This is a genomic window from Stenotrophomonas nematodicola, assembly GCF_009467805.1.
GTDB lineage: Bacteria > Pseudomonadota > Gammaproteobacteria > Xanthomonadales > Xanthomonadaceae > Stenotrophomonas > Stenotrophomonas nematodicola.
In genome coordinates this window covers 1-54637 of sequence record NZ_WIAY01000011.1, presented here as the reverse complement: position 1 = coordinate 54637, position 54637 = coordinate 1, and the positions used below count along the sequence as shown (strand labels likewise).

53 protein-coding genes (1 of these 53 cut by a window edge) are annotated in these 54637 nt (G+C 68.4%); 21 read left to right on the top strand and 32 right to left on the bottom strand.

Annotated features, from left to right (window positions below; all coding sequences use genetic code 11):
* Positions 1–1457: the 5' portion of a malate synthase A gene (gene aceB / locus GDJ08_RS19755; protein WP_017357431.1), read on the bottom strand. It extends 175 nt beyond the left edge of the window; the window shows 1457 of its 1632 coding nt (coding positions 1–1457); the start codon lies at positions 1455–1457; the stop codon falls past the left edge of the window.
* A gap of 108 nt (positions 1458–1565) precedes the next feature.
* On the opposite strand from aceB, the gene GDJ08_RS19750 reads away from it, so the two are divergent.
* Together GDJ08_RS19750 and GDJ08_RS19745 are read left to right on the top strand one after the other, a co-directional pair.
* Positions 1566–2534 (top strand): LysR family transcriptional regulator, encoded by a 969-nt coding sequence (locus GDJ08_RS19750; protein WP_153165556.1) that lies wholly within the window; start codon positions 1566–1568, stop codon positions 2532–2534.
* A gap of 10 nt (positions 2535–2544) precedes the next feature.
* Positions 2545–3447: a LysR substrate-binding domain-containing protein gene (locus GDJ08_RS19745; RefSeq protein WP_017357433.1), complete on the top strand. Its 903-nt coding sequence runs from the start codon at positions 2545–2547 to the stop codon at positions 3445–3447.
* On the opposite strand, the gene GDJ08_RS19740 is transcribed toward GDJ08_RS19745, so the two are convergent.
* Both GDJ08_RS19740 and lepB read right to left on the bottom strand, forming a co-directional pair.
* A complete protein-coding gene (locus GDJ08_RS19740; RefSeq protein WP_153165555.1) occupies positions 3437–4678 on the bottom strand; it encodes an MFS transporter in 1242 nt (413 codons plus the stop codon). The two genes, GDJ08_RS19745 and GDJ08_RS19740, sit on opposite strands and share 11 nt — an antisense overlap.
* Before the next feature lie 174 nt (positions 4679–4852).
* Positions 4853–5485, bottom strand: a complete 633-nt coding sequence (gene lepB / locus GDJ08_RS19735) for a signal peptidase I (protein WP_153165554.1) — start codon at positions 5483–5485, stop codon at positions 4853–4855.
* A gap of 177 nt (positions 5486–5662) precedes the next feature.
* On the opposite strand from lepB, the gene GDJ08_RS19730 reads away from it, so the two are divergent.
* Positions 5663–6079, top strand: a complete 417-nt coding sequence (locus tag GDJ08_RS19730) for a hypothetical protein (protein ID WP_153165553.1) — start codon at positions 5663–5665, stop codon at positions 6077–6079.
* 3 nt (positions 6080–6082) lie between these two features.
* Positions 6083–6532 (top strand): 3-dehydroquinate dehydratase, encoded by a 450-nt coding sequence (locus GDJ08_RS19725; protein ID WP_136006697.1) that lies wholly within the window; start codon positions 6083–6085, stop codon positions 6530–6532.
* Between the two features lie 72 nt (positions 6533–6604).
* Here GDJ08_RS19725 and dcp read toward each other — a convergent pair whose 3' ends face one another.
* From dcp to arfB, 3 genes are all read right to left on the bottom strand, one after another.
* On the bottom strand, positions 6605–8761 hold the full coding sequence (gene dcp / locus GDJ08_RS19720) for a peptidyl-dipeptidase Dcp (protein WP_136006699.1): 2157 nt from the start codon (positions 8759–8761) through the stop codon (positions 6605–6607).
* A gap of 142 nt (positions 8762–8903) precedes the next feature.
* Positions 8904–9464, bottom strand: coding sequence for a lysophospholipid acyltransferase family protein (locus GDJ08_RS19715; RefSeq protein ID WP_229296590.1), 561 nt, complete (start codon positions 9462–9464; stop codon positions 8904–8906).
* Positions 9465–9510: 46 nt separating this feature from the next.
* On the bottom strand, positions 9511–9942 hold the full coding sequence (gene arfB, locus GDJ08_RS19710; RefSeq protein ID WP_026070967.1) for an alternative ribosome rescue aminoacyl-tRNA hydrolase ArfB: 432 nt from the start codon (positions 9940–9942) through the stop codon (positions 9511–9513).
* A 138-nt stretch (positions 9943–10080) separates the two neighbouring features.
* Here arfB and GDJ08_RS19705 point away from each other — a divergent pair, with 138 nt between their 5' ends.
* Positions 10081–10623, top strand: coding sequence for a DUF2059 domain-containing protein (locus GDJ08_RS19705; RefSeq protein WP_026070966.1), 543 nt, complete (start codon positions 10081–10083; stop codon positions 10621–10623).
* A gap of 67 nt (positions 10624–10690) precedes the next feature.
* Here the strand turns inward: GDJ08_RS19705 and GDJ08_RS19700 are convergent, their stop codons facing one another.
* Genes GDJ08_RS19700 through GDJ08_RS19690 form a run of 3 tightly spaced genes read right to left on the bottom strand, consistent with a single transcriptional unit; the run spans position 10691 to position 13788 of the window.
* On the bottom strand, positions 10691–11452 hold the full coding sequence (locus GDJ08_RS19700; protein WP_051008654.1) for a pseudouridine synthase: 762 nt from the start codon (positions 11450–11452) through the stop codon (positions 10691–10693).
* A gap of 33 nt (positions 11453–11485) precedes the next feature.
* The gene (gene ubiB / locus GDJ08_RS19695) at positions 11486–13144 is read right to left on the bottom strand and encodes a ubiquinone biosynthesis regulatory protein kinase UbiB (protein WP_136006701.1); all 1659 of its coding nucleotides are present in this window, start codon (positions 13142–13144) and stop codon (positions 11486–11488) included.
* Positions 13141–13788, bottom strand: a complete 648-nt coding sequence (locus tag GDJ08_RS19690) for a ubiquinone biosynthesis accessory factor UbiJ (RefSeq protein WP_153165552.1) — start codon at positions 13786–13788, stop codon at positions 13141–13143. The genes ubiB and GDJ08_RS19690 overlap by 4 nt, the downstream gene beginning before the upstream one ends.
* A gap of 124 nt (positions 13789–13912) precedes the next feature.
* Here GDJ08_RS19690 and ddlA point away from each other — a divergent pair, with 124 nt between their 5' ends.
* Entirely contained in the window at positions 13913–15019 is a 1107-nt protein-coding gene (gene ddlA / locus GDJ08_RS19685; protein WP_153165551.1) for a D-alanine--D-alanine ligase, read from the top strand.
* A gap of 93 nt (positions 15020–15112) precedes the next feature.
* Here ddlA and GDJ08_RS19680 read toward each other — a convergent pair whose 3' ends face one another.
* From GDJ08_RS19680 to oleC, 3 genes are all read right to left on the bottom strand, one after another.
* On the bottom strand, positions 15113–15268 hold the full coding sequence (locus tag GDJ08_RS19680; protein WP_136006707.1) for a DUF1328 domain-containing protein: 156 nt from the start codon (positions 15266–15268) through the stop codon (positions 15113–15115).
* 61 nt (positions 15269–15329) lie between these two features.
* Positions 15330–16340: a 2-alkyl-3-oxoalkanoate reductase gene (oleD, locus tag GDJ08_RS19675; RefSeq protein ID WP_136006709.1), complete on the bottom strand. Its 1011-nt coding sequence runs from the start codon at positions 16338–16340 to the stop codon at positions 15330–15332.
* Positions 16337–17992, bottom strand: a complete 1656-nt coding sequence (gene oleC / locus GDJ08_RS19670; protein WP_153165550.1) for an olefin beta-lactone synthetase — start codon at positions 17990–17992, stop codon at positions 16337–16339. The genes oleD and oleC overlap by 4 nt, the downstream gene beginning before the upstream one ends.
* A gap of 102 nt (positions 17993–18094) precedes the next feature.
* On the opposite strand from oleC, the gene GDJ08_RS19665 reads away from it, so the two are divergent.
* Positions 18095–18520 (top strand): YkgJ family cysteine cluster protein, encoded by a 426-nt coding sequence (locus GDJ08_RS19665; protein WP_017355517.1) that lies wholly within the window; start codon positions 18095–18097, stop codon positions 18518–18520.
* Between the two features lie 49 nt (positions 18521–18569).
* Here the strand turns inward: GDJ08_RS19665 and GDJ08_RS19660 are convergent, their stop codons facing one another.
* From GDJ08_RS19660 to GDJ08_RS19645, 4 genes are all read right to left on the bottom strand, one after another.
* A complete protein-coding gene (locus GDJ08_RS19660) occupies positions 18570–19460 on the bottom strand; it encodes an alpha/beta fold hydrolase (RefSeq protein ID WP_153165549.1) in 891 nt (296 codons plus the stop codon).
* A 61-nt stretch (positions 19461–19521) separates the two neighbouring features.
* Positions 19522–20538, bottom strand: a complete 1017-nt coding sequence (locus GDJ08_RS19655; RefSeq protein WP_017355519.1) for a 3-oxoacyl-ACP synthase III — start codon at positions 20536–20538, stop codon at positions 19522–19524.
* Positions 20539–20650: 112 nt separating this feature from the next.
* Complete coding sequence (locus tag GDJ08_RS19650) at positions 20651–20968, bottom strand: DUF4156 domain-containing protein (RefSeq protein ID WP_136006713.1); 318 nt, start codon at positions 20966–20968, stop codon at positions 20651–20653.
* Positions 20969–21068: 100 nt separating this feature from the next.
* A complete protein-coding gene (locus GDJ08_RS19645; RefSeq protein ID WP_017355521.1) occupies positions 21069–23954 on the bottom strand; it encodes a M16 family metallopeptidase in 2886 nt (961 codons plus the stop codon).
* Positions 23955–24326: 372 nt separating this feature from the next.
* Here GDJ08_RS19645 and GDJ08_RS19640 point away from each other — a divergent pair, with 372 nt between their 5' ends.
* Together GDJ08_RS19640 and trmL are read left to right on the top strand one after the other, a co-directional pair.
* Positions 24327–24794 (top strand): XAC0231 family protein, encoded by a 468-nt coding sequence (locus GDJ08_RS19640; protein WP_153165548.1) that lies wholly within the window; start codon positions 24327–24329, stop codon positions 24792–24794.
* 43 nt (positions 24795–24837) lie between these two features.
* Positions 24838–25317, top strand: coding sequence for a tRNA (uridine(34)/cytosine(34)/5-carboxymethylaminomethyluridine(34)-2'-O)-methyltransferase TrmL (gene trmL, locus GDJ08_RS19635; RefSeq protein ID WP_017355523.1), 480 nt, complete (start codon positions 24838–24840; stop codon positions 25315–25317).
* A gap of 33 nt (positions 25318–25350) precedes the next feature.
* Here the strand turns inward: trmL and GDJ08_RS19630 are convergent, their stop codons facing one another.
* On the bottom strand, positions 25351–26514 hold the full coding sequence (locus GDJ08_RS19630) for an acyl-CoA dehydrogenase family protein (RefSeq protein WP_136006718.1): 1164 nt from the start codon (positions 26512–26514) through the stop codon (positions 25351–25353).
* 119 nt (positions 26515–26633) lie between these two features.
* On the opposite strand from GDJ08_RS19630, the gene GDJ08_RS19625 reads away from it, so the two are divergent.
* From GDJ08_RS19625 to GDJ08_RS19615, 3 genes are all read left to right on the top strand, one after another.
* Positions 26634–27134 carry a GNAT family N-acetyltransferase gene (locus GDJ08_RS19625; protein ID WP_017355525.1) on the top strand — a complete coding sequence of 167 codons (501 nt, stop codon included), beginning with the start codon at positions 26634–26636 and terminating at the stop codon, positions 27132–27134.
* A 229-nt stretch (positions 27135–27363) separates the two neighbouring features.
* On the top strand, positions 27364–29040 hold the full coding sequence (locus GDJ08_RS19620) for an electron transfer flavoprotein-ubiquinone oxidoreductase (protein ID WP_153165547.1): 1677 nt from the start codon (positions 27364–27366) through the stop codon (positions 29038–29040).
* Positions 29041–29047: 7 nt separating this feature from the next.
* On the top strand, positions 29048–29434 hold the full coding sequence (locus tag GDJ08_RS19615; RefSeq protein ID WP_051008582.1) for a c-type cytochrome: 387 nt from the start codon (positions 29048–29050) through the stop codon (positions 29432–29434).
* A 10-nt stretch (positions 29435–29444) separates the two neighbouring features.
* Here the strand turns inward: GDJ08_RS19615 and GDJ08_RS19610 are convergent, their stop codons facing one another.
* Entirely contained in the window at positions 29445–33044 is a 3600-nt protein-coding gene (locus GDJ08_RS19610; RefSeq protein ID WP_153165546.1) for an ATP-binding protein, read from the bottom strand.
* Between the two features lie 78 nt (positions 33045–33122).
* Here GDJ08_RS19610 and GDJ08_RS19605 point away from each other — a divergent pair, with 78 nt between their 5' ends.
* From GDJ08_RS19605 to GDJ08_RS19595, 3 genes are all read left to right on the top strand, one after another.
* Entirely contained in the window at positions 33123–33761 is a 639-nt protein-coding gene (locus tag GDJ08_RS19605) for a response regulator (protein WP_017355529.1), read from the top strand.
* Positions 33762–33912: 151 nt separating this feature from the next.
* Positions 33913–34581 carry a hypothetical protein gene (locus tag GDJ08_RS19600; RefSeq protein ID WP_153165545.1) on the top strand — a complete coding sequence of 223 codons (669 nt, stop codon included), beginning with the start codon at positions 33913–33915 and terminating at the stop codon, positions 34579–34581.
* A 249-nt stretch (positions 34582–34830) separates the two neighbouring features.
* A complete protein-coding gene (locus GDJ08_RS19595; RefSeq protein ID WP_026070692.1) occupies positions 34831–35403 on the top strand; it encodes an OmpO family porin in 573 nt (190 codons plus the stop codon).
* Positions 35404–35631: 228 nt separating this feature from the next.
* Here the strand turns inward: GDJ08_RS19595 and GDJ08_RS19590 are convergent, their stop codons facing one another.
* From GDJ08_RS19590 to GDJ08_RS19570, 5 genes are all read right to left on the bottom strand, one after another.
* Positions 35632–36657: an NAD(P)H-dependent glycerol-3-phosphate dehydrogenase gene (locus tag GDJ08_RS19590; protein ID WP_017355554.1), complete on the bottom strand. Its 1026-nt coding sequence runs from the start codon at positions 36655–36657 to the stop codon at positions 35632–35634.
* A gap of 20 nt (positions 36658–36677) precedes the next feature.
* On the bottom strand, positions 36678–37193 hold the full coding sequence (gene secB / locus GDJ08_RS19585) for a protein-export chaperone SecB (RefSeq protein WP_017355555.1): 516 nt from the start codon (positions 37191–37193) through the stop codon (positions 36678–36680).
* 104 nt (positions 37194–37297) lie between these two features.
* Positions 37298–37735, bottom strand: a complete 438-nt coding sequence (locus GDJ08_RS19580; RefSeq protein WP_017355556.1) for a rhodanese-like domain-containing protein — start codon at positions 37733–37735, stop codon at positions 37298–37300.
* A gap of 79 nt (positions 37736–37814) precedes the next feature.
* A complete protein-coding gene (locus tag GDJ08_RS19575) occupies positions 37815–38246 on the bottom strand; it encodes a hypothetical protein (protein WP_136006726.1) in 432 nt (143 codons plus the stop codon).
* A gap of 30 nt (positions 38247–38276) precedes the next feature.
* Positions 38277–38747: a YiiD C-terminal domain-containing protein gene (locus GDJ08_RS19570; RefSeq protein WP_017355558.1), complete on the bottom strand. Its 471-nt coding sequence runs from the start codon at positions 38745–38747 to the stop codon at positions 38277–38279.
* Between the two features lie 40 nt (positions 38748–38787).
* Between GDJ08_RS19570 and GDJ08_RS19565 the strand changes: the two genes are divergently transcribed.
* The 3 genes from GDJ08_RS19565 to GDJ08_RS19555 all read left to right on the top strand — a co-directional run bounded on the left by GDJ08_RS19565 (position 38788) and on the right by GDJ08_RS19555 (position 41979).
* Positions 38788–39564 carry a uroporphyrinogen-III synthase gene (locus GDJ08_RS19565; RefSeq protein ID WP_153165544.1) on the top strand — a complete coding sequence of 259 codons (777 nt, stop codon included), beginning with the start codon at positions 38788–38790 and terminating at the stop codon, positions 39562–39564.
* 108 nt (positions 39565–39672) lie between these two features.
* Entirely contained in the window at positions 39673–40647 is a 975-nt protein-coding gene (locus tag GDJ08_RS19560; RefSeq protein ID WP_136006730.1) for a uroporphyrinogen-III C-methyltransferase, read from the top strand.
* Between the two features lie 3 nt (positions 40648–40650).
* Positions 40651–41979, top strand: coding sequence for a heme biosynthesis protein HemY (locus GDJ08_RS19555; RefSeq protein WP_153165543.1), 1329 nt, complete (start codon positions 40651–40653; stop codon positions 41977–41979).
* Positions 41980–42076: 97 nt separating this feature from the next.
* Here the strand turns inward: GDJ08_RS19555 and GDJ08_RS19550 are convergent, their stop codons facing one another.
* Positions 42077–43372 carry an acetyl-CoA C-acetyltransferase gene (locus GDJ08_RS19550; protein ID WP_026070665.1) on the bottom strand — a complete coding sequence of 432 codons (1296 nt, stop codon included), beginning with the start codon at positions 43370–43372 and terminating at the stop codon, positions 42077–42079.
* Between the two features lie 92 nt (positions 43373–43464).
* Here GDJ08_RS19550 and GDJ08_RS19545 point away from each other — a divergent pair, with 92 nt between their 5' ends.
* A complete protein-coding gene (locus tag GDJ08_RS19545) occupies positions 43465–44352 on the top strand; it encodes a hypothetical protein (RefSeq protein ID WP_153165542.1) in 888 nt (295 codons plus the stop codon).
* Positions 44353–44428: 76 nt separating this feature from the next.
* Here the strand turns inward: GDJ08_RS19545 and GDJ08_RS19540 are convergent, their stop codons facing one another.
* The 4 genes from GDJ08_RS19540 to GDJ08_RS19525 form a co-directional block, all read right to left on the bottom strand.
* Positions 44429–45067, bottom strand: a complete 639-nt coding sequence (locus tag GDJ08_RS19540; RefSeq protein ID WP_153165541.1) for a superoxide dismutase family protein — start codon at positions 45065–45067, stop codon at positions 44429–44431.
* A gap of 53 nt (positions 45068–45120) precedes the next feature.
* Positions 45121–45687 carry a superoxide dismutase family protein gene (locus tag GDJ08_RS19535; protein WP_153165540.1) on the bottom strand — a complete coding sequence of 189 codons (567 nt, stop codon included), beginning with the start codon at positions 45685–45687 and terminating at the stop codon, positions 45121–45123.
* A 92-nt stretch (positions 45688–45779) separates the two neighbouring features.
* The gene (gene ntrC, locus GDJ08_RS19530; protein WP_136006736.1) at positions 45780–47228 is read right to left on the bottom strand and encodes a nitrogen regulation protein NR(I); all 1449 of its coding nucleotides are present in this window, start codon (positions 47226–47228) and stop codon (positions 45780–45782) included.
* The gene (locus GDJ08_RS19525; RefSeq protein ID WP_017356770.1) at positions 47221–48279 is read right to left on the bottom strand and encodes a two-component system sensor histidine kinase NtrB; all 1059 of its coding nucleotides are present in this window, start codon (positions 48277–48279) and stop codon (positions 47221–47223) included. The genes ntrC and GDJ08_RS19525 overlap by 8 nt, the downstream gene beginning before the upstream one ends.
* 558 nt (positions 48280–48837) lie before the next feature.
* Between GDJ08_RS19525 and GDJ08_RS19520 the strand changes: the two genes are divergently transcribed.
* A complete protein-coding gene (locus GDJ08_RS19520; RefSeq protein ID WP_017356769.1) occupies positions 48838–50949 on the top strand; it encodes a DUF4357 domain-containing protein in 2112 nt (703 codons plus the stop codon).
* A 391-nt stretch (positions 50950–51340) separates the two neighbouring features.
* Positions 51341–51481 (top strand): hypothetical protein, encoded by a 141-nt coding sequence (locus GDJ08_RS19515; RefSeq protein WP_153165539.1) that lies wholly within the window; start codon positions 51341–51343, stop codon positions 51479–51481.
* 7 nt (positions 51482–51488) lie between these two features.
* Here GDJ08_RS19515 and GDJ08_RS19510 read toward each other — a convergent pair whose 3' ends face one another.
* The 4 genes from GDJ08_RS19510 to GDJ08_RS19495 form a co-directional block, all read right to left on the bottom strand.
* On the bottom strand, positions 51489–51839 hold the full coding sequence (locus GDJ08_RS19510; RefSeq protein ID WP_153165538.1) for a VOC family protein: 351 nt from the start codon (positions 51837–51839) through the stop codon (positions 51489–51491).
* Positions 51836–52384, bottom strand: coding sequence for a hypothetical protein (locus GDJ08_RS19505; protein WP_153165537.1), 549 nt, complete (start codon positions 52382–52384; stop codon positions 51836–51838). Before GDJ08_RS19505 ends, GDJ08_RS19510 begins: the two co-directional genes overlap by 4 nt.
* A 65-nt stretch (positions 52385–52449) precedes the next feature.
* Complete coding sequence (mltA, locus tag GDJ08_RS19500; protein WP_153165536.1) at positions 52450–53610, bottom strand: murein transglycosylase A; 1161 nt, start codon at positions 53608–53610, stop codon at positions 52450–52452.
* A 59-nt stretch (positions 53611–53669) separates the two neighbouring features.
* Positions 53670–54416 carry an N-acetylmuramoyl-L-alanine amidase gene (locus GDJ08_RS19495; protein WP_153165535.1) on the bottom strand — a complete coding sequence of 249 codons (747 nt, stop codon included), beginning with the start codon at positions 54414–54416 and terminating at the stop codon, positions 53670–53672.
* Positions 54417–54637 lie beyond the last annotated feature (221 nt).

Below are 54637 nucleotides of genomic sequence, written 5' to 3'. Positions count from 1 at the left end.
ATGGCGGTACCGTCGTCCAGGTGCTGTCCGCCGGTATGCAGCCACTGCCACAACTGGCTGCGGCTGATCTCGGCAGTGGCCGCGTCCTCCATAAGGTGGTGGATCGGCACGCAGCCGTTGCCATCCAGCCAGGCCGCCAGGTAGCGCACACACACGTCCACGTTGCCCTCGAAGCCGGCGCGGGTGATGGTGCCGGTCGGTGTGGCGATCAAAGCGTCGCGATCCACCTGCACATCGCGGCGCAGCACCTGGTGCTGGTTTGGCCCGGGCATGTGCGCATCGAAGATCGCCTGGGCCACCGGAATCAGCGCCGGATGCGCGACCCAGGTGCCGTCGTGGCCAGCGCTCACTTCGCGCAGCTTGTCCGCGCGCACCCTTGCCATCGCCTGCTCGTTGGCGGCCGGATCGTGATTGATCGGAATCTGCGCGGCCATGCCGCCCATCGCGTGTGCGCCACGGCGATGGCAGGTCTGGATCAGCAGTTCCGAGTACGCCTTCAGGAACGGCTGGGTCATGGTCACCTGGCCGCGCTCGGGCAGCACCTTGTCGCGATGGCGGCGGAAGGTCTTGATGTAGGAAAAGATGTAGTCCCAACGCCCGCAGTTCAGGCCGACGATGCGGTCGCGCAGCGCATGCAGGATCTCGTCCATCTCGAACACTGCCGGCAGCGTCTCAATCAGCACGGTCACCTTGATCTGGCCGTGCGGCAGGCCGAGCATGCCCTCAATGTGCGACAGCGCGGTTTCCCAAAGCGCGGCCTCTTCCATGCTCTGCAGCTTGGGCAGGTAGAAGTACGGGCCGCGCTGGCGGCACATCAGGGTGCGGGCGTTGTGGTACGCGAACACGGCCGCATCGAACAGGCCACCGGCCAGCGGCTGGCCGTCGATGCGCACGTGCTTTTCGTCCAGGTGCCAGCCGCGCGGGCGCACGATCAGCACGGCCTGCTCGTTCAACGGGCGCAGCGCGTACTGCTTGCCGTTGGGCGCGGTATGGGTGAGGTCGCCCCGCACGGCGCCGATCAGCGCCTGCTGGCCCGCCAGCAGGTTGCGCCAGGCCGGGGCGGTGGAATCCTCGAAGTCGGCCATGAACACCTTGGCGCCGGAGTTCAGCGCGTTGATGACCATCTTCGGGTCGGTCGGGCCGGTGATCTCGACGCGACGGTCCTGCAGGGCATCCGGAATGGGCGCCACGGTCCAGTCGTCGGCGCGGATGGCGGCGGTATCCGTCCGGAAGTCGGGCAACCCACCGCCGTCGAAGAAGGCCTGGCGCGCCTGGCGTGCCTGCAGCCTGCGCTGGCGCTCGGGCTCGACCGCACGGTGCAGCGACACCAGCAGCGCCAGTACCCCCGCCGGCAGCAGCGCGGACTGGCCGGCGAGCTGGGTGGTGAGGGCGATGCCCGGCGTGGCCGGGGCGTCGGCAGGGGTGGGCTGGGCGGTGGCGTAAGCGACGGCGGACATGGACGACTCCTGCGGTGCGGTAGGGCTACACCGTGCGCCGACGTATCGATATTTGACAAAGCAGTTATTGCAATGCTTTACATAAGTTGTGCTTATACTCGTTACGCCATGCCCACACCGCGCCCCCCAAGTCCCCGGTTTTCCTACAAATCCGACCGGCTGAAACCGCTTCGGGCGTTCTGTCAGACGGTCCGTCTCGGCTCGGTCTCACGGGCAGCCGAGGCGCTGTTTGTGAGCCAGCCGGCCATCAGCCAGCAGTTGCAGGCGCTGGAACGGGAACTGGGGGTGGGTCTGTTCGAGCGCAGCGGGCGCCGGCTGGTGCCCAGCCGTGAAGGCCAGCTGCTGTATGAAATGGCCCAGCCGCTGGTGGAGAACCTGGATGGGCTGGAGGCCAGCTTCCGCGACAAGGTGAAGGGGCTGGACGCCGGCGAGCTCAACATCGCCGCCAACAGTTCGACCATCCTGTACCTGCTGCCGCGCATCGTGGAGCGCTTCCGCCAGCGCCATCCGGATGTGCGGCTGACCCTGCACAACGCGATCAGCGCCGACGGCACCGACCTGCTGCGTAGCGATGCGGCCGACCTGGCGGTGGGCTCGATGACCGACGTGCCGGCCGACCTGAGCTACGCCCCGGCCTACCGCTTCGAGCAGGTGCTGATCACCCCACCCGCGCATCCGCTGGCCACCCTGCCCGAGCTGACCCTGGCCGCGATCTCGGCCTACCCGCTGGTGCTGCCGCCGAAGCGCCAGATCACCTACCGCCTGGTGGACCAGGTGTTCCAGCGGCAGCGCGTTCCCTATACGGTGGCGCTGGAAGTGGGCGGCTGGGAGGTGATCAAGCAGTACGTGGCGATGGGCATGGGCATCTCGATCGTACCGGCGCTGTGCCTCAACGATGCCGACCGCGACCGCCTGGCCACTCGCTCAATGAGCGCCTGGTTCCCCGAGCGCAGCTACGGGGTGATCGTGCGCCGCGGGCGGTTCCTGTCGTCGCAGGCGCGCGCCTTCATCGAGCTGATCCAGCCGGACCTGTTCAGTCCGCGCAGCTATGATGAAAGCGGTCACTCCGAACGCTGACGCGCCTGCCATGTCGATCGAACTGCGCCACCTGCGCTATTTTCTGGCGGTGGCCGATACCCTTCACTTCGGCCGCGCCGCCGAGCGGCTGGGGATGTCGCAACCACCGCTCAGCCAGCAGATCCGTCAGTTGGAAACGCTGCTGGGCGCGCGCCTGTTCCTGCGCACCAACCGCCGCGTGGAACTCACCGATGCCGGGCGCGTGCTGCAGGAGCAGGCCGGCGCGGTGCTGGCGCGGATGGACAAGGCAGTCGACCTCACCCAGCGCGCGCAGCGCGGCGAAACCGGCGAACTGCGCATCGGGCTGACCCGCGCCACGCCGCTGTCCACGCAGATTCCACGGGCGATCTTCGCTTACCGCCAGCAGTTTCCGCAGGTGCAGTTGAAGCTGCGCGAGATGAATACCCTCCAGCAGATCGATGCGCTGATGGCCGGCGAGCTGGATGTCGGGCTGATCCGCAAACGTGCGCTGCCGGCACCGTTGATGTCGCGCCGGTTGTTCAGCGATCCACTGGCGCTGGTGGTGCACGACCAGCACCCGCTGGTGCGCGGTCTGCCCGCCGATGCGGCAGTGGCGTTGCGGCTGTTCGCGCATGAGCCGTTCGTGGGCTTCCTGCGCGAGGTCGGTGCCGGCATCCATGATCATGTCATCGCGCTGTGCCGCAGCGCAGGGTTCACGCCGCGCATCGTGCAGGAGGCCGGCGAGGCCTCGACGCTGATCAGCCTGGCAGCGTCGGGACTGGGCGTTACGGTGTTGCCGGCCTCGTGCAGCCACATTCAGGTGGACGGTGCGCGCTTCGTCGCGCTCAGCGATCGCGCGGCGAGTTCGGAAGTCCACGTGGCCTGCCGGCGCGGTACGGCATCACCGTTGATCGCGCACTTCACCCGGCTGCTGCAGGACGTCAGCGGCTGAGCGCGAGCACGCCGGTGGCCGGTTGCGTACGGCGTCCCAGGCGCCAGGCGACGGCAGCGCCGGCCACGGTCAGCACGCCGACGAAGCCGCACACGCCGAGCCAGTCCCAGTGCGTGTAGAACACCCCGCCGAGTACGCCGGCCACGCTGGAGCCGAGGTAGTAGGCGAACAGGTACAGCGCCGATGCGTCGGCGCGCATCGCACCGGCGCGGCTGCCGACCCAGCTGCTGGCCACCGAGTGCCCGCCGAAGAAGCCGAAGGTCACCATCGCGATGCCGGCGGCCATGCAGCCCAGCCACGACAGCGCCAGCAGCGCGATGCCCAGCGCGATCAGGCCATAGCAGATGCCCAGGACGCGGCTGCGCCCGTAGCGGTTGGCCTGCTGCCCCATCCATGCCGAGCTGAAGGTGCCCACCAGGTAGACGCTGAAGATCAGGCCGACCACGGTCTGGCTGAGGCCATACGGGGGCGCCATCAGGTGGTAGCCGAGGTAGTTGTAGAGGGTGACGAACACCCCCATCAGCACGAAGGCGGTGGCGAACAGCAACGGCAGGCCGGGGTCGGCAAACAGGCTGCGCCAGCGCGCCGGCAGTTCACGCAGGCCGCTGCGGCGGCTCTGGAAATGGCGCGACGGCGGCAGTTGGACCCACAGCAGCAGCGTGCTCGCCACCGCGATCAACGAGACCACGCCGATGCCCCAGCGCCAGCCCCAGTGGTCGGCGACGATGCCGGCGATGAGGCGCCCGCTCATGCCGCCGATGGCGTTGCCGCCGATGTACAGGCCCATCGCCAGGCCGAGCGCGCGGCTGTCCATTTCTTCGGCGAGGTAGGTCATGCCCACCGCCGGTACGCCGCTCAGCGCGATGCCGAGCAGCGTGCGCAGCACCAGGAGGGTGGACCAGTCGTCCACCATCGCGGTGGCCAGGGAGAGCACGCTGGACGCCAGCAGCGCGGCAACCATCACACTGCGCCGGCCGATGCGGTCGGAGATCAACCCGGCAATCAGCATCGACACCGCCAGCAGGCCGGTGCTGAGCGACAGCGCCAGCGCGCTGCTGGCCGCCGACACGCCGAAGTGGCGGCTGAACTCGGGCAGCAGCGGCTGCACGGTGTAGAGCAGACCGAAGGTGGAGAAGCCCGCCAGGAACAGGGCGGCAGCCGTGCGCCGGAACGCCGGCGTGCCCTGCACGATGTGGGAGGTGGGCGTCAGGGCTGCGGTGTCGCCGTTCATTGCGTCAGGGCCCAGGGGGCGGGCCGGTGCGTAAGAGTCAGCGGTCAGGATAGGCAGCCGTTACAGGACGATCCATAACCTGGAATGTCTGGATTGAGACGTTTCGGATATCAATACAGATACTGGTCGAGTCACCACCGGCGAGGGGTGACCCGCGCCGGTGCAATGCGCCGCTTACAGCGCCTGCCAGGTGAACCCGTCGCCGCGCCGCCAGTACACGTGCGAGGCCTTGCCGTACAGCGCCGAGGCCTCGACCAGGCCGAAGAAGCGGCCATCCAGGCTGTTGCCGCGGTGGTCACCCAGCATCAGCACCTTGCCGGCCGGCACGGTCAGGCCGGCGATGTCGGGGCCGCCGCCCTGGCCGAGATCGAGCTGGGCCAGGTGGGTCCCGAAGTCTTCGATCTCGCCCTGGCTGGCGTCGGCCAACGGGCGGTCGTTGATGCTCAGGTGGCCATCGCGCAGTTCGACCCGGTCGCCACCGACGGCGGCGATGCGTTTGATCAGGCGGACACCGTCACGCGGCGAATCGAACACGGCCACATCGCCGCGCTGCGGCGTACCGGTGGCCATCAGCTGCACGTCGGTGAACGGCAGGCGCAGGCCATAGGCGCGCATGTCCACCACCACGCGATCGCCGGGCATCAGCGTGTGCTGCATCGAACCGCTGGGCACCTGATAGTGGTTGGCCAGGGTGTCGCGCGCAGCGGCGAGCAGGCCCAGCATCACCAGCAGCGGCAGCGCTTCCTTCTTCAGCCAATGCAGTACGCGGTTGTGTCCTGCGGCGGGGCGGGCAGCGTGGGTATCCATGTCAGCGCTCGGTGAGGGGTGGCGGTGTGACCGTGGTGGCGGCCGGCAAGTTCCCGGGCGCCCGACGGAAAGCTACGCGGTATTTACGCCGCCGCTGCGGCCGTGGCATGGCGGTTTTACGGCCTGCGGCCGCATCGTGACCCCACCGCGCCGCAGGGCGCTCCAACGAGGTGTTCCATGACCATCCTGCTGATCCGGCACACGCCGCCGAGCGCGGCGCCGGATGCCGCGCCGCTGCCTGCCCGGGTCGCCGGGCACCGCCTGGCCTGCCATGACTGCGACTCGCTGCCGGCGCTGGTGCGCTGCCTGCATGCCGCACGACGCAGCCGCCCGGCCTGGGTGCTGATCGCAACCACCGCCGTGGCGGCTCCGCAGTGGGCCCGGTACGGCGCAGCGGTGCGCGCGGCGCTGGACGCGCTGCCGGCGCCGTACATCGAGATGGCCAGCAACGACGATGACGCGCTTGATGACCGCCTGCATCCGCAGCATGCGCCGGCTGCACGGGTGGTGTGTGGCCGCAGCCGCGAGGAAGCCTGCCGGCTGTCACTGGCGATCGCCGCACGACGCCTGCAGCCCGCCGTGGGGAGTGCCTGAGCCATGTCGATTTTCATCATCCGTGGCCCGGAAGCCAGTGGCGCGCTGATCCGCACGGCGGTGCCGCTGCCGGCGCCGGTGCTCAAATCGCTGGTGCACCGCGCGATCGACGCCGGTACCACCGTGGCGATCCGCGCCTGCGGGTCGGAACAGGAACTGCTGGACGCCCTGCGCGTGGCCGACCACAGCCGGGGCGAGGTCACACTGCTCGACCCGGGTGCGTGCGTGGGCAGCGTGCGCCTGCAGCGGCTGCTGCCGCACCTGCGCAACCCGTACGTGGAAGTCCATGACGATGACGCCCGCACGCCGGAAGCCTGCCTGCCGGCCGATGCCGGCCAGCGTATCGGCGTGGCGCACGGCTACTGCGCGCAGAGCTACGTGCACGCACTGGAGATCGCGCTGGATCACCTGGGCTGCAGCGAGCTGCGCGAAGGCGTGCACGTGGGAACGTGATTGCGCGATGGTGATGCCGGATGTACGAACGGCAGGGTTTCCCCTGCCGTTCGACGTGCGCTGCCTACCGGATCACTTCAGGCCGCGGTTGACCAGCAGCGGTTCGACCGACGGGTCCTTGCCGCGGAATTCGCGGTAGAGGTCGGCCAGTTCGACGCTGTTGCCGCGCGAGAGGATCTTGTCGCGGAACACCTGGCCGTTTTCCGGGGTCAGGCCGCCATGTTCCTTGAACCACTCGAAGGTGTCATGGTCGAGCACTTCGGCCCAGAAGTAGGCGTAGTAGCCGGCCGAATAGCCGCCGCCCCAGATGTGGTCGAAGTAGGTGGTGCGGTAGCGCGGCGGCACCTGCGCCAGGTCGACCTTGTACTTCTTCAGCGCGGCCGCTTCAAACGGCGCCACGTCCTGCAGCGGCGCGTCGGCCGGCTGGGTGTGCCAGGCCAGGTCGAGCAGCGCGGCCGAGAGGTACTCGGTGGTCGCGTAGCCCTGGTTGAAGGTGCGTGCCTTGAGGATCTTGTCGACCAGGGCCTGCGGCATCGGTTCGCCGGTCTTGTAGTTCTTGGCGTAGTTGGCGAACACCTTGGGGTCCAGCGCCCAGTGCTCGTTGAACTGCGAGGGGAACTCGACGAAGTCGCGCGAGGTGCTGGTGCCGGCAATGGACGGGTACTTCACCTTCGAGAACATGCCGTGCAGCGCATGGCCGAACTCGTGGAACATCGTGGTCACGTCATCGAAGCTGAGCAGCGCGGGCTGGCCGGCGGCGGGCTTGGTGAAGTTGCACACGTTGTAGACCACCGGCTTGGCGCCGGTCAGACCGTCCTGCTCGACGAACACGTCCATCCAGGCGCCACCGGACTTGCTGTCGCGCTTGAAGTAATCGGTGTAGAACAGCGCCAGCGAGGTGCCGTCCTTGTCGAACACCTCATAGACCTTCATGTCCGGGTGGTAGGTCGGGATGTCGGTGCGCGGCTTAAAGGTGATGCCGTAGAGCTGGGTGGCGGCGTAGAAGACGCCGTTCTGCAGCACGTTGTCCATTTCGAAGTACGGCTTGATCTGCGACTCGTCCAGATCGTACTGGGCCTTGCGTACCTGTTCGGCGTAGAAGTCCCAGTCCGAGGCGGCGAGTTTGAACCCGCCCTTCTGCGCGTCGATGACCTTCTGCATTTCGGCGATTTCGCCGCGTGCCTTGGCGGTGGCGGCCGGCACGGTGTCAGTCAGCAGCTTGAGCGCGGCGGCCGGGGTCTTGGCCATCTGGTCGGCCAGGCTGTAGGCGGCGTAGTTGTCAAAGCCAAGCAGCTTGGCCTTCTGCGCACGCAGCTGGGCCAGGCGCTGGACGGTCTGCCGGGTGTCGTTGGCATCGCCCTTCTCGGCGCGGGTTTCCGACGCCTTGAGCACGGCGGCGCGCTGGTCGCGGTCGCTCAGCGAGGCCAGCACCGGCTGCTGGGTGGTGTTCTGCAGCGGCAGCACGTACTTGCCGTCCAGCTTGCGGTCCTTGGCGTCGGCGGCGGCGGTGTTGATCGCATCCTCGTCCAGGCCGGCCAGCTTGGCCTTGTCATCGACGACCACGGCACCGGCGGCGGTCGCGGCGACCAGTCGGGTGTGGAACTGCGTGGCCAGCGTGGTTTCTTCCACGTTGAGCTTGCGCAGGGAGGCCTTGTCGGCATCGTTGAGCTGCGCGCCGGCGCGGACGAATTCCTGGTAATCACGCTCGACCAGGCGCTTCTGCACCGGGTCCAGGCCAAGGGCGTCGCGCTGGTCGTACACAGTCTTGATGCGGGCAAACAGCTTCGGGTCGAGGTTGATCTCGTCCTGGTGCTCGGCCAGCCTGGGCGCCACTTCTTCCTGGATCTTCTGGCGCGCGTCGTTGGTATCGGCCTGGACCAGGCCGAAGAAGATGCGCGACACGCGGTTCAGGGTTTCGCCGCTGCGCTCCAGCGCTTCGATGGTGTTGTCGAAGGTGGCCGGCTCGGGGTTGTCGGCGATCCTGCGGACCTCGGCCAGGTGCTGCTTCATGCCTTCATTGAAGGCCGGCAGGTAGTCGCTGTCCTTGATCCTGTCGAATGGCGGCGCCTGGAACGGCAGCGTGCTGGCGCTCAACAGGGGATTGGTGGAGGCCTCGGCCGGCGGCTGCGCGGCGGGGCTCTGGGTATCGGTCACGGGGGTGGACTCCTTGCCGGAACAAGCCGCCAGCGCCAGGCTGATGGCAGCGGCCAAAACTACGGTACGCGACATGAAACGGGCTCCTTGGAAGGGGGTGCGGCGGCGGACAACCACAGCCGATCACCCTACTCCGATTGCCCGTGGGCAGCATGTGCCGGACGTGGCGTCTGGCTGTGCACGCCCCGGCACCCGCGCGGGCGGGGCCGGGCGGCGCTCAGACGGTGCCGCGGTTCTTGCCCTGCCAGGGGCGGTAGTACTCACGGATGGCCGCCATGTCGGCGGCATCGTCGCCGCTGGAGTAGAACAGCGGGCCGATCCCGATGGTCTTCTCGGGGTAGTGGAAGTACGCGGCCAGCACCGGCACGTCGGCCATCCGCGCGATCTTCAGGAAGCCGGCCTTCCAGTGGGTCACCGCCTTGCGGGTGCCTTCGGGGGTGATGGCGTACCACATGCGCTCGGAGCCCTTGATCAGGCTGACGGCCTGCTCGACAGTACCCTGCGGCGAACTGCGGTCCAGCGGAATCACGCCAAGGGCACGCAGCAGCGGTGACAGCGGCCACCAGAACAGCGAGGCCTTGCCGAGCACTTTGACCTGCATGCCCAGCGCGATCTTGGCGGCCATGCCCCAGAACCCGTCCCAGTTGGAGGAATGCGGGGCCACGATGAAGACCAGCTTGGGCAGGTCCGGGAAGGTGCCGACCACTTTCCAGCCGCCCAGGCGCAGCGTGCAGCGGGCCAGCCAGCGCAGGAAGCGGTTGGGTTTGACCTGCGGCATGTTGGGCGGAACGGCCGGCAACAGCGGACTTCGGTTGTTCAAGCGATCACTCCCAATTGCGTGTGGTGCGCCCGCGCTTGATCTGCGCGCGGCCCTTTTTTTCATCCAGGCGACGCAGCTTCGCGCCATACGAGGGCTTGGTGGCCACCCGTGGCTTGGGCACGCTGAGGCTGGCCTGGATGAAGGCGGCCAGGCGCTCGCGCGCGTCCTCGCGGTTGCGGTCCTGGGTGCGGAAACGCTGGGCGTCGATGACCAGCACGCCCTCGCCGGTCATGCGCCGGTCACGCCGGGCCAGCAGGCGCGTGCGCAGCGGTTCGGGCAGGGACGGCGAGTTGGCCACGTCGAAGCGCAGTTCCACCGCGGTGGAGACCTTGTTGACGTTCTGCCCACCGGCCCCGCTGGCGCGCACGAAACGCTCGACGATCTCCGTATCCGGAATCGACAAGTGCGCGCTGACGGTGATCGGCCCGGTTCCCATGCGCCGCATTGTAAGGGGGGCACCGCCTGCGGGGCGACTGCAACATCTCCGATGAGGCCGATAACGTCCTCAAACTACCGCCTGATGACGGCCTGGGAGGTATGCTCCGGGTTCCATGCACTGCAGGATGCCCCGCACATGCTTTCGATCCATCCGCCGGCCCGTCGTGGCCTGACCCGTTTCGCCCTGGCCGTGGTGCTGGGGCTGGCTGCGATTGGCCCGGCCATCGCCGCGCCCCCGTCGGACGCCGACATCAACCGCCTGCTGGCCGCCTCGCGCGCGCAGAGCATGCTCGACACCATGTTGCCGCAGATCGAGGCGATGCAGCGCCAGCAGTTCGTCCAGGTGGCCTCGCAGCGCCAGCTCGACGAAGCGCAGCAGGCGCAGCTGCGGCGGATCGAACAGCGCACCAACCAGACCATCCGCCAGGCGCTGTCGTGGCAGCAGCTGCGGCCGATGTACGTGGACCTGTACAAGAAGACCTTCAGCAAGGAAGACGTGCTGGCGATGGCCGAGTTCTACGAGAGCTCGGCCGGGCAGAGCCTGCTCGACAAGACGCCGGCGCTGATGCAGAACGTGATGGTCGCCGTCCAGGACAAGATGCAGCCGCTGTTCGTGGACCTGCAGAAGGACCTGGAAGCGATCGTCAACGAAGAGACGGCCGCACCGAAGTCGCGGTAACGCGGTGGTGGGGCAGCCGGGCAGAGCCCGGCTTTACGGGCGAGACGCAGCCGGGCAGAGCCCGGCTTTACGGGGCGGTGTGCCAGCCGAACAGGTCCATTGCCTTGCGGAATTCGCCATCGACCGGGGCGCTGACGTCCATCGCGGTGCCATCCAGATGCGGGAAGCGCAGGCGCTCGGCGTGCAGCAGCATCCGGTGGATGCCCTGCATGCGGAAGCTGCGGTTGTGGCGACCATCCCCGTGGCTGGTGTCGCCGATCAGGTGATGCGACAGGTGCTTGAGATGCCGGCGGATCTGGCGGAAGCGCCCGGTCTGCGGCTGGCAGCGCAGCAGCGCATAGCGTGAGGTCTCGAACTCGCCGACCGGCACCGCGATCTCGCCCACGGCCACACGCTGGAAATGGGTGATGGCCTGCTTTTTGACCGGTTTGCCCGGGCCGCCGTCCAGGTCGTGGTCGACCGTGAAGGCATCCTCGGCCGGCCAGCCGCGGCAGATCGCCAGGTAGTCCTTGTCCACGTCGCCGCCCATCAGCGACTTGCCGAGCGCACTGGCGCTCTCGCGGTCGAAGGCGAGCAGCAGGCAGCCGCTGGTGGCACGGTCGAGGCGGTGCACGAGGAAGATCGGCTTGCCGAGCTGCTCACGCAGGCGGTCGGCGAGAAAATCGTCTTCGCCGCGGGCCAGCTTGCTGTCGTGGACCATGAGCCCGGCAGGCTTGTTGACCACCGCAAGGCGGTCGTCCAGATGCAGCAGCTGCAGGGGGGCGGTATCGAGGGCGGTATCGGTGTCGTTCACCGACCGATTATCCCCGTCGCGCGCCTGAATCGCCATCAACGGCGATTCAGGCGGTGCGCTGCGCGCCGGTCAGCGCCGCCACCAGGCACTGGCCAGCGAGAACAGGCCCGCCGCGCCGCTCACCCAGCTCCATACCGGTGCATCGCCGAAATACCAGCCACCAGGCTGCATGCCATACAGCACGGCAGCGACGATCAGCAGGCCGACGCCGGCAATCGCAGCCACCGCACGCTTCTGCAGCTTCTGCAGGTTGCTGTTCAAGGCCACCAGGTCCTGCGAACGCATCGACAGTTCGTGCCCGCCTTCGACCTGCTGCTTCAGCCAGGCATGCACCAGACGCGGCATGTCCGGGGTGTGGGTCATGATCTCCGGCAGGCGCTTGCGCAGTTCCTTCATCACCCGGCGCGGGCTGTAGCGCTCGCGCAGGATGCGTTCGAGCACGGGTCGCGCCACTGCCCAGATGTCCAGCTGCGGGTCGAGCTGGCGGCCCACGCCTTCGATGTTGAGCAGGGTTTTCTGCAGCAGGATCAGCTGCGGCTGCAGGGTGAGCTGGTAGCGCTGGGCGACGCGGAACAGCTTCATCAGCACTTCGGCCAGCGAGATCTGCGACAGCGGGCGGGTGAAGTACGGCTCGCATACCGAGCGCGCGGCCGCTTCCAGCTCGTCGATGCGCACGTTGTTGGGCATCCAGCCGGCTTCGACGTGAAGCTCGGCCATGCGCCGGTAGTCCTTGTTGAAGATGGCCATGAAGTTCTCGGCCAGGTAGTACTGATCTTCCTGCGAGAGCTGTCCCATGATGCCGAAGTCCAGCGCGATGAAGCGCGGGTTGTCGCGGCGTGCCGGATCCAGGTCGACCCAGATGTTGCCGGCATGCGCATCGGCGTGGAAGAAGTTGTCGCGGAACACCTGGGTGTAGAACACCCGCACGCCCTTGGCGGCCAGCGCCCTGCGGTCGATGCCGGCCTTGTCCAGCGCAGCGATGTCGTCGGACGGAATGCCCCAGACGCGCTCCAGGGTCAGCGCGCGCTCGGCGGTGTGGCTCCAGATGACCTCGGGCACGTACAGGTCGTCCGAGTCGATCCAGTTGCGGCGCAGGACGCTGGCGTTGGCGCCTTCGCGCTGCAGGTCCAGCTCGGCGGCCAGGGTGTTCTCCACCTCGGCCACCACTTCGCGCGGGCGGATCCTGTCGGCGCGCGGGTGGGTGCGCTCGACCAGTGCGGCGGCCGATTTCAGCAGCGCGATGTCGGCGTCGATCTGCTTTTCGATGTCCGGGCGCAGCACCTTGACCACCACCTGGCGGCCATCGGCCAGCGTGGCTGCGTGCACCTGCGCGATCGAGGCCGAGGCCAGCGGCTGCAGATCGAAGCTGGCGAACGCCTCGCTGACCGGACGGCCAAGCGCCGCCTCCACGATGCGCTGGGCGGTATCGCCGTCGAAGGGTTTGACCCGGTCCTGCAGCAGGGTCAGTTCGTTGGCCACGTCGGCCGGGATCAGGTCGCGGCGGGTGGACAGGATCTGCCCGAACTTGACGAAGATCGGCCCCAGGTCCTGCAGCGCCAGGCGCAGCCGCGCACCGCGCGACTGTGCGGCGATGTCGGCCGAGGCGCGCGGCACGAACGGCTTGGCCAGGCGCAGCCAGCGCTCGGCCGGGGTGCCGTCGAGCAGGTCGTCGAGGCGGTAGCGCAGCAGCACCCGGCCGATCCGGCTGGCGCGGAACATCGCCTTCATGCGCGCACCTGGCGCTGGCGTACGCGCTGCACGCGCACGGTCAAACGTTCCACATCGTCGCGCAGCACATCCACGTCGTCGTGGAAGGCCTCCAGCTCAGCACGCGCTACCACGTCGCGGGACTCCTCGGTGACAAATTCAGCGGCGCTGTGCGCCAGGTCGGACGCGCCACGGCGCGCATGCTGCAGGGCCGAGCGCAGCGCCAGGGCGATCTGCACGCCGAGTACCTCGCCAAACACCCGCACGAACGGCAGCTGCCAGTCCGGGTCGTAACGGCTGGCAAGCTGCTGCAGGCGGCGCGCCAGTTCGGCATCGCCGGCCACCTTGACCCGCCCTGCCGGGGCATCGCCGCCGCGCCGCGCGTTGGCCAGGAACGGCAACTGCGCCAGCACCCCGCCCAGCGAACTGCGTACCGCCAGATCCGGTTCCTGGGTCAGATCCACCGGCCCCACCGTCAGGCGCTGCCCGGCCACGCCGATGCGCATCGCCAGCGCAGGCGCCTCCAGGGTCAGGGCGATGTGGCGGCCGTCGAGCGCGCCCAGCGCGCTGCCGGTGTCCGGGTCCAGCGCCACGGCGCGGTTGAGTGCCACTTCCAGCGCGTGGCCGGCCAGGGGCTTGAGGGAAGAGAGCAGGGAACGGGCCATCGCCGCATTCTACCGCGCCCCCTTGAACGGCGGGCGTCCGCACGGCGGGTGCACCTGCCTTTTTGCCAAGCACCGTGCGCGGGTCCATGCTTGCTTTTTTCAGCACGCCAGGAGCGGTACTACGATGGGCAAGACCCGGGTCGGGATCATTTTCGGCGGGCGCTCGGCCGAGCACGAAGTCTCGCTGCAGTCGGCGAAGAACATCGTCGATGCGCTGGACAAGGAACGCTTCGACGTGACCCTGATCGGCATCGACAAGCAGGGCCGGTGGCACGTCAGCGACCCGCAGCAGTTCCTGCTGAACGCCGATGACCCGTCGCGCATCGCGCTGCACGCCTCCGGCCACGCCGTGGCGGTGCTGCCCGGCCAGTCGCAGCGGCAACTGGTGCCGACCACGCCGACGGCCGTGCTGGAGCAGATCGACGTGGTATTCCCGATCGTGCACGGCACGCTGGGCGAGGACGGGTCGCTGCAGGGCCTGCTGCGCATGGCCAACCTGCCCTTCGTCGGCTCCGGCGTCCTGGGCTCGGCCGTGGCGATGGACAAGGACGTGGCCAAGCGCCTGCTCCGCGATGCCGGCCTGGCAGTGGCACCGTTCGCCTGCATCACCCGCGCCGGCGCGGCCGCCGCCGACTACGCCGCGCTGGTGGCGACACTGGGCCTGCCGTTGTTCGTGAAGCCGGCCAATCAGGGCTCGTCGGTGGGGGTGAGCAAGGTGCGCAGCGAGAGCGAATTCCATGCCGCGCTGGCACTGGCGTTGTCGTTCGACCACAAGGTGCTGGTGGAATCGGCCGTGAGCGGCCGGGAGATCGAGTGCGCGGTGCTGGGCAACGAAGTACCGGAGGCAAGCGTGTGCGGAGAGGTGGTGGTGCACGATGATTTCTACTCGTACGACACCAAGTACATCAGCGAGACCGGCGCGGACATCGTGGTGCCCGCCGACATTGACGCGGATACGCAGGCGCGCATCCAGGACATCGCCGTGCGCGCCTACCAGGCGCTGGACTGCGCCGGTCTGGCGCGGGTGGATGTGTTCCTCACTGCCGGGGGCGAGGTGGTGATCAACGAAATCAACACCCTGCCCGGCTTCACCCGCATCAGCATGTATCCCAAGCTGTGGGCGGCCAGTGGGCTGGGCTACACCGCGTTGATTACCCGCCTGCTGGAGCTGGCAATGGCCCGGCATGCCGCCGAGCGCGGGCTGCAGCACGCCGTTGCGACGACGGCCTGAATCCTTCGCAGGATCCAGGCCGTCGCGGTCACGCGCGGCAACGCGCGTTGCCCGGGTACCGCGCCGGAGAGAAGGCGCGGGCCGGGGGGCGCACTATCCGCGCTTGCGGAACATCGACACCACGGCCAGGATCAGGAACACGACGAACAGGACCCAGGCGATGCTGCTGGCGGTGCCGGCGATGCCGGAGAAGCCCAGCACTGCAGCGATGATGGCGATGACGAAAAAGATTACGGCGTAGTGCAGCATGTCTATCCTCGCGTGATGCGTGCCGGATTGGCGTGCTGCCATCGTTACCGACCGGCGGTGTTCAGCAAGTGACGGGAAGTTCGCCGCGCGATGAAGCCTTCAGCCTCGTGAGCCCTTCGTCAATGCTCACGACAGGCACGTAACCGAAGTCGCGCCGCGCCGGTTCCATGCTGTACCAGTGCGGCGTGCACAGCTGTTCGGCGAGGAAGCGCGTCATCGGCGGCTCGCCGCGCAGCCGCAGCAGCGGCCACAGCCGCTCGGCCACCGCACCGATGCGGTAGGCGGTCTTGAAGCTGATCGACTTCTCCACGGCCGGTGCACCGACTGCCGCCAGCAGCTTGTTGAGCAGCTCACGCATCGGCAGCGGCTCGCCGTTGGAAATGAAGTACGCCTTGCCGGCACACGCCGCGCCGGGCGCCAACGCGTCGAAGGCGAGGAAGTGGGCGAGCGCGGCGTTGTCGATGTAGGTGGTATCGACCTTGTTGAGGCCATCGCCGACGAAACGCAGGCGGCCGGCGCGCGCGCGTTCGGCCAGGCGCGGTACCAGCTGCTGGTCGCCCGGCCCCCAGATCAGGCGCGGTCGCAGCGCCACGGTGGCCAGGGAGGCATCGTTGGCGGCGAGCACGCGCTGTTCGGCGATGGTTTTGGTGGCCGCGTACGGCGCCTGGAAGTCTTCGCCGTACGGCACCTCGTCCGCGCCGAGCCCTTCCACCGGATGCGTGGCGCGGTGGGTCACGCTGGGCGTGGACGTGTAGACCAGGCGGCCGACGCTGTGCGCACGGCACGCCGCGATCACGTTGTCGGTGCCCACCACGTTGGCCTGGAAATAGCTGTCGTAGCTGCCCCACGCACCGGCTTTGGCGCCGTTGTGGAACACCGCATCGACGCCGGCCACGGCGTGCCGCACGGCATCAGGGTCGGCGAGGTCGCCGCGGATCTGGCCGACCCCCAGCGCCTGCAGCGCCGGGTAGTGGCTGCGGTTGAAGGCGAGTACCTGGTGGCCGCGCTCGACCAGGCCGCGGCACAAGGCCTGGCCGAGGAAACCACCGCCGCCGGTGACGAGGATCTTCATGCGTGCTGTTCCATTCGGGTGGCGGCCCAGATCGCCAGCTTTTCGCGGCCGATCTTGGCGTTGTGGCGGATATCGACCGGGAAGGCCGGATGCGGCAGGAACACCTCGATGCGTGCGGTATGCGCGTGCGCGGCCGCTTCGACCCGCAGCTGCTCGCGCAGCGCAGGCGAATCGGCGACGCCGGGCTGCAGTTCATAGCACAGCACCGGGCGTTGCCGTCCGGCCGCACCGACACCCACCAGCGCGGTACGCGCGATACCCGACAGCGCATTGAACACCGGCTCCACCTGCTCGGTGTAGAGCGGCCCCTGCACGGTCTCCACGCGCTGGGTCTTGCGCCCGCAGAACCACAACCGGCCCTGCGCATCGAAGTAGCCGACATCGCCCATGCGGTGCACCACGCGCGTGCCACCCCCGGGCAGGGGTTCGACGATCTTGGCCGCGGCGGTGGCCTGCGGCCGGTTGAAGTAGCTGTCGGTCGCGGTGGGGCCGGCCACCGTGATCTCGCCGACGCTGCCCGCGGGCAGCACGCGCGCCTGCGACCACTCGGCCAGCGGGGCGTCGTCAATGGCGATGATGCGCACCTCGTTGGGCGCCACCACTGCACCCACGCAGGTACCTGCGCCGGTCTCGGTGGCCGCGCGCGTGCTTTCCAGCTCGCGGCCCTCGATCACCGCCACGGGCAGGCACTCGGTGGCGCCGTAGGGCGTCCAGAACTGCGCCTCGGGCGGCAGCAGGCGCCGGATCCGCGCCACCACGTCCGGCGGCACCGGCGCGCCGGCCGAGGTCACCCGGCGCACGGTGGGCAGCGGCTGGCCGTGGTCGGCCAGTACCCGCATCAGCGCCGGCGAGCCGAACAACTGGGTGACGCCGAACCGGGCGATCGCGTCATGCAGCTTGCGCGGATCAGCCTTGGCCGGACGCGTGGGGTCCATGTCCGGAATCACCGAGGTCAACCCCAGCGCCGGATCGAACAGCGCGAACGGCGGGAAGGTGGGCAGGTCCACGCCGCCAGGCTCCATGCCGAACGCGGCGCGCAGCAGGTCGACCTGGCCGACGAAATGGCGGTGGCGGTAGACCACGCCCTTGGGAACGCCGGTGGAGCCGGAGGTGAACAGGATCGCGGCCACGTCCTCGCCGTCGGTGTCGGCCATCGGCTGCGGCGCGCGCGCGCCGGCCGCCTCCAGGCGTGCCAGGGTGGTGCCGCCCCAGCCCCAGCGCCGGCCAACAGTGACCTGGATCGTCGCCGAGGGGCACCAGCGCAGCACCTTGCGCGCCACGTGGGCCAGGCCGATGCCGATGAAGGCCTGCGGCTGCGCTTCGTCCAGGCACTGGCGCAGCGCGCGCCTGTCGATGCCCGGGTCGACCAGCACCGGCACCGCGCCGTTCCTGAACAGCGCGAACATCAGCAGGAAGAACTCGGGCGACGGCCGCACCATGACCACCGCGCGCACGCCGCGGCCAATGCCGTAGGCGGCCAGCCCGGCAGCCATCGCATGGCTGCGGGCATCCAGGGTGCGGTAATCCAGGGTCACGTCGTAACGGGCCATGCCGCCGGGGCCGGGCTTTCCCGGGCAGCGGATGGCGATCTGGTCGGGGCGCTCGCGGGCCAGCTCGGGCAGGCGGGCGGCGATGTTGGTGGCGCTGTTCATCCGTTCATTGTCGCCGCTGCAGAAAATTCTTGCGCGCCGGGCGGCAGCGTGGAAAATTCGCGCCCTTCCCTCCTGCTTCCTGCCGCCCAAGGCCGGCGCCCCATGCCCCATCCCTGCCTGACCTGCGGCGCCTGCTGCACCCAGTACCGCGTGGCCTTCCACTGGATGGAGTCCGACGAGGTCACCCCCGGCGGCGTTCCCCACGCGCTGACCCAGGTCCTGGACCCGCACCGGCTGTGCATGCGCGGCACCCTGTCCAAGCCGGTCTACTGCGTCGCGCTGGACGCGGAGATCGGGGTGTACTCGCGCTGCAGCATCCATCCCAACCGGCCCAGCGTGTGCCGCGAGGTGGATGCGTCATGGGAATACGGCAAGGCCAGCCCACAGTGCGACAAGGCGCGCATCGCGCACGGCATGCCGGCACTGACGCTGGCGGACTGGCGGTGGCGCGATGACGCGGGCAACGACGACGACCACCCGGACGACAACGGCAATTCGCCGGCACCCCAGGCACCGATCGCGGCGTGAAGCGGGGCCCTGGGGGTGCCGGCCCGCGGCCGGCACTGCCTGGCGTGCCTTACAGCGGGTTGGCGTCCAGGAACGCGCGGATCTCCGGCACCAGCACCTCGTGCTTGTCTTCCAGCACGTAGTGCCCGGCATCCTCGAAGGCATGCACCTGCGCCTGCGGCAGCGCGGCCTGGAACCCGGCCAGGAAATGGTGGTCGAACACGAAATCGCGCAGGCCCCAGCCGATGAACGCCGGGCGGTCGGCGAACGACGGCAGCGCCTTGCCGGCACGCTCGAGCAGCGACCAGGCCTTGTCGGCCGGGCCCAGCGGAATGTCCTGCATGAAGCGGATGGTGCTGATCCGGTTGGCGTAGCTGTTGTACGGCAACACGTACGCACGACGCACATCGGCCGGCATCTTCCGCTCCACGCCGAACCACGACGCGCCGGCGGAGAACGCGTTGAAGGTGCGGATGATCCACTCGCCGATCGACCAGTGCCGGCCCAGCGCGATCTGCCAAGGCATCTGCTTGGCGGCGGGCATCGGGAAGGCGGCGGTGTTGAGCACCACCAGGCGCTTGACCTGGTCGTGGTGCGACAGCGCCCAGCCGAAGCCGATCATGCCGCCCCAGTCGTGCACGGCCAGGGTCACCGGGCCGGTGATGCCCAGGTGGCGGAGCAGCGCGTCCAGATCGTCCACCCGCGACTGCAGCGTGTAGTCGTAGTGCGCGTCATCGGGCTTGTCCGACAGGCCCATGCCGATGTGGTCCGGCACGATGCAGCGGTACCGGTCCGACAGCCCGGCCACCAGCGTGCGCCAGTAGTAGCTCCACGACGGATTGCCGTGGACCATCACCACCACCTCGCCGTCGCGCGGGCCTTCGTCGAGATAGTTCATCGACAGGCCGGGGCGCACCTCGACGCGATGCGGATGGGCGGGGTAACCGGGAAGCTTGGACATCGGGTCGCACCTGTAAAAAGGGCCGGAAGTACCGGCCCTTGGAGTCAACGCAGGGGTCTGTTTACCAGACCACTTCGGCCATCGAGCAGTTCAGGCCCGAGCCGATGCCGAGCAGGGCGATGCGGTCGCCCTTCTTCAGCTTGCCGAGCTGCTTGAGCTTGCTCAGCACGATCGGGACCGAGGCCGGGCCGATGTTGCCGTGCTCGCCGAAGATGGTCATGACCTTCTTCGGGTCGATGCCGAAGTTCTTGATGAACGCGGCGGTGTGCGGCTGGCTGACCTGGTGGATGACGAACTGGTCCAGCTCGTCCACCGCCCAGCCCAGCGCTTCGCGCGCGGCGCCAAAGGTCTTCTGCGCCAGCTTGATGCCTTCGATCAGCAGCATGCGGGTGTCGGTGACCATGCGGTCCAGGTTGCCGCGGCACAGCTGGTTCCACTCGGTGGCCGAACGCGTCACGCCACCGCGGTAACGCGGCGCATCGGGCACCAGTTCGGTGCGTGCCATCACCATCGCGGCGGCACCGCAGCCCAGGGTCAGGGCGGCCATCTCGTTGCGGAAGTCATCGGCGGTGACGCCCGGCAGGGCCATGCGCTCGAGGGTCTTCTCGTACACCAGGTTGGCGGTTTCGCCATCGACGATCAGCGCGTAGTCGATCTCGCCGCGCTCGAGCATGCGCGCCGCGATGTCCATGCCGTTGATGAAGGCCAGGCAGGCGTTGGCGACGTCGAAGGTCATGCACTCATCGCCGACGCCCAGGTTGCCCGAGACGATGCTGGCGGTGGACGGCTCCAGGTAGTCGCGGCTGACCGAGGTGTTGACCAGCAGGCCGATCTTGTCGGCACCGATCCCGGCATCTTCCAGCGCCTTGCGCGCCGCCAGGGTGGCCGCGTCGGAGGCCAGCATGTCCGCGTCCCACAGGCGACGGGCATGGATGCCGGCGATGTCGCCGAGCACGTCGGTACGGATACCCAGACGATCCAGCGTCGGCTGCAGACGTTCGTTGATTTCCTTGGACGTCAGCGTGTGCGGCGCGTCGATGTGCGCCAGGCCGGCGATAGAGACATTCTTGAAGAGCATCAGTTAGCGCCAAGGCTCAGGCAAAGGGGGCGCTATTGTAAGCCGGCGCCGCCTTCACCGCACCTTTACGAATTCACGCCCGGGCGTATGGTCCGCCCCGGGTGTGAAGGGTTCAGCGTGGCGGGCACTGGAAGGCCAGGAAACGCTGGCTGCCATCGGCCGGCAGGCCGGCCGCCTGAACGGCATTGGCCCCGGCACTGGGGGCCTCGTTGCGGGCCAGGGTTTCCAGCTCGTCCTGCACGCGCAGGGGGTTGCGGTTGTAGAAGCCGACCTTGCTCTTGACCGTCACCACCACCTCGCCCTTGCTCTGGCAGCCACTGGGCACTGCCCCGGCCGGGAGGACGCGGACGGTCTTGCCGACCGGTTCGATCGGCACCCAGGTGCAGGCGGTGACGCTGAGGATCAGGGTGGACAGGAGCAGATGGCGCATGCGGGAAGCCTTGCAGGACGACGAAGGGGATTGTGCGGGAAACGGCTGAATCGGCTGTGATCACCGCCCTGTCGCCAGGGCGGTGATCCTCCAGGCCGGCTTAGCGGGCCTTGGGCGTGGCCACCGGAGCGGCCGGCGCGGAGGCCTTCACGGGCTTGCCGTCGGCGTCGATCACGGTGACCTCGCCCAGGTTCAGCGCGCGGACCGGTGCCTCGGTCTGCTTCAGGTCACCGACCACGATCCAGGTCAGGGTCTTGGGATCGAGCGTGGCCGCGGCCTGCTGCACCTGCGCCGGGGTCATCGCCTCGATCTCGGCCTTGCGCTTGAACACGTAGTCGTCCGGGCGCTTGTAGCTGACGATGCCGCTGATGGTGCCCAGCACCGCGCTGGCGGTTTCATAGGCGCCCGGCAGGCTCAGGGTCTGGATGTTGCGGATGCGCTCGACCTCGGCCGCAGTGGCCGGCTTGGCCGCACTGGCGAACTCGGCGATTTCCTTCTGCATCTCGGCGATCGACGGGGCGGTCTTGTCGATCTGGACCGGGGCACGCGCCGTCCACGGGCGCTGGCCCAGGGTGTTGCTGGCGTTGCTGCCGGCACCATAGGACCAGTGCTTCTGCTCGCGCAGGTTCATGTTCAGGCGCGAGGTGAAGTCGCCGCCGAGCACGCCGTTGGCGATGTCGAAGCGGGTGGTGCCGGCGTCCATCGAGGACGGCACCACCTGGGCGGCGAACAGGTTGGCCTGCACGGCGCCCGGCTGGTCGATGAGGAACACGCGGGTTTGTGCCGGACGTGCCACATCCACCGGGGCCTTGATCTGCGGCGCGGCGCCGTCGGCCTTCCAGTCACCGAACTGGCGTTCCAGCAGCGGCACGATTTCCTTCAGCGTGGTGTCACCCACAACGATCAGGGTGCCCTGTTCCGGACGCAGCCACTGGGCGTGGAAGTCCACCAGCTCGGCGCGGGTCAGGGCCTGGATGTCGGCCTCGTTGCCGCTGCCGGTGAAGGGAATGGCATACGGATGGCCGGCGCCGTACAGCAGCGTCGGCAGCACGCGCATCGCCGAGGCGCTCGGGTTGACCTTCTCCTGGCGGATGCCGGCGATCCAGCTGGCCTTGATGCGGTCGATCTCGGTCTGGTCGAAACGCGGCTGGCGCAGCATGTCGGCATAGAGCGCCAGCGACGGCGCCAGGTTTTCCTTCAGGGCCGACAGGTACACGCTGGTGTTGTCCAGCGAGGCCGACGCGTCCAGCTTGGCGCCCAGCGCATCGGCGGCATCGGCGAACGGCAGTGCGCCGCGCTCGCCGGCACCTTCGGTCAGCATGCCCATCGTGAAGTTGGCGGTGCCGGACTTGCGGCCCTGGTCGGCGGTGAAGCCACCGGGGAACTCATAGCTGAACTGCACCACCGGGATGTCGTGGCGCTCGGCCAGGATCACCTTGGTGCCGTTCTTCAGCGTGGCGCGGTGCAGCTGCGGGAACTTCAGTTCCGGGAAGGTCTTGGTCTGCGGCACGCCGGTGCTGCGGTCGACGCCCTTGGGCAGGGTGGTGTACCTGGCGTCCACGGCCGGCACGGTGAACGGCTGCGGCGTTGCCGACGGCAGTTCCGGCAGGGCCACGCGCGCGCCCGGCTCGACCACGATGGTGTGGTCGCCGGTGCCCAGCCACTTGGCGCCCACGGCGCGCACGTCGGCGGCGGTGGCCGCGTCGATGTTGGCCAGCGACTTGCGGAAGCAGCCCGGGTCGCCTTCGAACACGGTGCATTCGGCCAGTGCGTCGGCCTTGCCGCCGAAGCCACCGATGCGCTCGATGCCGCGGATGAAGCCGGCGCGGAAGGCCGTCTTGCCCCGGCTCAGTTCTTCGGCCGTCGGACCGTCCTTGAGCAGGCGCTTGATTTCCTCATCGATGATGGCCTCGACCTTGGCCGGGTCCACGCCCTGCTTGACGCTGGCGACGATCATGAAATTGGAGCCCAGCTGCGAGCTGTAGGCGCCGGCGCTGATGTTGTCCACCAGCTGGTCCTGGTGCACCAGGCGCTGGTCCAGACGCGAGGACTTGGCGCCGCCGAGCACCTGCGCCAGCAGCTGCAGCTGGTCGATGTCGGTGGTGCCGACCTGGGCCACGTTCCAGGCGCGGTAGATGCGCGCCTGCGGCACCTTGTCGGTCATCACTTCGCGGGTGGAAGCCGGGCGCTTGGCCACGTCCACCTTCGGCTGGGCCATGCTCGGACCCGCCGGGATGTCGCCGAAGTAACGGGCAACCTTTTCCTTGGCCGTGGCCACGTCGATGTCGCCGGCGAGCACCAGCACCGCGTTGTTCGGGCCGTACCAGGTACGGAACCAGGTCTTGACGTCATCCAGCGAGGCGGCGTTGAGATCGTTCATCGAGCCGATCACGCTGTGGTGATACGGGTGCCCTTCCGGATACAGCGCGCGGTTGAGCTTTTCCCACACCTGGCCATAGGGCTGGTTCTCGCCCTGGCGCTTTTCGTTCTGCACCACGCCGCGCTGTTCGTCGAGCGCGGCCTGGTCGATCGCGCCAAGCAGATGGCCCATGCGATCGGACTCCATCCACAGCGCCATGTCCAGCGCGGTGGTGGGCACGTTCTCGAAGTAGTTGGTGCGATCGGTGTTGGTGGTGCCGTTCTGGCCGGTCACGCCGACCTGCTTGAAGGGCTCGAAGTACTCGCCGGCGTGGTTCTCGCTGCCCTGGAACATCAGGTGTTCAAACAGGTGCGCGAAGCCGGTGCGGCCGGCCGGTTCGTCCTTGCTGCCGACGTGGTACCAGATGTTGACCGCGACGATCGGCGCCTTGCGGTCGGTGTGCACCACCACCCGCAGCCCGTTGGGCAGGGTGAACTCTTCGAACGGAATGTCGACCTTGGCCACCGCAGCCGGCTTGGCCAGCACCGGTGCCGGGGCAAGCGCGCCCAGCGCGGTGGAAAGGGCTACGGCCAGCAGCGCAGCGCGCGGGCGGAGTTGGACGGTCATTCCTGTTCCTTGGTCATGAAAGTGAAGGTCGATGCTAGCGCGAGCGCCCGTCGAAAGGCATCCGCCAACAGTCATTGCCGGTGTCCAGGGCTGCGATGCGGTGTCCGCGCCGGATGACGCGGACAGAACGGCGCGGCAACGGACAGGTGTCCGGACAGCGGACACTCACCGCGACGCAAAAATCCCTTTCAAATCAATACGTAAAAGTTGGCACGAAGCCTGCTTTGTCCTAAGTGCCCCTTGGGGAACCCAGCCTAAAGCTGACTGATGGCTGAACAAACAAAGAAAAATGCAGATTGTTCTTGCAAGCCCAGATTCGGTGTACTACCTTACTACCACACCACTGCTCACCAACACTAAACAGGACCCGCCATGAACACCAAGACCCTCGCCATTGCCATCGCCATCGCCGCCAGCACCGCCTTTGCCGGCAACCTGCAGGCCGCCTCGGCCATCACCACCCTGGACACCGTGCAGGTGCGCCCCTCCGCCGACCAGATCGCCCAGGCCGACGTCGAGCGCAACAGCACCATCCCCACCCTGGCCGTGGTCGAAGTCCGCCCGACCGCCGGCATGATCGCCGAGTACCGCGCCGAGCTGACCGCCAACCGCCGCGTCACCACCCTGGCCACCGTCGACGTCCGTCCGACCGCCGAGCAGTACCAGGCCCTGGCTGCCGAAGAAGCCGGCAACCGCGACTACGTGGCCGCCCTGACCGCTGCCGCCACTGCCGTTGCCCGCGACGTGATCGTCAACCTGCCGACCCTGCACGTGCGCCCGAGCCCGTCGGACCTGCAGGCCCTGGCCCTGGAAACCGCCGCCTCGGTGCTGGTCCGCTGATTTCCGGCTGCGAACCTTCGCAGCCGCGGCGTACACTGCGCCGATGACTGCCTCGCCTACGTTCCACGTCGTCCTGTTCCAACCCGAAATTCCGCCGAACACCGGCAATGTGATCCGCCTCTGCGCCAACACCGGCGCGCGGCTGCACCTGATCGAGCCGCTCGGTTTCGACCTGAGCGACAAGCAGCTCAAGCGCGCCGGCCTGGACTATCACGAATACGCTCGACTGCAGGTACATCCCGACCTGGATGCCGCCCTGCAGGCCATTGCCCCCAAGCGCCTGTTCGCCCTGAGCACCCGCGGCAGCGTGCGTTATGACACCCAGCCGTTTGAAGACGGCGATGCCTTCCTGTTCGGCCCGGAAACCCGCGGCCTGCCCCAGGACCTGCTCGATTCGCTGCCGCACGGCCGCCGGCTGCGCCTGCCGATGCAGCCGGGCAACCGCAGCCTCAATCTGTCCAACACCGTCGCGGTGGTGATGTACGAAGCCTGGCGCCAGAGCGGATTCGCCGGCGGCCAGTAGGCCTGTGCCCACCAACCGTCGGCCCGGTGGCCTTCAGAACGCGTTGATGCCGGTCAGCTCGCGCCCGATCACCAGCTGGTGCACGGTCTCGGTGCCCTCGTAGGTGATCACCGATTCCAGGTTCAGCGCATGCCGGATCGCCACGTGCTCGGTGGTGATGCCGGCGCCGCCGAGCAGGTCGCGGCATTCACGCGCGATGTCGATCGCCATCCGGCAGTTGTTCCACTTGGCCAGGCTGACCTGCTGCGGCTGCAGCTGCCCGGCATCCTTCAGGCGTCCCAGCTGCAGCGACAACAGCTGCGCGGTGGTGATCCGCCGGGCCATGTCGGCCAGCTTGATCTGTGCGCTCTGCGTGGCGGCCACCGGGCGGCCGAACAGCACGCGCTGCTTGGTGTAGTTCAGCGCTTCGTCCAGGCACGCCACCGCCGCACCGATCGGCCCCCAGCTGATGCCGTAACGCGCCTGGTTGAGGCAGCCCAGCGGACCCTTCAAGCCCTGCACATTGGGCAGGCGGTTGCGCTCGGGGACACGCACATTGTCGAAGAACAGCGCGCCGGTGAGCGACGCACGCAGGCTCATCTTGTGCTTGATTTCCTGGGTGCTGAAACCGGGCATGCCCTTTTCCAGCACGAACCCCTGGATGCCGTCCTCGGTGTGCGCCCAGACGATGGCGATATCGGCCACCGGCCCACTGGTGATCCACATCTTGCTGCCGTTCACCACCCAGTCGCCGCCATCGCGCACGGCCCGGGTCTTCATTGCCGCCGGGTCCGACCCGCCGTGCGCCTCGGTCAGCCCGAAGCAGCCGATCACCTTGCCGGCGGCCATGTCGGGCAGCCAGCGCAGGCGCTGTTCCTCGCTGCCGTAGGCGAAGATCGGGTACATGCACAGCGAGCTCTGCACCGACACGAAACTGCGCAGCCCGGAGTCGCCACGTTCCAGTTCCTGGCAGATCAGCCCGTAGCTGACCGCATTGAGGCCGCCACCGCCGTACTGTTCGGGCAGGCTGGAGCCGAGCAGGCCCAACGCCGCGATCTCGGGGATCAGTTCGTCGGGGAAGCGCCCCTGGTCGAACGCGTCGCCGATGATCGGCAGGACCCGTTCATCGGTGAAGCGCGCCACCGTGGCCTGTACGGCACGTTCCTCCTCGGTGAGCAGGGAGCGGACATCAAACAGGTCGTACGGATTCAGTGACATGGCTACCCGGGGCATCGTGGCGGTGGAACACGGCGCCCATTGTGGTCCCTGCGCAGGGGCAGGCCAAGGCATGCCGCAGCACGGCCTACAATGCCCATGTCACAGCAGAGGAGCCGGACATGCAGATCCGCGCGGAACGCCCCGACGACATCGACGCCATCCATGCCCTCACCCGCGAGGCCTTCCAGGACGCGCCCCACAGCAGCCACACCGAGTCGTTCATCGTCGATGCGCTGCGCCGGTCCGGTGCGCTGTCGGTTTCGCTGGTTGCCGAAGAGGGCGCGGCGCTGCTGGGCCACGTCGCGCTGTCGCCGGTCGAACTGAGCGACGGCAGCACCGACTGGTATGGGCTCGGCCCGATCTCGGTGCTGCCCGCGCAGCAGGGCCGTGGCATCGGCAGCGCCCTGATGCAGGCCGCTATCGATGCGCTGCAGGCCCGCGGCGCTGCGGGCTGCGTGCTGCTCGGCGATCCGGCGTATTACGCGCGCTTCGGCTTCGAGGCCGATCCGCGCCTGCGGCTGCCCGGCATTCCCGCCGCGTACTTCCAGTCGCGGCGGCTGCGCGGTGACAGTCCCGATGCCGACGTGCGCTACCACGCCGGTTTCGATGCGACCGGCTGAGCCGCGCAGCGCCATACGCTGCCACCACCCGTTGAATTGATGCGGCGCACCATCCGACGTTGCGAGCTGCGGGGCCCACCGCGCCACCGGTGGCGACCTAGGCGGAATCGTCGCGTGCCGGTACCCTGACAGCTTGATCCAGCAGTTGCGCGGTGCAGCCTCGCGCGATTCCCAGGCAACCGCCGCCGGCCTTGGCCGGGTCGGCACTACCCAAGAGTTACGCACCCCGATGAGCGAAGAAACCACCGCCCTGCCCCCGCGTGAAGCCATGGAATTCGACGTGGTGATCGTCGGCGCCGGCCCCGCTGGCCTGGCCACCGCGATCCGGCTGCGCCAGCGTGCCATCGAGGCCGGGCGCGAGCTGTCCGTATGCGTGCTGGAGAAGGGCTCCGAACCCGGCGCGCACATTCTGTCCGGTGCGATCATGGATACCCGCGCGCTGACCGAACTGTTCCCCGACTGGGCCGAGCGCGGCGCACCGCTGAAGCAGAAGGTCACCCGCGACGAATTCCTGTTCCTCAGCCCGGACGGCGCGCGCAGCACGCCCAACGCGCTGCTGCCGGAGTGTTTCCACAACGAAGGCAACTACATCATCAGCCTGGGTGAAGTGACCCGTTGGCTGGCCCAGCAGGCCGAGGCGCTGGACGTGGCGATCTTCCCCGGCTTCGCCGCCGCCGAGGTGCTGTACGACGAGACCGGTGCGGTGATGGGCGTGGCCACCGGCGACATGGGCATCCGCAAGGATGGCACGCACGGTCCCAACTTCGAGCGTGGCATGGAACTGCATGCCCGCTACACGATCTTCGCCGAAGGCTCGCGCGGCCACCTTGGCCGCCAGCTGATCGCGCGCTACCAGCTCGATGCCGGCAAGGATCCGCAGGCCTACGGCATCGGCATCAAGGAACTGTGGCAGATCGACCCGGCCAAGCACGAACCGGGCCTGGTCGTGCACACCGCCGGCTGGCCGCTGGACAGCGACACCTACGGTGGCTCGTTCCTTTACCACGCCGACGGCGGCAAGGTCGCGGTCGGTTTTGTGGTCGGTCTGGACTACCGCAATCCGTGGATGAGCCCGTTCGAGGAGTTCCAGCGCTTCAAGACCCATCCGGCGATCCGCAAACACCTGGAGGATGGCAAGCGCATCGCCTACGGCGCGCGTGCGATCACCGCCGGCGGCCTGCTGTCGCTGCCCAAGACGGTCTTCCCCGGCGGCGCGCTGGTCGGCTGCGAAGCGGGTTACCTCAACGCGAGCCGCATCAAGGGCAGCCATGCGGCGATCAAGACCGGCATGCTGGCCGCTGATGCCGCGTTCGATGCGCTGACCGAAGGGCGCCAGCGCGACGAACTCAGCGCCTACCCCGCCGCGTTCGAGAGCAGCTGGCTGCATGACGAACTCAAGCAGTCCAAGAACTTCAAGCAGTGGTTCAAGAAGGGCCGCACCGTGGCCACGCTGATGACCGGCATCGAGCAATGGCTGCTGCCCAAGCTGGGCATCCGCAACCCGCCGTGGACGCTGCGCCACAGCAAGGCCGACCACGAGTGCCTGGAACCGGCGTCGCAGCACACCCGGATCGTGTATCCCAAGCCGGACAACGTGCTCACCTTCGACCGCCTCAGTTCGGTGTTCCTGAGCAGCACCAATCACGAGGAAGACCAGCCCAGCCACCTGACGCTGAAAGACGCCAGCGTGCCGGTGCGGGTCAACCTCGCCGAGTACGCCGGGCCGGAAGCGCGCTACTGCCCGGCCGGCGTGTACGAGTTCGTCGGCGCCGAGGGCCAGGAGCAGCTGCAGATCAACGCGCAGAACTGCGTGCACTGCAAAACCTGCGACATCAAGGACCCCACCCAGAACATCGTGTGGGTGACCCCGCAAGGTGGCGGCGGCCCCAACTACCCGGCGATGTGATCCGGACGTGTACCGGAAGCGTCTTTCCTGCGTGATCGTGGCCAGCCTGTGGCTGGCCGCCTGCGCGCGCGCGCCGCAGACGCCCGAACAGGTGCACCAGCAGGCACTGCAGCGCGCGTTCGCGATCTGCGCCGGTTGCCACACTGTCAACGCCGGAGGCGTGCATCGCTTCGGGCCGAACCTGCACGGCGTGATCGGCCGCCGCGCCGGCAGTGTCGCCGGCTACCCCTATTCGCCGGCGATGCAGCAGGCCGGGCTGACCTGGAACGAGCAGACCCTGGATACGTTCCTGCGCTCGCCCACGCACGTGGTGCCCGGTACACGCATGGTCAACGCCACCGCCGATCCACAGCGGCGCCGCCAGGTGATCGAGTACCTGCAGCAGCAACGCTGAGACCCGCGCCTCACTGTGCCTGCAGCGCCTGCAGGTAGTCACGGAGCTGGCGTTCGAAGGCCGCCAGCGATGCCTCCACGGCCGGCGTTCCGACCTCTTTCACCTGCGCCATCAGGGCCTGCGCCTGCACTGCCAGGGCATCGGCGCCGAGCGTCCCCAGCCCACCGGCAATGCGATGCAGCACGTCGGTCAGCACCGCTGCATCCTGCGCCTGTACCGCCGAACGGCCGCGCAGCAGATCGGCCTCGGTCGCCTCGCGCATACTGTCGATCAATACCTGCGCCACGTGGCCGGAACCGAACCGGGCCTCGATGGCGGCGCGACCGGGCAGAGCACCCGGCAGCGCGGCCGGCACCGGTGCCGTCGCATCCACGCTGCCGTCGCGGCCGTCGCTGCCGCCTGGCAACCAGCGCAGCAGAATCTGCCGCAGCGTGGCCAGCGCCACCGGTTTGGCCAGCACATCGTCCATGCCGGCCTCACGGCAGCGTTGCACATCCGCGTCCAGGGTACTGGCCGTCAAGGCGATCACGGGCACCCGGGTGGCGCCGCTGTCGCGTTCGCGTTCGCGCAGGCGGCGGGTCATCTGGTACCCGTCCATCACCGGCATGCGGCAGTCAGTGATCACCAGGTGGTACCCGGTGGACGCCAGCTTCGCCAGCGCCTGTTCACCGTCCTCGGCCAGCTCGTGGGCCATGCCGAGCTGCTGCAGCCGCCACTGCATCAGCACCTGGTTGGTGGGGTGATCCTCCACCACCAGGATGCGGCGCTCCGCCAGCGCCGCCGGCAGCGGTTCGACCTCCGGTACCGGCATCCGCCCGATGTCGGCGTGGCCCTCGCCGGGCAGGCGCGGCAGCGTCAGCTCCACCGTCACCCGCGTACCCTCGCCGGGCACGCTGTGCATCTCCAGCTGGCCATGCATGAGCGCCACCAGCCGCTGGCAGATGCTCAGCCCGAGACCGGTGCCGCCGTACTTGCGGCTGGTGCCCACCTCAGCCTGTGCGAACGGTTTGAACAGCCGCTCGCGCTGTTCGGCGGAGATGCCGATACCGGTGTCGGTCACGACCAGGCGCAACCGCTGTGCGTCGTCCAGGTTCTCCACACAGTCCAGCGTGATGGCGACCTGTCCCTGCTCGGTGAACTTGATGGAATTGCTGAGCAGGTTGAACGCGATCTGGCGCAGGCGCACGCCGTCGGCCAGGTGCAGCGCGGCCACCGCGTCGTCCACCCGGAGCGACAACTGCAGCCCCTTGGCCGAGGCCTGTGGCGCCAGCAGCTGCTGCACATTGTCCAGCAGCGATGGCAGCGCCACCGGACGCGGCTCCAGCGGCAGCGCGCCTGCCTCGATGCGCGAGTACACCAGAATGTCATCGAGGATCTGCCGCAGCATCTGCGCCGAGTCCTCGATCACCTCGATCACCTTGCGCTGCTCGGCATCCAGCTGCGTGTGCGAGAGCATCTCCAGCATGCCCAGCACGCCGCTCATCGGCGTGCGTATCTCGTGGCTCATCGTTGCCAGGAAGTCCGCCTTGGCCGCCGTGGCGCGCTCGGCAGCGGCCTTGGCGTCGGCCAAAGCGTCGGCCTGCGCACGGGCTTCGGTGACATCCACCCAATACCCGCTCCACAGCACCGCGCCATCCTCGGCGGCATACGGCAGCGCGCGGGCGCGGATCCAGTGCAGCACGCCGCGCGGGTAGGTGCGGAACTCCATATCCAGCCCGGTGAAGTCGAGCGCGGCGCGCTCCAGCACCTGCAGTACGCGCGGGCGGTCCTGCGCGTCGAGCTGGGCCATCACCCGGCTCTCGTCGGCCATCGCCTCGGCCGCGCTCAGGCCGAACATCGCTTCCATGTCACCCACGATGTAGGGCAGCGACAGGCGCCCGTCGGCACCGCGGCGGGCCTGGTAGACAATGGCGGGCAGGTTGTCGGTCACCTCGGCGAGCCGCTGCTCCACACGCCGGCGCGTGGCCACTTCGCGGCGCAGGCGCAGGTAGCCCCAGCCATGCACCAGCAGTGCGGTGAGCAGGATCAGCGCGATCGGCACCGCCCAGCGCACCGCGTCGCGCCAGTCGATGCCGCTGCGGTACTCGGCCGACAGCCAGTCGTTGCGGATGGCCTCGTGTTCGCGCGGGGTCATGTTCACCAGCACGCGGTCGAACGTGGTGGCCAGCGGGGCGTACTGGCGTTTGACCGCGAGCGAGAACTGATCGTTGAAGCCGGCGGGCGCGGCCACATGCAGCTGGGCGGGGTAGCGCTCGCGCACGATGCGGTCGACCAGCGCCAGGTTGCCGACGTAGGCATCGGCATCGCCATTGGCCAGCCGCGCCAGGGCCTGCTCGGCGCTGCGCGCCGGCACAATGCGGGCGTTGGGCGCGTGCTGCAGGATATAGCCGCGCAGCCGGTCCGGATCGGACAGCAGAATGCTGAGCCGGTCCAGGTCGGCCACGTCCAGCACCGACGCGCTGCCGGTGGCGGTCACGATCACGTTGGGCACCGTGATGAAGGGCTGGCTGAACACCCAGTCCGGCCCCAGGTAGGCCGAGTCGTTGGGCATCCCGAGCACCACATCGACATCGCCGCGGCGCGCCTGCTCACGGACCTCGAACCAGTCGTGCGCGGGCACCCGGATCAGGTGGGCGCCGACCATGCGCAGCTGCTTGAGGTAGTCGCCGGCCACGCCGCTGGCATGCCCGTTGGCATCGATGAATCCCAGCGGTGTCGCATTCGGCGCGAACCCCATCCGAAGCGGTGTCGCCAGCACGCGCCGTTCGGCGTTGCCCAGGATCAGCCGAGACTGGGTGGACCATTGCGGGGTACGCAGCCAGCGCCGCGCGATCGTGTCGCGTTCGGCCTGGCCGAGGCTGGCCAGTGCGGTGTCCAGCGCCTCGGCCAACGGCTGCTTGGCATGCGGCACGCCGAAGTGAAGGCGCTCCGGCGGCAGATCGCTGGGGCGCAGCACGCTGATGTCGGTCAGGTGTTCCTGCTCGATCACCGCCGCAGCGACATAGGCGTTTCCTATGTACACATCCGCCTCGCCCCGGGTCACCATCGTCAGCGCCCCGGCGGTGTTGGCCGCGCTCACCTGGCGGGCGGCCGGGAAGCGGGCACGCACCTGGTCGCTGGTCACGAAGGCCTCTTCGGTCACCACGCGCAGGCCGCGCAGGTCCGGGTCGGTGGAGGTGCGGGTGTCATCCGGGCGCGCCACCAGCGCCAGCGGTGCATCCAGGTAGGCCCGGGTGTAGACCATGCAGCGGGTGCGGTCGGCCGTCAGCGCGACGTTCATCACCACGTCGACCTCGCCCCGGCATGCCGCATCCAGCACCTCGGTCCAATTGCGATACAGGCGGACCTGCACCGTCACGCCCAGGCGCTCGGCCACCGCCTGCAGGTAGTCGTAGCCCAGGCCGACCGGCTTGCCCTCCTCGATGGCCTCAAAGGGCGGCCAGCCGCTGTCGTACAGGCCAAGGATGATGGTAGGGTGCCGCTCAAGCCACTCGCTCTGGCGCGGCGGTACCGTCGGCGCCAGGGCCGGGTTGCCTGCAGCGGAGAGCGGCGCCGGCACGCCCAGCACGACGGCCAGCATCAGCACCCAGCGGGCGATCCGGGTACGCATGCGGCCTGATCTCCCTAGAATGAAGTTTCCACCCCAGCACGACCCCACGGGCGGCTGCCTTTGAGGCAATACTAGTCCATGACCCTGCGCATAATCATCGCCGACGACCACCCCGTCGTCCGGATCGGCACCAAGGCCGTGATCGAGACCAGCGGCGTCGGTCGCGTCGTTGCCGAGGCCAGTACCGTCGAAGAGCTGATGCGGGCATTGTCGTCTTTCCCCTGCGATGTGCTGGTCACCGACTACTCGATGCCCGGCGGGCAGCAGGCCGACGGCTTCGCCATGATCGGGATGATCCGCCGCCGCTTTCCGGACCTGCCGGTGCTGATGCTCAGCGTATCCAACAACCTGGCGATCCTGCGGATGGTGAAGTCCACCGGCGTGCTCGGCCTGGTCGACAAGGCGTCCTCGATGGAAGAGCTGCCGCTGGCGATCCAGACCGTGCAGCGCGGCACACCGTACGTCAGCCGCACGCTGAAGGAGCGCATTGACGCGATCGGCACGCAGAGCGTCGATGACGAGGGCCACAAAGAGCTTTCACCCCGCGAAGTGGAGGTACTGCGCCTGCTCGGCACCGGCCTCACCGTCAAGGAGATCGCTCTGCAGCTGCACAAGAGCGTGAGCACCATCAGCCGCCAGAAGGGCGATGCGATGCTGAAGCTTGGCCTGAAGGGCGACGCCGAACTGTTCGACTACCTGCGCGACGGCCACCTCTGAGCGACAGCGCCCCTGATCCGCGCTGCGCGCTTCTGCAATGCCGGACATCGTGCCGGCGTCGCCTGCCACCCCTGGTTACAATCAGCCTCCCCGCCGGGCGCTGCAGGGGCGATCACGGCAGGACATCCACCAGGACGCAACAGGACAGGGAATGAAGATGCGCTTCATGTCGGTATCACTGATGGTCGCCGTGCTGGCGGCCTGCGGGCAGACGCCGGAAACAGCCGATGCAACCGCACCTGCATCGGCACCTGCGGCAGAAGCGACGCCAGTGGCGTCCACGCTGGCCGAGGACGACAACGACATCGAGAAGGGCGTTGATCCGTCGGTATGGGACAACGAAGGCGAGCCGGCAGACGTCACCCCCGGCGACGACATCACGTGCGCCGACGCACCGTTGGCGACCTACTTTTTCACTCTGGTCGGCGGCAACACGGTGGACGACTGCGGCCGCACAGACCCCAGGGTGCTGGCTGCATTCGATGCGCTGATGAAGGACGCCGCGCCCGCCGAATCCACCGATCCGGCGGTGCCGCCGCTGCGCGAGCGTCTGCTCAGTGGGCCCAGCGCACCGGGCAGGCCACTGCAGGTGCAGGACCAGACCTGGTGGTACTACTCGGCCTGCCAGGCGCATCAGTGCAGCACCACCGCGCTGGACATGCTGTACGCGCCGACGCAGGCGAAGCTGGTGGGCCGCCTGGTAACCGACTGCAAGGTGCGGTGGCTGGGCGATCCAAGCGGGGCGCAGCGTGCGCTGATCGAGACGACCCACCCGCTGGACGAGGCCTCGCTGCAGGGCGAAGACGGGTCCTGCAGCTGATACGGCTGCGTCCCGCAACGGTGTACGGAAAGGCCGGGCGGATGCGCGGCCTTTTCTGCTTTCTGCGGGCGCTAAAAAGCGGATCACTCAAGTTCCCTGAATGGCTCGTACATTTATGTACTGGTCAGTTTAATATTCAGGGTCGATTGGGGTGGCTAACGGATAATTCACACCTGTCGCCAGCAGCGCAGCTTCTCCCCTCCCCCGCGCTGCTGGCGATGAAACCAAAATAAAAAAGGTGTCCCGATGATGAAGTCTTCTCTGCTTGCCCTGGGTCTGCTCGCTGCACTGCCGTTCGCTGCTTCGGCAACCGACGGCCTGTCGTACAACTACGTTGAAGGCGGCTACGTGAACACCGATGCCAAGGGCGGCGACGCCGATGGCTGGGCTGCCAAGGGCTCGGTCGCGATCGCGCCGAACTTCCATGTCTTCGGCGATTACAACTCGCAGGAAACCAAGCGCGGCAGCGCCGACGTCGACCAGTGGCGCGTGGGTGTCGGCTACAACTACGGCATCGCGCCGACCACCGACCTGGTGGCCCGCGTCGCGTACCAGAAGTTCGATCCGAAGCACGGCCTGGACTTCAACGGCTACGCCACCGAAGTGGGCGTGCGCACCGCGTTCACCCCGATGATCGAAGGCTACGCGCTGGCCGGCTACGAAGACTTCAGCAAGAAGCACGGCATCAACCCGGACGGCGAGTTCTACGGTCGCGTTGGCGCCCAGGCCAAGTTCAACCAGAACTGGGGCCTGAGCGGCGAAGTGAAGCTGGCCAAGGGCGGCGACAAGGAATGGTTCGTCGGCCCGCGTTTCACCTGGTAATCGGCGTCACGCAGCACCCTGTTGGATGGCGCGGTCTCTCTCCCCTGCGCCACGAAGCCCGGCTCCACGCCGGGCTTCACTTTTTCTGGCCACGCCCTCGTCGGTATGCCACGCCAAACCCAGCGCACGCTGGGTTTCTGCGTTCTGGCCGTTGCGGTCCAGCACGTGATCCATCTCCGGCCGCGCGTGGTCCAAAAAAAACCCCGGCAATGCCGGGGTTTTTCACAATCACTTGAACAGCGTGTCCGGGTATTCCGGTTTCTGTTCGCGTGCCAGCAGCGCACGCAACCCTTCTTCGGGCGTTTGTTCGCCATGCAGCACGGCGCGCACACGTTCGGAGATCGGCAGGTCGATGCCGTGGCGGCGTGCCTGGCGCATGACTTCGTCGGCGGTCTGCACCGACTCCACCACCTGACCGATCTCGCGGATCGCGTCGGGCAGGGATTGCCCCCGTCCCAGGGCCAGGCCCAGGCGACGGTTGCGCGAGAGATCGCCGGTGCAGGTCAGCACCAGGTCGCCCAGTCCGGCCAGCCCCATCAGGGTCTCCGGCTTGGCGCCGATGGCCGCAGCCAGCCGCAGCATTTCGTTGAGCCCACGGGTGATCAGGCCGGCACGCGCGTTCAGGCCCAGCTGCATGCCATCGGCAACGCCGGTGGCCACGGCCAGCACGTTCTTCATCGCGCCCCCCAGCTCGGCGCCGACCATGTCATCGCCGGTGTAGGCGCGGAAGGCCGGGCCGTGCATCGCTTCGGCCACCTGCTGGGCAAAGTCCACGTCGTCACCGTGCACGGTGATGGCGGTGGGCAGGCCCTGGGTGACTTCCTTGGCGAACGACGGACCGGTCACCACGGCCAGCGGCACGTCCGGCCCGAGGACCTCGCGCGCCACTTCGTGCAGGAAGCGTCCCGAACCGGGCTCGAAGCCCTTGGTGGCCCACGCCACGCCTGCTGCGGCGGGCCGCAGCGGTGCCAGCGCGCGCACGGTCTCACCGAACGCGTGCGAGGGCACCACGACCAGGATCCAGGCGGCTCCCGCGACGGCGGCGGCCAGATCGGTGGTCGCGCGCAGGGACGCGGGCAGCGGAATGCCCGGCAGGTAACGGGTGTTCTCGTGGCGCTGGTCGATGGCCTCGACCATGCCGGCGTCGCGGCCCCAGAGCACGGTCGGATGACCGTGCCGGGCCAGCAGGCTCGCCAGCGCGGTGCCCCAGGAACCGGCACCGAGAACGGCGATCTTGTCTGCGTGGCTGCTCATCGGAACGAACGCAGCGCCGATCAGGCGTTGCCGGCCGGCTCGGAATCGGCCAGCGAGGTTTCGCCCTGTTCCTGACGCTGACGCAGGGTTTCGGCGTACAGGCCTTCGAAGTTGATCGGCTGCAGGAAGAACGGCGGGAAGCCGCCGGCCTGGATCAGCTCGCTGACCAGCGAACGCACGTACGGGAACAGGATGTTCGGGCACTGGGTGCCGAGCAGCACGTCGATCGCCTGCGGCTCCAGGCCGATCAGGCCGAACACGCCGGCCTGCTGCACTTCGGCCACGTAGGCGGTCTTGTCGCCGGCCTTGCAGGTCAGGGTGACGGCCAGCACGACTTCAAACGCGTTCTCGCCCAGGCGCTGCACGCGCTGGTTCAGGTTGAGCTGCAGTTCCGGCTGCACGGCTTCGTTGAAGACGGCGGGGGCATTCGGCGATTCGAACGAAACGTCCTTGACGTAGATCTTCTCGACGGTGAACGCGGGGCCGGTGGCGGCGTCGGCCGGCGCGATCGCGCCGTTGGTGTTCTGATCGGACATTTCCTGTAGCTCCAGAATGAATGCTGTAAAAATGGATTGTTGCATCCCCAGCGATGGGGGCGTGTGGCGCCGCGCACAAGGCGCGCAACGCCATCAACGTGAAATCAGTTGCGGCCCTTGACCAGCGGCAGGTCGGCCTGCTGCCACGACGGGATGCCGCCTTCAAGCACGTTGACCTGCTCGAAGCCGGCCTTCTTCAGCGCCTTGGCGGCGGTTTCCGAGGCATTGCCGGTGCGGCACACCAGCACCACCGGGCGCTGTTTGGCATTGGCCACCAGCTTGTGCTCGGGACCGAACTGGCTCGGCTGCGCATTGCGGCTGCCGGCGATGTGGCCCTTTTCGAAGTCGCTGCTGGACGACAGGTCCACCACCAGCGCGTTCCCGGCATTCATCAGCTGGGTCAGTTCGGCCGGCTTGAGCGACGTGTAGCCGCGGAACAGGCGCCGTACTTCGGTCACGATGATGGCCACGGTCAGGCCGACCAGGGCCATCGACAACATCGGGTTTCGGCCGGCAAAGGCCAGCAACTCTTCGTAATTCACTCAGATCACGGGTCGATAAGCGGGCGCCGATTGTCGCACATGCGGGCGAAGCGGCGTCCAGCGGCCACGGGGGCCGGGATTATTGGCCTTGCCAGAGGTCCGGCAGGCCGCCGGCCTGCCACCAGCGCTTGGCCTGCGGGTCCCAGCGCCAGACTTCCTTGACCACCACGGTGCGCTCGGCCTGGGTGTTGACGTTGATGACCCCGATTTCGACCCGGCGCTCCACGGTGCCATCGGGAAGCGCGGCGGTGCTGCGTTCGCGATAGGAGGAAACACGGATCTGCTCGTAGCGGCGCAGCTGCAGGTCGGTCAGCGGGTGGGCCTTGCGGTAGTCCGGGTCCAGGTAGCCCAGCGCATCCTCGGCGTTGCCCCAGCGGATGGTGGAGCCGTACTGGTTCTGGACCTCCTCCAGCGCGGTACGTTGCTTGCGGCTGAGATCGGCCGCAGCCAGCGTCCCCACGCCGGTCAGCAGAAACGATGTCAGGAGCAGGATCTGGACCAGGCGGCGCATGCGAATTCCCCAATAGGCAAGGCGCCCATCCTACCCTCTCGCGAAGGCCACGAAGCGGCCGGTGAGTTCGGCGGCCGGCTTGCCGGCGCTGCCCGGTTGGCGCGCGGTGAGGCCGATCCGTGCCTTGCCGCGCTGCGCGAACGTGGCCAGGAAGCCGTCCCAGTCCGATTCCGCGTCCGCCTGGGCGTCGGCCTGCAGGTCGCCGTACACCGGCGCGAGGTAGCGCACGTGGCTGTCGGCCACGTACACATCGGCATCGAAACCGGCCAGGCGCAGCCGCAGCGTGACCAGCGCCCAGCCGGACAGGGTCAGGGCCGAGGCCAGACTGCCGCCGAAGGCATTGCCCTTGTCGTTGACGTTGGCCGCCAGCGGCGCCTGCAGGCGCAACACGCCGTCACGGTAGTCGTGGACACGGATCTGCATCGCCGCCACCGGCGGCATGCGGTCCAGCACGTGTTGCAGCGCAGCCAGCTGCGCGGGCAGGGAATCGGAAACGGACATCGGAGGGCAACGGCATCGAAGGGCTCGCATAATGCCCGCAATGGACACCGAAGCAAATCCGACGCACTGGACCCTGTTGTCGCTGCGCCCGCGCGGCCAGCACGCCCCGATGCGCCGCGCCGCCCACGAGCTGGGCGCCACGACCATCGCGCTCTCACCGTGGGCGCTGCGCGCGCGCGGCGACGCGGCCACGCGTGCCGCGCTGGATGCGGCGCTGGGCGCCGACCGGGTGATCTTCAGCAGCCCCTCCGCCGTGGTGGCCGCATCGCGCCTGGCCCGGCTCGATGCGCCGCACCCGGGCCAATGGCTGGCGGTCGGCAGCGGCACCGCAGCGGCCCTGCAGCGTGCCGGCGCGCGCGATATCCAGGCCCCGGCGCGGATGGACAGCGAGGGACTGCTGGCACTGCCGGCCCTGGCCACCCTGGACGGCCTGCGCGCCGGCCTGGTGACCGCGCCGGGCGGGCGCGGCATCATCGCCGCCACGCTGCAGGCACGGGGCGCGCAGCTGCTGCGCGCCGACGTCTATCTGCGGCAGCCGCTGCCGCTGTCACCACGCACGCTGCAGCGCCTGCGCCATGCGGCGACGCCCTGGGCGCTGGCGGTGAGCAGCGCCGACGCACTGGCCCGGTTGCTGGCGGAGCTGCCCGGGGATCTGCAGGCTCCACTGCGGCAGGCCTGGGTGGTGGCGGCCAGCGAGCGCCTGGCCACGCAGGCCGAGGCCGCCGGCTTTGTCCACGTGGTGCAGGCCGACGGCCCGCTTCCCGCGCAGCTGGTACAGGCGGCGCACAGGGCGATCACACGACGCGCAACTTGCTGAACCCGCGTTTTCACCGGTCTTGCAGGCAGCGCGGGCGGCGGGTGATGCTGTGCACCACGTCGCTCGCCAGCCAGCGGACTGCCCGGCGCGCGCGACAAGGATGCCTGTATGAATGAAGCCGATTCGCCCCCTTCCACCCGTCGTCCCCTGCGCTGGATCGTTCCGGTGCTGGGCCTGCTTGTGGCCGGCGGCGGTGCCGCGTGGGGGTGGACGCAGTGGCAGGCGCAGCAGGCCCAGGCCCGGCAGCGCGACGAAAACGCGAGCCTGCAGCTGCAGGGGCTGCTCGACAGCGTCGAGGCCCTGCGCCGCGACCAGCGCTCCACCTCGCAGCGGGTGCAGGACGCGGCGGCCACCAACCGCGTGCTGCGCGACGAGATGCTCGGCCTGAGCCAGCGCAACGCCCTGCTCGAAGACAATATGGCCAAGCTCGCCGACAGCACCCGGCATGGCGCGCAGGCGCTGCAACTGGAAGAGGCCGAACTGCTGCTGAGCCAGGCCGGCCAGCGGCTGGCCTTCGCCGACGACGTGGAGGGCGCCAAGCGCCTGTATGCGCTGGCCGCCGCTGCGCTGGGCGACATCCAGGGCGGCGACTACCTCAACCTGCGCCAGGCGCTGATGCAGGAGCGCAACGCGCTGGATGCACAGGGTCCCGGCGCACGGGCCCAGGCCAGCGCCGCGCTGGCCGCGTTCGCCCAGGCACTGACCGCCCTGCCGGACGCGGTGGCCGACGACGCACGGACCGCCGCCACACCGTGGTGGCACCAGGTGCTGGCCCCGTTCGTGACCATTACCCCGACCCGCACCCAGGGCCCGCTGACCGATGCCGAGCGCGTCGCGGCGTGGGATTCCCTGCAGCTGGAACTGACCCTGGCCCGCGCGGCGATCGAACGCGGCGACCAGGCCGGTTATGAACAGGCACTGGACCGCGTGGCACTGTGGCTGCCGCGTCTGTGGCCGGATTCACCCGCCCTGCGCGAGCGGCGTGGTGAACTGCAGCATCTGCGCACCCGCACGCTGCGCCCCACCCTGCCCGAACTGGGCAGCACCCTGCAGCAACTGCGCGCCATGCGCGATGGGAGATGATCGATGAAGCCATTCCAGTCCCTTGTGGTTCTTCTGTTGGCCGTTGCGCTCGGCGTGATTGCCGCGCAATGGCTCGGCGCCGACTCGCTGCGCCAGTTCGGCGAAGTGATCTACCGCTACGCCGGCAATGACTACCGCTCTACGGTGCCCCAGGTTGCGCTCGCGGCGCTGGTGGCACTGCTGTTGCTGTGGCTGCTGTGGAGCCTGGTGGCCGCGCCGTTCCGGGCGTGGGGCCGCTACCGCCGCAAGCAGGGCCGTGCGCGCCTGACCGAAGGCCTGCAGGCGCATGAGTACGGCCACTGGCAGCGCGCAGAGAAGCTGCTCGGCGCTGCGGCCGAGGACAAAGAGGTGAGCGCGGTGGCGCTGGCCACGGCCGTGCGCAGTGCGCAGGCACGCGGCGACGAGGCTGCCGCCAACCAGTACCTGCAGCGTCTGGCCGGCGAAGACGCCACCAGCCACGCGCTGCTGCTGGCCGAACGTCTGCTTGGCCAGGAACGCCCGGTGGATGCGATCAATGCGCTCGACGTGGCGGCGATCCAGCCGCTGCCGCCGCGCGGTCTGTGGCTGCGCACCGAGGCGCTGGCGCGTGCCGAACGCGCGCACGAGGCGTATGGCCAGCTTGGCGCGCTGCGCAAGCAGAAGGTGCTGCCCGATGATGCCGTGGCTGAACTGGAAGCCCGCCTGGCCGCGCAGTCGCTGCTGGAAGCCGGCGACGTCAATGCGCTGGCCGCGCAGTGGGAAGCCACGCCGAAGGCGCTGCGCAGCGATCCGGAGGTGGTGGCCGGCTACGCCCTGCGCGCGGTGGCGCTGGACTGGGACGAACCGGCCCTGCTGACCCTGGAACAGGCCCTGGACACGCGCTGGGACGAATCGCTGGTGACGCTCTACGGGCAGATGCCGGTGGACAAGCTGGCCACGCGCCAGGCCAACCTGCAGCGTTGGCTGACCAGCCACCCGGCCAGCCCGGCGCTGCTGCTGGCGCTGGGCCGCATCGCCGTGCGTCAGCGTCAGCACGCGGCGGCGGAGGATTACCTGCACCGCGCGATCGCCGCCGGTGCCGGCCCGGCGGCCTGGGAGGCGTTGGGCGAGGTGTTCCACGAGCGGGGTGATGCCCCGCTGGCCGCGCAGTGCTTCGCCAACGCGCTGCGCCAGCAGCGCGGCGAGGACAGCGTCGCGCTCGCCCGCGCCACCGAAGCGGCCGCCGCAGTGACCGAGCGTGCCACGGTGGAGGAGCAGTCGTTGATGGCGCAGCCGTTGCCGGCCGATCCCATCGACCCGGTCGGGGGGCTGCGCGACGAGCGCGACGACTACGGCAATCCCCGCCTGCCGTAGTACCGGGCGCTGCCCGGCAACCGTGCCCCTGCGTGTTGGGGGCACCAACGAAAAAGGCCGCCCTTGGGCGGCCTTTCTCATTCGCACATCGGCCGCGTCAGCGTTCGACGATCGCCACCACGCCCATACCGCCGGCGGTGCAGATCGACACCAGCGCGCGGCCACCGCCGCGTTCGGCCAGCTGCTTGGCGGCCGTGGCGATCACGCGCGCGCCGGTGGCGGCGAACGGGTGGCCGGTGGCCAGCGACGAGCCCAGCGGGTTGATCCTGGCCGGATCGATCCTGCCCAGCGGTGCGTCCAGGCCCAGACGGTTGCGGCAGTAGTCTTCGCTTTCCCACGCACGCAGCGTGCACAGCACCTGCGCGGCGAACGCTTCGTGGATTTCGTAGATGTCGAAATCCTGCAGAGTCAGGCCGTTGCGCTTGAGCATCTCCGGGACGGCGATGGTGGGCGCCATCAGCAGGCCCTCGCCGTGCACGAAGTCGACCGCCGCCACCTGCGAATCACGCAGGTAAGCCAGCGGTTCGTGGCCGTGCGCGCGCGCCCATTCCTCGCTGGCCAGCAGCACCGCCGAGGCACCGTCGGTGAGCGGGGTGGAATTGGCCGCAGTCAGCGTGCCGCGACCGGATACCTTGTCGAAGGCCGGCTTGAGCGTGGCCAGCTTTTCCAGCGAGGTGTCCGCACGCAGGATGTTGTCGCGCTCGACACCGCGGAACGGGGCGATCAGGTCGTTGAAGAAGCCGCGCTCATACGCCGCAGCCAGCTTCTTGTGCGAGGACACCGCCCATTCGTCCTGCGAGTCGCGGGAGATGTTCCACTCCTTGGCCATGTCCTCGCAGTGGTCGCCCATGCTCTTGCCGGTGCGCGGTTCGGCCACGCCGGGAAACTCGGGCTTGAGCTCGCTGAGCTTGAAGCCACGGGTGAGGGCTTTGAACTTGTCGCCAGTGGTCTTGGCGCGATTGGCCGCCAGCAGGCGCGCGCGCAGCTTCTTGCCGTACACGATCGGCACGTCGGAGGTGGTGTCCGACCCACCGCCGATGCCCGATTCGATCTGGCCCAGCGCGATCTTGTTGGCCACCGCGATGATGGTGTCCAGCGAGGTGCCGCAGGCGCGCTGCATGGTGATGCCCGGCGTCAGCGGCGACAGCCCCGAGGACAGCGTGGCTTCGCGGCCCAGGTTCCAGTCGCTGGAGTGCTTGATCACCGCGCCCATCGCCACTTCGCCGAGCTGCTGGCCGTGCAGGCCGAAGCGCTCCACCAGCGCCCCGAGCGTGCGCACCGACATGCCGAGGTTCCCGACGTCCGAGTAGGCCGTGTTCTGGCGGCAGAACGGGATGCGGACGCCACCGAGAATGGCGACGGGACGGGCGTTGGGCATGGAGATACCTGGCATGGGAGGGGTGTCTGCAACATGGCCTGCACGAAGGAGCAGGCATAATGGGGGCAAGTGTAGCTGCCGCCCTGTGATGGGCCAACCGTGAAACCATGAGCAAACCCGACCACGGCATGAATGCCCTTGGCGTACTGGCATTGGAACTGGCCGGCGGCGACGCGCCGCGCCATGCCGCGCTGTCGTCCGAACAGGCCGGTGAACTGGCCGACCGCATCGGCCGCGACCTGGCCAAACTGGTGCCCGGCGTGAGTACGCTGGACTTCGTCTTCGCCGGCGCCCATTTCGACCCGGCCGAGGTGCTGCGTCCGGGCTGGCCGATCCACCGCCGTCTGGAAGAGCTGCAGATGCGCGCACCGGGCCGCAGCCAGGGCCCGCGCCTGCTGGCCTTCGGTGCCGGCGCCGACGGCGATGTACCGTTGCCGTTCCAGGCCGATGCCAGCCTCACCGGCGGTGGACTGCGGGTAGTGCCGTTCCTGCTAACGGGGACCGACGTGGCGCAGACCGCCGCTGTGGCCGAGGCGCTGGAGGACGTGCTGCTGGCCCAGGGCATGGCCCAGCCGGATACCGCCCTGCTGGCGCAGAACACATTTGGCGCGCAGATCGAGCACGCCCGCTTCTTCACCGTGAACGACCTCGCGGCGATGATGTCGATGCAGTACGACAATCAGGGGCTGGCGGTGCTGTGGCCGTTGATCGAGACCGCGTTGATGGCGCCGCAGGCCGAGGAATGGGTGGACGCCGCGCCCGAGCCGCTGCTTCGATACGCCGATGGCGAAGTGCGTATGGCGCTGTTCGATCCCGCCGGCTGGTGCGCGCATTACAACCACGGCAGCGGCGACTGCGATCGCCTGCAGGGCATCTACGACCAGTACCTGATCCGTCAGCGGCAGATGGCTGCGGTGCTGGAAGCCCACGGGCTGCCGGTGCTGTTCGTGCACTGCGAAGCCGGGCAGGACGCCCGCCGGTTGATGGCGGGCTGACAGCGCCGGCCTCCGCTGATGCCCACCCAGAAAAACGCCGGCGTTCGCCGGCGTTTTTCGTTCTGCGTCGTGTCGGTTACGGCGCGGACTTGATCACCGCGCAGGCCAGGCGGGCGCCGGCATTGCCGGTCGGCTGGGTCTTGTAGTCGTCGGCGTCGGCATGGACGATCAGGCCACGCCCGATGATGTCAAAACCATCGCCCTTGCCGATGTTGACGTTGGTCGACACATCGGCGTCGACCACCGCATTGCCTTGGGCGTCGGCCTTGATGTTGGGCATGTCGCCACCGTGGTGCGGAGTGGCGGCCACGCTGCCGTGATCTTCCTTGCCCGGATTGAAGTGGCCGCCGGCGCTGGCGCCGTCCGGCGCGCTGCAGTCGCCCGTCTCATGGATGTGGAAACCGTGTTCGCTGTTGGGCTTGAGGCCGCTGACCTCGCCCTTCACGTGGACCTTGCCGTCGATGACGCTGAAGGTGACGTTGCCCTTGACGGCATTGCCCTGGGTCGGCGCCAGATCGGCGACGGCACTGTGGTTGGCATGGGCATCGCTGCTCATCATCGCCGGCGGCGCGTCCGGGGTGGCGTCGGCGGTCGGCTGGGCGGCGGCGGATTCAGCGGCGGGCGTGGCATCGGGCGTGGTGTCGGCCGGCTTGTTGCAGGCGCTCAGGCCGAGCGTGGCAATGGCGGCGAACAACGCGGTATGGATCGGACGCATGTGGATCTCCTTGCAGGTGGCAGTGAATGAACGGTCGTCAGCAGGTCGTGCGCTCAGCGCGTGACGCGGATGACGCCGCAGGCGATTCGGGCGCCGGCGTTGCCGGCGGGCTGGGTGCGGTAATCGTCGGCATTGGCATGCACGACCAGGGCACGTCCGGCGATATCGGTGGCTGCGCCGCCGCCAAGGGTGACGGCTGGCAGACGCACGTCCACGTTGACCCGGCCCTGCGCGTCGGCACGCAGGTTGTCCATGTCGCCGGCATGATGCGCGCCGGCGCCGTTGCGCCCGTGTGCCTGGCCGGTGGGATTGAAATGGGGGCCGGCACTGCTGGCATCCACCGCGCTGCAGTCGCCGCGCTCATGCACGTGGAAGGCAGCGGTCTGCAGCGGGTGCAGACCACCGATGACGCCGGTGATGTGTACCCCGCGGGCGTCGGGGACCAGTGCCAGCCGGCCGCTGACCAGACTGGCCGAGGCCGGTGCCAGGTTGGCTTCGGCCTGCTGGGCCGTGCTGACCAACGGCGCGGCCGGCGCGGCAGGGCGCGGTGGCGGGGTGGTACCGCACGCGCTGAGCACCAGCGCGGTGGACGCGAGCAGAACAAGACGGGAACTGCGCATGGGAAAACTCCTTGGAGCCAAGCTAGCCGTGGCGTCGTCCACGGGCCATGAAAGAGGGGACACGCGCCGCACACATCGCCGCGACGCGTGGTTCATGCGCCACGGCGGCGGCCGGCGCCGAGCTTGCGGGTAAGGGTATTGCGGCCCATGCCCAACCGCGCGGCGGCTTCGGCACGGCGGCCGTGGGTGATCTGCAGGGCGGCCTCCAGCAGCGCCTGGTCGACCCGCTCGCGCACCTGCGCGTGCAGCCCTTCGGCGCCCTCGGCCAGCCGTTGCCGTGCCCAGGCCGACAGCAGCGTTTCCCATTGCCCGGGATCGCCGGAGGGCCGCGTGCGCGGGTTGCCACCGCGATGCAGCGCGCTGTCGACATCGGCCACGCCGATGGTGTCCGACGCCGCCAGCGCTGCCATGCGCCAGCACACGTTCTCCAGCTCGCGCACGTTGCCGGGCCACTCGTGTTCGCGCAGCGCCTGCACCGCGGCGGCGGTGAGCCGTTTGGGCGGAGTATCGAGCTTGCGCGCGGCGGCGGCGAGGAAGGTGTCGGCAAGCTGGGCGATGTCGTCGCGGCGTTCGCGCAGCGCCGGCAGGCGCAGGCGCACCACGTCCAGACGATGCAGCAGGTCGGCGCGGAAGCGGCCCTGCGCGACCAGCGATTCGAGGTCCTGGTGGGTGGCGGCGATCACGCGCACATCGACCCGGATCAGCTCACGTCCGCCAACGCGGAAGAACTCACCCTCGGCCAGCACGCGCAGCAGGCGGGTCTGCAGCGGCAGCGGCATGTCGCCGATTTCATCCAGGAACAGCGTGCCGCCGTGGGCCTGTTCGAAGCGCCCCACGTGGCGGCGCTGGGCGCCGGTGAACGCGCCGGCCTCATGGCCGAACAGTTCGCTCTCCAGCAGTTCGGCGGGAATCGCGGCGGTGTTGAGCGCCACGAACGGGCCGGCCGCGCGCGGCGATTCGTGGTGCAGCGCGTGCGCCACCAGCTCCTTGCCGGTGCCGGTTTCGCCATTGATCAGCACCGACAGCGGCGCCTGCGCCAGCCGCCCGATCGCACGGAACAGCGCGCGCATCGCCGGGGTATCGCCCACCAGTTGTGGGCGCTGGTCCGGTGCGGGGGGCGCGGCGGGCTCGCTGGGCGCGGCGAGCGCCGCATCGGGCGCCGGCAGCACGCGCTGCGCCAGTGCCACCGCGTCGTCCAGGTCGAACGGCTTGGACAGGAACTCCTGCGCCCCGCCACGGAACGCCCCGGCGGTGCTGGCGACATCGGTGTAGGCCGACATCACGATGACCGGCAACTGCGGATGGGCGGCCTTGAGCTTGTCGAGCAATACCAGGCCGTCATCACCGGGCATGCGCACGTCGGTGAACAGCAGGTCCGGAACGGTCTGCGCGTCCAGTGCCGACAGCGCCGCCGCCGCCCCGTCGAAACCATCGACCTGGTAGCCGGCATCGCGCAGTGCGGTACACAGCACGAAGCGCACCGCGCGGTCATCGTCGACCACCCAGACGCGCTGGCCGGTGGACGGTACTGGATCAGCCATGTGTGGCCGCCTCTTCGTCAGGCGTGCCGCCGCCGATCGGCAGCAGCACGGTGAATACGGTGTGCCCCGGACGCGAGCGGTAGGTCAGGCTGCCGCGGTGTTCGCGCGCGACCTGCTGGGCGAGCGCCAGACCCAGGCCGGTACCCTCGGCGCGGCCGCTGACCAGGGGCAGGAACAGGTGCTCGGCCAGTTCTTCGGGAACGCCGCGGCCGTCATCGGCAATCTCCAGCCGCAGCGCCAGCGGGTGCAGGTGGTCGGTGATGCGCACGCCATGTTCCACGCGCGTGCGCAGGGTGACGGTACCGGCGCCGGCCTGGATCGCATTGCGCACCAGGTTCCACACCGCTTGGGTCAGGCGATCGGCGTCGCCATCGAATTCGGGAATGCTCGGGTCGTAATCGCGTTGCACGCGCACCGCCCAGCCGCCCTCGCTCTCGGCCAGGCGCAGCACGCGCTCCAGCGAGGCGTGGATGTTCAACGGCGCGTGCGGTGCGGCCGGTGCGGGAGAGAGCAGTTGTTCGAGCAGGCCGTTGAGGCGCTCGATTTCCGAGCTGATCAGGTCGATCAGCTCGCGCTCGTCGGGGTCGCGCTGTGCGTTGCGCCGTGCCAGCAACTGGGCCGCGCCCTTCAGGCCGGCCAGCGGATTGCGCAGCTCGTGCGCCAGGCCCTTGAGGGCGGCGCTGAGCGCGCTGGGCAGCGCCTGGGTCGGGTCCAGCCCGGGAAACTCGTCGACCGGATGGGCCTCCAGCAGCCACCCGCCTGCATCCCATCGGCTGAGCCAGCCCTCGGCAAAACGCGGCGCGTCGCCGGGCAACGCCAGCGCCAGCCGGTGCAGGCGCAGGACATCGCGCTCGTCGCGCGCCAGGAAGTGCGCCAGGGCTTCGCCCTGCACTTCCAGCGAGGCCAGCGGTTGGCCCACCAGGCGGCGCCCACTGACGCCCAGCCAGCGCGAGAACGCGGGATTGCAGCCGGCCACGCGGCCGTCAGCGTCGGCCCAGGCGACCGGCGTGCCGAGGGCGTCGAGGGCGGGGGGAACGAGTGCGGCGGTCATTGCACCAATGTAGTGCAAAACGGGGGTGTTGCGCCTGATCGGCACCGCGCCGGCGCTGGACGAATTGGCAACGTCTGTGCTGTCTGCACCCACTGTGGTGGATTCGCTGAACGCACGCTATGCCCCACCTGCCGTACATCTGCACCGCTTGTCGGGTGAATCCCCGAATGCAGAACGTCGGCCGGCCAGACCGGGGGAACCTGCCGGCCGGGAAGGCGGCGGTGGCTTGTGGGGAGGACACCGATCGTTGCCGCGGCAATCCGGTTCGGCCGGTGCGTCCGCTGAGGCTCGCCCTTCAAGGAACCAATTGCGCTCCCCCCTGGTGCCTACGGCATACTCTGCCCACCTGAAGGATCTGCTGCGCACAGGGAAGCGCCCGCATCAGATACAGCATTGATTGGCCAAGCCGTTTATCGGGACTTTCGCCCCAGCTCAGTCGCGGCTCTGAACGACGCCTCTCCCCCAGCTTGCCCTTCAGGTGCTCGGATGCATCTTCAAGGGCGGCGCGCGTCCAGTCCAGGGCACTTCATCCTCGCCAGATCTCGACTCCACGGACCTATGTCGCACACACTGACCGCCAAAGAACAGTCGCTCTCCCGCATCTTCAGCGCTGACTACGTTTTCCATATTCCCGGGTATCAGCGGCCCTATTCATGGGGCACCGAACAAGCCAGAGAGCTCATTGATGACCTGATTGCGGCCCTGTCGCTTGCCCCCGAGAGCCTTGGCGATTCAACGCCATACTTCCTGGGAAGCATCGTTCTCATCAAGCCGGAGTCATCGACGGAAGCGACTGTAGTGGACGGGCAGCAGCGCCTGACCACGCTGACTCTGCTGCTCTCCGCCATCCGGGCGACGGTGGCTGACGACGTTGTTCAGAATGAGATCACCAGCTGCATCTATGAAAAAGGCAGCGTTGTGAAAGCAACCCAGCCTTCCTATCGCCTGTCACTGCGAGATAGGGACCGGGAGTTCTTCCGTACGTACGTTCAGCATGAGGACGGCCTGATCCGGCTTGTATCTCTGAATGACCAGCTCCCGGACGCGCAGGACCGACTGCGGTCCAACGCCAAGGTATTCATGACGGAGCTATCGAAACTGTCGCAGAGCGATCTCGTACGACTCGTCCAATTCATCATCACTCGCTGCTATCTCGTCACCGTGGCGACGCCGGACCTGGACTCTGCATATCGGATCTTCGGCGTTCTCAACAGCCGCGGACTAGACCTGAGTGCGACCGACATCCTGAAGGCCGACATCATCGGCCAGATCGAAGAATCCCTACGCGACGATTACACGCGGAAATGGGAGAGCAAGGAGGAGGATCTCGGCCGCAGTGAGTTCGGGGATCTGTTCAGCCACATTCGAATGGTTTACCGAAAATCCAAACCTCACGGAACACTCCTCAAGGAGTTCAAGGAGCACGTGCTTACTGCGCACTCTCCCCGCCCACTTGTGGACGAGGTCATCATTCCCATGGCTGAAGCGTTCTCGGAATTACGGGATGCGGTGTACACGAGCACCCAGCATGCCGAAAAGGTCAACGAGCACCTCACGTGGCTGAATCGACTTGAATTCAACGACTGGGTTCCGCCGGCCCTGCGGTTCTTCGTACTTCACCGAAACGACCCGGGGCTGGTGCTCGATTTCTTCCGTGACCTTGAGCGTCTCAGCTACTCGATGCTGATCCGGAAGATTGGGCCGAACGGCCGAATCGAACGATTCTCCGCGCTGACCACAGCCATTGAATCGCAGATGGATCTCTTCGATGTGTCCTCCCCGCTGCAGCTTTCTGCCGAGGAGCAGCATCTTACCTACACAGCGCTCGACGGCGCGATGTACGACACACATTCCTCCCGTGCTCTTGCTTTGCTGCTCCTGCGACTCGACAGACTCATGTCGGATGCCACCGCGACGTATCTGCACAACGTTGTTTCCGTCGAACATGTCATGCCTCAGCAACCCGCACCCAACAGCACATGGGCGGTATGGATGCCTGACAAAGCAGACCACCAGCGCTGGGTCCATCGACTCGGCAACCTCGCACTGCTCAGCAGGAAGAAGAACAGCTCTGCGAGCAACCGAGATTTCGGATGGAAGAAGTCAAGCTACTTCACGAAGGGGGGGACCTCAGCATTCGCCCTTACGACCGAAGTACTTCAGCATGCGGACTGGACGCTCGAAGTGTTGGAGAAGCGTCAGGCCAGAATGGTTGGTCTGCTTGAATCCCATTGGCGTCTGCAGGGCCGAAGGAGCAAGGAAGAGTTGGGCAAGGAACTTCTCCGACTGCTTGAGGGCGACGGAAGCTCCATCGTGTTTGAGATTTCCGGCTCACGCAGCGGTATCACCGCGCAGGCAAAGCAGCGCCCGGACAGCTTCACGGTATTGAAGGGTTCGCAGGCAAGACTGAACTGGACCGGCAAGAGCCACGCCTACGAGCAGCTGCGTCTTGAGCTTCAGACCGGCGGCGCGCTGTCACCGTCCGCCGATGGTACCCACCTGGTATTCATGACGGATGTCGATTTCTCCAGCCCAAGTGCAGCGTCCGCAGTGGTGGTGGGAAGGGCAGACAATGGACGGACGACCTGGCGGATAAAGGGGAGCACCATCACGTATGGCGCATGGAAGGATAACCAGCCCGCCAACCAAGCTGCCGAAGAGGTCAGCTGACAGAGTTGCTCTGTTCGGGAGAGCGCTCGAGCGCTTCGCGTCTGAACGAACTGTGGCAGTTGGGCATGCGCCTTGTCTGGTGATGCGCCCAGCGCCACGGTGCCAACCCACATCGCTGCACGGCATGGGCAGCACGTGTCGATGGCGTTCATCCAGATCCGCTGCCTGCGTCCGGCGCCGCACCAGATCAGCGTGACCATGCTGAGCAATTACTGGCAGCGCGCGTTGGTCGTGGCGCTCGGCAGGAAGCTGAGGGAGGTGCTCAACGGCAAGCCGATACAGCCGGCAGCCTCGCCTATCGCGAGGTGTCCTCGCATGGGGCACGGCGCAGTACCCGGACTCGGCCAATGCGCACGACAGCCTGGGCGAAGCGTACCTGGCGTCGGTGCGCATGGACGAGGCACGCCGCAGCTACGAAGCCGCGTTGAAGATCGAGCCAACCAGCACCAGCGCGCTGGCCAGGATCAACAGCGGTACCCCACCCCGTCCCGCTGACTGCCCCGGGCGTCGCGCGCGGCGCGATGGCCGGTGATACGCGCTCACACGTGCTGAAGGAGGTTGACCAGCCGCCCCAGCGGATCGCGGACGTGGAACCGCCGCACGCCCCAGGATTCATTGGCCGGGCCGTATGCCAGCGGGATGCCGGCCTGGAGCACCCTGCGCAGCGCTTCGTCCAGGTCATCCACTTCGATCGAGAGATCGGGCACTGCAGTGCCCGAGCCCCCTTCCGAGGCGATGCTGAGCTGTACGGCCATCGTGTCGTCGCCGGCGTAGGTGCGGATCCAGCCGTGGTCCATCGCCACGTGCAGCCCGAGGATGTCGCGGTAGAACCGGTCGGCGAGCGCAGGATTGGACGCGTGCAGGTTGGCCACAATGCGGGTCACTTTCATGGTGTGCTCCGGGCCTGCATCCGGCGGGCCATGAGCACCTCCACCGAATCCACCTCGGCCAGCTGCGCGCGCACCGCGTCGGCCACTGCAGTGAACCGGCGCCGCTGGATCAGGTAGCTCACCACGAACACCGGCAGCATCAGCAGCATCGGTGCCGCGCGCGGGATCATGGCGCTGGCCAGCAGAATCGCCAGGGTGATCAACAACGCATTCCAGTTGTACAGGCCGACGACCCGCACCTCGTTGCGCCGGGTGTCCACCGCCACCAGACCACGCATCACCGGGTAGTAGCGGCGCGCAAAGGAAATAAAGAAGCTCTCGCGGAAGGCGATGCGGCCATCCGGCAAGGGACGGAAGACCAGCGGCAGCCATGTTTCGTTGGTGACGTCGCGTTCTAGGGCGTTCAGCGCAAGGCGGGAGCGCAGCGCCGCCGGCGCGGGAACGCGCGCGGTGAAGGCGACGATGCCGACGCCAAAGTACCAGGGCACCCACGCAAGCTGAAGGACGACTTCGATCAGGAGCAGTGCGATCAGGGCAAGGGCCATCGATCATCCGCGACAGTGGGCGTTGTCTGGCCAGCATACCCCGGCGCGCCGGAGGGGCGCGGCGATCAACCGCCGCCGGGGCTGGGAAGCGCCACGCCCTTGGGCCACAGCAGCCACAGGCGGCCGCTCTGCTTCATGTGCCCGGCCAGCGCGCCGGCGGCATCACCGGTGCCCCAGAACAGGTCCGCGCGCACCTCACCGGTGATGGCACCGCCGGTGTCCTGCGCGGCCACCGGCCGCACCAGCGCCGCCCCATCCGGACGCGTGGTGGACAGCCACAGGAGGCTGCCCAGCGGCACCACGCTGCGGTCCACCGCGACGCTGTAGCCGGCCGTGAGCGGCACGTTCAATGAGCCGCGCGGGCCCTCGTCGCCGTCGGCACCCTTGGCGAAGAACACGTAGCTGGGGTTGCTGGCCAGCAGCTCGGGCACCCGCGTCGGATGCGCGCTGGCCCACGCTCGGATGGCGTCCATGCTGACCGCGTCCTTGGCCAGTTCGCCCTGCTCCACCAGCCAGCGGCCGATCGGGCGGTAGGGATGGCCGTTCTGGTCGGCGTAGGCCAGGCGCAGATGCCGGCCATCGTCGAGCTGGACGCGTCCCGAGCCCTGTATCTGCAGGAACTGCAGGTCCATCGGGTCGGTGAGCCAGGCCAGGATGGGCGCGTTGACGCCGTGGGCGGCGATGCGCGCGGCATCGTCATAGGGTTTGAGCATGCGCCCCTCCACACGGCCGCGCAGGCGCTTGCCCTTGAGTTCGGGGTAGACGCTGTCCAGCTGCACGCTGACCATGTCGCCCGGCACGCCATACACCGGCACGGTGGCGCGCGCGGTGCGGGTCAGGCTGCCGGGATAGATCGGCTCGTAGTAGCCGGTGATCAGGCCCTCGGCACGGTTGCCGGCGGCACGCAGGGCGTAGACATCCAGGCTGTTCTGCAGGAACGCGCGGATGGCGGCCGGCGTGGCATCCACGTGACCCGCCGCCACACAGAGGGGCGCCCACGCGGCATCGCCCTTCAAGCGCGGGCAGGCGCTGCGCCACGCCGCGAAACCCGCCTTCAGGTCGGTGTCGGACACCGCAGGCAACGCGTTCCAGTCGGCTTTGGCGTAGGTGCTGGCAGGTGCGGCGCCGGGGCGGGCGTTCTGGACGGCGCAGCCGGTCAGCAGAACCGACGCCAGCAGGATCGTGGCGCTACACAGGCGTGCGGCGATGCGGCGCGGGGCCTTCATGGGCGGTATTCGTGTGGCGACTGCAGGGAGGCAATTGTAGGGGCGACGGGGAGTCGGCTCTACCGCGCCTGCTGCAGCAGTGAATGCAGGATGCGGGCGTCCTCGGCATCCAGCGTGGGCGGCAGGTCGTCGCGGCCGCGGAAGCGGCGATGGAAAGCACCCGCCGCTGCCTCACGATCGTCCAGCGGATAGCCGAATGCCTGCAGCGCCAGCCACGGATCGAAGCCTGCCGGTGCGGGGCCGTCGGCGTCGCGCGGCCAGAGGCCGAAACCGGCCGCAGCCAGTTGCTGCCACGGGAAGAAGCGGCTCGGGTCCTGCTTGCGCGCGGGCGCGAGATCGGCGTGCGCGATGATCTGGCTGCGCGGGATATCCAGACGGGTGCACAGGTCGTCGAGCAGACGGATCAGGGCCGCGATCTGGTCGGGCGCGAACGGGCTGCTGCCGTCGTTGTCGATCTCGATGCCGATCGAGGTGGAGTTGAGGTCGGTGAGGCCGCCCCAGCGTCCACCGCCGGCATGCCAGGCGCGGCGGTTGTCGGCGACGAGCTGGTAGATGTGGCCATCGGCACCCACCAGATAGTGCGAACTGACCCTGCCGCCGCTGTTGGCGGTCCGCAGGGTGTGCAGGCTCTGCTGCACGTTGTCCTGGTCGGTGTGATGCAGAACGATGATGACCGGGCCGCGCGCGTTGTGGTTCGGCGATGGCACCCAGGTGGCGAGCGGGCTGCGCAGGTCGGTGGGTGTGGTAGCGCAGCCGGCGAGCAGCAGGAATGCGAGCAGCAGGAGGGGCGCGCGGAGATTGGGCATGGGGGGATTGTGGCAAAAAAATGGCCGGGGGTCCTTGCGGGACCGACCGGCCAATACAGCTTCTCTCTCTCGTTTCTTGTTTCTTCCTGTGCCGGGCAGAGCCCGGTACTACGGGTGGTTCGTTGCCGGGCAGAGCCCGGCACTACGGGTGGTTCGGTGCCGGGCAGAGCCCGGCACTACGGGTGGTTCGGTGCCGGGCAGAGCCCGGATCGGAAGAGCAC

What these genes read in the sequence shown, in the direction of transcription:
- GDJ08_RS19750 (WP_153165556.1), top strand. Translation starts at nt 1,566, where the DNA reads ATGCCCACACCGCGCCCCCCAAGTCCCCGGTTTTCCTACAAATCCGAC.
- GDJ08_RS19745 (WP_017357433.1), top strand. Translation starts at nt 2,545, where the DNA reads ATGTCGATCGAACTGCGCCACCTGCGCTATTTTCTGGCGGTGGCCGAT.
- GDJ08_RS19740 (WP_153165555.1), bottom strand. Translation starts at nt 4,678, where the DNA reads ATGAACGGCGACACCGCAGCCCTGACGCCCACCTCCCACATCGTGCAG.
- lepB (WP_153165554.1), bottom strand. Translation starts at nt 5,485, where the DNA reads ATGGATACCCACGCTGCCCGCCCCGCCGCAGGACACAACCGCGTACTG.
- GDJ08_RS19730 (WP_153165553.1), top strand. Translation starts at nt 5,663, where the DNA reads ATGACCATCCTGCTGATCCGGCACACGCCGCCGAGCGCGGCGCCGGAT.
- GDJ08_RS19725 (WP_136006697.1), top strand. Translation starts at nt 6,083, where the DNA reads ATGTCGATTTTCATCATCCGTGGCCCGGAAGCCAGTGGCGCGCTGATC.
- dcp (WP_136006699.1), bottom strand. Translation starts at nt 8,761, where the DNA reads ATGTCGCGTACCGTAGTTTTGGCCGCTGCCATCAGCCTGGCGCTGGCG.
- GDJ08_RS19715 (WP_229296590.1), bottom strand. Translation starts at nt 9,464, where the DNA reads ATGCCGCAGGTCAAACCCAACCGCTTCCTGCGCTGGCTGGCCCGCTGC.
- arfB (WP_026070967.1), bottom strand. Translation starts at nt 9,942, where the DNA reads ATGGGAACCGGGCCGATCACCGTCAGCGCGCACTTGTCGATTCCGGAT.
- GDJ08_RS19705 (WP_026070966.1), top strand. Translation starts at nt 10,081, where the DNA reads ATGCTTTCGATCCATCCGCCGGCCCGTCGTGGCCTGACCCGTTTCGCC.
- GDJ08_RS19700 (WP_051008654.1), bottom strand. Translation starts at nt 11,452, where the DNA reads ATGGCGATTCAGGCGCGCGACGGGGATAATCGGTCGGTGAACGACACC.
- ubiB (WP_136006701.1), bottom strand. Translation starts at nt 13,144, where the DNA reads ATGAAGGCGATGTTCCGCGCCAGCCGGATCGGCCGGGTGCTGCTGCGC.
- GDJ08_RS19690 (WP_153165552.1), bottom strand. Translation starts at nt 13,788, where the DNA reads ATGGCCCGTTCCCTGCTCTCTTCCCTCAAGCCCCTGGCCGGCCACGCG.
- ddlA (WP_153165551.1), top strand. Translation starts at nt 13,913, where the DNA reads ATGGGCAAGACCCGGGTCGGGATCATTTTCGGCGGGCGCTCGGCCGAG.
- GDJ08_RS19680 (WP_136006707.1), bottom strand. Translation starts at nt 15,268, where the DNA reads ATGCTGCACTACGCCGTAATCTTTTTCGTCATCGCCATCATCGCTGCA.
- oleD (WP_136006709.1), bottom strand. Translation starts at nt 16,340, where the DNA reads ATGAAGATCCTCGTCACCGGCGGCGGTGGTTTCCTCGGCCAGGCCTTG.
- oleC (WP_153165550.1), bottom strand. Translation starts at nt 17,992, where the DNA reads ATGAACAGCGCCACCAACATCGCCGCCCGCCTGCCCGAGCTGGCCCGC.
- GDJ08_RS19665 (WP_017355517.1), top strand. Translation starts at nt 18,095, where the DNA reads ATGCCCCATCCCTGCCTGACCTGCGGCGCCTGCTGCACCCAGTACCGC.
- GDJ08_RS19660 (WP_153165549.1), bottom strand. Translation starts at nt 19,460, where the DNA reads ATGTCCAAGCTTCCCGGTTACCCCGCCCATCCGCATCGCGTCGAGGTG.
- GDJ08_RS19655 (WP_017355519.1), bottom strand. Translation starts at nt 20,538, where the DNA reads ATGCTCTTCAAGAATGTCTCTATCGCCGGCCTGGCGCACATCGACGCG.
- GDJ08_RS19650 (WP_136006713.1), bottom strand. Translation starts at nt 20,968, where the DNA reads ATGCGCCATCTGCTCCTGTCCACCCTGATCCTCAGCGTCACCGCCTGC.
- GDJ08_RS19645 (WP_017355521.1), bottom strand. Translation starts at nt 23,954, where the DNA reads ATGACCGTCCAACTCCGCCCGCGCGCTGCGCTGCTGGCCGTAGCCCTT.
- GDJ08_RS19640 (WP_153165548.1), top strand. Translation starts at nt 24,327, where the DNA reads ATGAACACCAAGACCCTCGCCATTGCCATCGCCATCGCCGCCAGCACC.
- trmL (WP_017355523.1), top strand. Translation starts at nt 24,838, where the DNA reads ATGACTGCCTCGCCTACGTTCCACGTCGTCCTGTTCCAACCCGAAATT.
- GDJ08_RS19630 (WP_136006718.1), bottom strand. Translation starts at nt 26,514, where the DNA reads ATGTCACTGAATCCGTACGACCTGTTTGATGTCCGCTCCCTGCTCACC.
- GDJ08_RS19625 (WP_017355525.1), top strand. Translation starts at nt 26,634, where the DNA reads ATGCAGATCCGCGCGGAACGCCCCGACGACATCGACGCCATCCATGCC.
- GDJ08_RS19620 (WP_153165547.1), top strand. Translation starts at nt 27,364, where the DNA reads ATGAGCGAAGAAACCACCGCCCTGCCCCCGCGTGAAGCCATGGAATTC.
- GDJ08_RS19610 (WP_153165546.1), bottom strand. Translation starts at nt 33,044, where the DNA reads ATGCGTACCCGGATCGCCCGCTGGGTGCTGATGCTGGCCGTCGTGCTG.
- GDJ08_RS19605 (WP_017355529.1), top strand. Translation starts at nt 33,123, where the DNA reads ATGACCCTGCGCATAATCATCGCCGACGACCACCCCGTCGTCCGGATC.
- GDJ08_RS19600 (WP_153165545.1), top strand. Translation starts at nt 33,913, where the DNA reads ATGAAGATGCGCTTCATGTCGGTATCACTGATGGTCGCCGTGCTGGCG.
- GDJ08_RS19595 (WP_026070692.1), top strand. Translation starts at nt 34,831, where the DNA reads ATGAAGTCTTCTCTGCTTGCCCTGGGTCTGCTCGCTGCACTGCCGTTC.
- GDJ08_RS19590 (WP_017355554.1), bottom strand. Translation starts at nt 36,657, where the DNA reads ATGAGCAGCCACGCAGACAAGATCGCCGTTCTCGGTGCCGGTTCCTGG.
- secB (WP_017355555.1), bottom strand. Translation starts at nt 37,193, where the DNA reads ATGTCCGATCAGAACACCAACGGCGCGATCGCGCCGGCCGACGCCGCC.
- GDJ08_RS19575 (WP_136006726.1), bottom strand. Translation starts at nt 38,246, where the DNA reads ATGCGCCGCCTGGTCCAGATCCTGCTCCTGACATCGTTTCTGCTGACC.
- GDJ08_RS19570 (WP_017355558.1), bottom strand. Translation starts at nt 38,747, where the DNA reads ATGTCCGTTTCCGATTCCCTGCCCGCGCAGCTGGCTGCGCTGCAACAC.
- GDJ08_RS19565 (WP_153165544.1), top strand. Translation starts at nt 38,788, where the DNA reads ATGGACACCGAAGCAAATCCGACGCACTGGACCCTGTTGTCGCTGCGC.
- GDJ08_RS19560 (WP_136006730.1), top strand. Translation starts at nt 39,673, where the DNA reads ATGAATGAAGCCGATTCGCCCCCTTCCACCCGTCGTCCCCTGCGCTGG.
- GDJ08_RS19555 (WP_153165543.1), top strand. Translation starts at nt 40,651, where the DNA reads ATGAAGCCATTCCAGTCCCTTGTGGTTCTTCTGTTGGCCGTTGCGCTC.
- GDJ08_RS19550 (WP_026070665.1), bottom strand. Translation starts at nt 43,372, where the DNA reads ATGCCAGGTATCTCCATGCCCAACGCCCGTCCCGTCGCCATTCTCGGT.
- GDJ08_RS19545 (WP_153165542.1), top strand. Translation starts at nt 43,465, where the DNA reads ATGAGCAAACCCGACCACGGCATGAATGCCCTTGGCGTACTGGCATTG.
- GDJ08_RS19540 (WP_153165541.1), bottom strand. Translation starts at nt 45,067, where the DNA reads ATGCGTCCGATCCATACCGCGTTGTTCGCCGCCATTGCCACGCTCGGC.
- GDJ08_RS19535 (WP_153165540.1), bottom strand. Translation starts at nt 45,687, where the DNA reads ATGCGCAGTTCCCGTCTTGTTCTGCTCGCGTCCACCGCGCTGGTGCTC.
- ntrC (WP_136006736.1), bottom strand. Translation starts at nt 47,228, where the DNA reads ATGGCTGATCCAGTACCGTCCACCGGCCAGCGCGTCTGGGTGGTCGAC.
- GDJ08_RS19525 (WP_017356770.1), bottom strand. Translation starts at nt 48,279, where the DNA reads ATGACCGCCGCACTCGTTCCCCCCGCCCTCGACGCCCTCGGCACGCCG.
- GDJ08_RS19520 (WP_017356769.1), top strand. Translation starts at nt 48,838, where the DNA reads ATGTCGCACACACTGACCGCCAAAGAACAGTCGCTCTCCCGCATCTTC.
- GDJ08_RS19515 (WP_153165539.1), top strand. Translation starts at nt 51,341, where the DNA reads ATGGACGAGGCACGCCGCAGCTACGAAGCCGCGTTGAAGATCGAGCCA.
- GDJ08_RS19510 (WP_153165538.1), bottom strand. Translation starts at nt 51,839, where the DNA reads ATGAAAGTGACCCGCATTGTGGCCAACCTGCACGCGTCCAATCCTGCG.
- GDJ08_RS19505 (WP_153165537.1), bottom strand. Translation starts at nt 52,384, where the DNA reads ATGGCCCTTGCCCTGATCGCACTGCTCCTGATCGAAGTCGTCCTTCAG.
- mltA (WP_153165536.1), bottom strand. Translation starts at nt 53,610, where the DNA reads ATGAAGGCCCCGCGCCGCATCGCCGCACGCCTGTGTAGCGCCACGATC.
- GDJ08_RS19495 (WP_153165535.1), bottom strand. Translation starts at nt 54,416, where the DNA reads ATGCCCAATCTCCGCGCGCCCCTCCTGCTGCTCGCATTCCTGCTGCTC.